Source organism: Rhodococcus sp. P4_B6, from assembly GCF_056402215.1.
This window is the reverse complement of sequence record NZ_JBFUHV010000039.1, coordinates 1-57,671: the sequence shown is the minus strand read 5'-3', so window position 1 is coordinate 57,671 and position 57,671 is coordinate 1. Positions and strand designations below refer to the sequence as shown.

Below are 57,671 nucleotides of genomic sequence, written 5' to 3'. Positions count from 1 at the left end.
CCACCACGACGTCGGCCGTCAGCGTTCCGCGGCTCGTCCGAACGGTCCAGACGGCCGCGTCGTCGCCCCAGTGCGCCTCCTGCAGTTCGCACTCGGTGACCACCCGGGACCGGACACCGGTGTCGGCCGCGACCTTCTTCAGGTAGCGATGGATCTCGGGCTGGCGGGCGAACGTGTGACTCCAGTCGGCGCTGGGGGCGAACGAGTACGAATACAGCGACGTCGGGACGTCGCACGCGCACCCCGGGTAGGTGTTGTCGCGCCACGTGCCGCCGACGTCGTCGCCGCGCTCGATGATCAGGACGTCGGCCTGCGGCTGCGTCTGCAGGATGCGCGCCGCCAGGCCCATGCCCGCGAAACCCGCCCCCACGATCAGGGTGTGTACGTGCTGCGGAAGATTCACGACTTCTCCACCTTCGATTCCCACACGGGCAACAGCCGCGCGCGTAGTGACTGTTCGGCCTCGGGGGTGCGGAACAGTGCCGACACCGCCAGACCGCGAACCAATTCGATACTGAGCTCGATGGCGTCGGAGTCGAACCGATCGCCGAACACCTCCGCCGACCCGCGACGCAGCGCGTCGGTGACCTTCCGCTCCAGCGGGACCGTCGCCTCGAACAGGGCCGGGTCGGTGCGGGCGGCCACCCACAGTTCGAGGGCCGCGTAGAACAGCGGTCCGGAGAAGGCGTCGGCGAGCACCTCGATGCCGCGGCCGGCATCCACTTCGGTGGCGAGGATCTCCTCCATCCGCTTGTCCACGAGATGCTCCACCGCGGCCACCACCAGCGACTCCTTGGTCGGGAAGTGGTGCAACTGCGCGCCGCGCGACACCCCGGCCCGCCGCGCGATGCCCTGCGTCGTGGTGCGGGCGTATCCGAACTCGACCAGGGAGTCGACGGCCGCGTCGAGCAGCTTCGTGCGCATCGCCGCGGTCCGCTCGGCCTGCGTGCGGGTCGTTTTGGCTACTGCCGTGTCAGGTGTCACACCCAGCACTGTAAGCGGAAAAAAGAAAACAGTCCAGACTGCTTGTAAATGCACCTGTGAGTACTTATTAACCGCGGGTCGTTAATAAGTACTCACGGGCCTACGGCACGAGGCGGTACCGCAGCATCATGTCGTGGTCCTCGTGGTCGAGCATGTGGCAGTGCCACACGTACCCCTGCAGCGGATGCGACGACGGCTCCATGTGGCCGCCACCGGAGTGATCCATCGTGTGCGCCGCMGACATCCCGAACGTGGCGTCCGGGTCGAAGCCGAGTTCGTCCGCCGTCGGGAACCGGACGACGATCCGGGTGATCGAGTTCGCGTCCGCAATCACGGTGTCCTTGAACCCGGACTCCCACACCTGCGGCGCCAGGTTCGGCCCGAGAACGAACGGGTCCGCCGACGGCGTCCACCGCACCCCGACCGCGGGTACCGGGACGGCCTGCATCAGGGCGTTCGTGTCGATCGCCTGCCGTCCGATCACCCGGAACGTCACCAGATGCAGGTGGATCGGATGCGGTTCGGGCGTGACGTTGACGATGTTCCACTGCTCGACGGTCCCCTGCCGGGGCATCTCGATGTCGTCGGTCGTGTAGCGCAGGTTGTTCAGCGACATCAGCGGCGACGGCTGACCCAGACCCTGCGCGAGCTGCATCACCGACACGTTGCGCACCACCGACGGCCGCGCGACGGGCGGGAGCACGGCGAGGCCACGGCTTCCGCCCCGCAGCGTCTCCGGCACGCCACCGGTGAACCCGGCGGCGGGCCCCACCCGGAACCGGCAGAACCGCGGCATGATTTGCACGCCCCGCTGCGCGACCTGCGCCGGGATCGGCTCGTCGTTGCGCAGTTCCACCGTCGTACCCGGGGCGAGGGCCCCGAAGTCGACGAGGAGGTCCACCCGCTCCCCCGGTCCGAGGCGGACGTGGTCGGTGGCGACGGGCGCGTCGAGCAGCCCGCCCTCGGCGCCGATCACCCAGAACCTCATCCGGTTCTCGAAGAACAGATTCCACACGCTGAACGACGCGGCGTTCACCATCCGCAGCCGGTACAGGCCGCGCGCCACCGGCATCTCCGGCCACACCTTGCCGTTCACCACCCCCACGTCGCCGGGGGTGGCGGCCTCCCAGCTGCCCTGCGGATTCAGCGGGTTGGAGCGGACACTCTGCCGTCCGTCGTCGGTGAAGTTCTTGTCCTGCAACACCAGCGGCAGTTCGAACTCGCCCGCAGGCAGACCGAGCGGGTTGCCGGTCTGACCGGTGTCGTACTCGTCGCGCAGCAGGTACATGCCCGCCAGCCCTGCGTAGATGTTGAGCCGGGTGACGCCCATCGCGTGGTCGTGATACCAGAGCGCGCAGGCGTCCTGCCGGTTCGGGAACTCGTGCACCATCCCCTGTCCCGGCCGCATCGTGTCCTCGGGGTGTCCGTCGAACTCGGGGGGCGTCCGTCCGCCGTGCAGGTGCAGCGACGTCGGGACCTGGGTGCGGTCCTGCTCGCTCACGCCGTGGATCCGCGTGTCGACGTCGGCGGCGAGGGGGTTGCTCGTGATGTCGTTGYGGTAGGTCAGTGAGGTCCGTTCGCCGACGTGCGCCTCGATCGTCGGGCCCAGGTAATCCATGCCGCCGTAGCCGAGGGCCGGGGATGCAGGCAGGTCGGGATGGAACACGTGCATCGTGCTGCTCGCGTGCACCTCGACGGCGGTCCCGCCGAGCACCGGCAACGGCGGCAACTGTTCCCGGAACGGCTGCAGCGGCGGCGAGGAGAAGACGAACGGCCGCAGTGGATCGATCCCGAACGGGTAGGCGCTCGCCGACCCCGCTCCGACGGCGCCGAGCCCGGCCGTCAGCGCCAGACCACGCACGAACGACCTACGCGGAATTCGTCCATCCATACGGTGGAGCCCCCTGCACGATGCGACCAGCGCTGCGACTGGAGTAGCCGACTCGAGTAGCCGACGGTACCCCAACCGTCGCCGCGCGCACCCGGTTTACGGGCGCACCGTCGCACGGCGGCCGTCGTCGTGCCAGTCTGACCCCATGACTCGTGCAGTTCCGAAGAACATGGCATGGATCCCCGGGGGCACCTTCTGGATGGGTTCGGAGGACTTCTACCCCGAGGAACGCCCCGTCCACCAGGTGACGGTCGACGGGTTCTGGATGGACTCGCACCAGGTCACCGTCGCCGAGTTCCGGCGGTTCGTGAAGGACACCGGCCACGTCACGACCGCCGAGATCGCCCCCGACCCCACCCAGTACCCCGGCGCGGATCCGGCGTTGCTCGTGCCCGGTTCGCTGGTGTTCACCCCGACCCCCGGCCCCGTGCCCCTCGACGACTTCACCCGCTGGTGGTCGTTCACGCCGGGCGCCGACTGGCGGCACCCGGAGGGTCCGGGCAGCAACGTCGGCGGACGCGAACGCCATCCCGTCACCCACGTGTCGTGGTTCGACGCCCGCGCCTACGCGGAGTGGGCGGGCAAGGACCTGCCGACCGAGGCCGAATGGGAGTTCGCCGCCCGCGGCGGCCTGGACCGGAAGCCGTTCGTGTGGGGCGACGAGCACGAACCGGGTGGCAGGCCCGGCGGAAACGTGTGGCAGGGGCAGTTCCCGTGGGAGAACCTCCTCGAGGACGGGTTCGCCGGGACGTCGCCGGTCGGCCATTTCCGGCCCAACGGTTACGGACTCGGCGACATGGCCGGCAACGTGTGGGAATGGACCACCGACTACTTCACCGCCGACCACTCCGCGGGCGGCAAGAACGTGGCACCCGCGAGTTCCTGCTGCATTCCGGCGAACCCCCGCATCGACGCCGCTGCCGCCCCGGACCCGCACGAGCCGTACGCGCGCCGCGTGATCAAAGGCGGCTCGCATCTCTGCGCGCCCAACTACTGCCTCCGCTACCGGCCCTCGGCCCGGCAGGGTGACACCGAGGAGACGTCGACCTGCCACATCGGGTTCCGGTGCATCGTCCGCCCGTGACCGGACCCCGCGTTCTCACCTGACGCGGATGATGACAACCCGTCCGAATCGGTGTTCGCTCGAAGAGTGCGGTCGACGAAACTATCTGTGGCGCTGGCCAGGGAAGCTCTGGCCGCGCACACCGAAACGGCAAACGGCTGGCTCCAGGGGACCCCGCCCGGGCGCACGGTCCGGCGCATCATCGACGGGCTGGTGGGGATCGAACTCTTCGACAGGTCGATGACGCTCGCCGCCAGGATCTTCACGTCCGTGCTGCCCGTGATGATCGCGGCATCCACACTGAGCAGTTGGAACGTGACCGCAAGCACCATCAAGACCCAGTTCGGCTTCGACCCCACGGAACTGACATCCACCTCCGGCGACGTCGACACCACGAACCCCTCCTTCGCCGCGTTCGGGGTCGTCGGGCTGCTGATGATCGCGATCAGCGGCACGTCCTTCGCGCGGGCCCTCGCCCGGGTCTACGGCAAGATCTGGAACGTCCCGTCGATCAGCCTCCGAGACGCCTGGCGGTGGCTCGTCGTCCTGTTCGCCGTCGCGCTGTCGGGGACGGCGATCGGCCTGGCCAGCGAGCTCACGAACGTCCGGTTCATCGGTCCACCTCTCGCAGTCGCCGGGGAGTTCGCGGTGTGGATGGCCGTGTGGACCCTCAGCCCGTACCTGTTGACGATAGGCACCCTCAAGGGTCGCGTTCTCTGGGCGACCGGGATGCTGACCGCCGCCGCGCTCACCGCCCTCCACGTCGGCGGACGCCTCGTCCTGCCCCGGATCACCGCAGCCGCGCAACACCAGTTCGGGCCGCTCGGCCTGGTATTCACCGCGATCAGCTGGCTGTTCGTCCTGTCCGTCGTGATCGTAGGGTCCGCGGTGATCGTCAAGGCCATCGCGCTCGACGAGGGCTACGTCGGGCACTACCTGCGCGGACCGGACGCGATCGCGTCAGAACAGGCCGCCGAGTCCCTTACCGAGGACGACGGCGCCCATCACGAGTAGCAGCACGCTCATCACGGCGGCGTTGTTGGCCTGCAGCCAGACCTTGAGGCTGTCGAGGGTCCCGCGCATCCTGTCGGCGGCCACGGCGTACGCGACCACCGGGACGAGGACGGTCGACCCGGCCAGCACGGTGTACACGAGAAGGGCCACCACCTGCTCTGCCCCGCTCACGCCGGCGGTGCCGATTCCGACGCCCGCGGACACGCAGAGCAGCAGGTTCTTGGGATTGATCGCCGCCAGCGCGAATCCGAGTCCCGTGGACTTCACGAAGTTCAGGTCGTCGATGGCCTGCATCCACTTCGGGGGTTCCGCGTCGGCGTTGCGACTTCGCCACTGCCGCCCCGCGAGCAGGAGCAGCAGCACACCCAGAACGACTTTCACCCACGACGCCGTCGCGGAAGGGCCGTCGGAGTCGGACGTGTCGACGCTGCCGGCGAGGAGCACGAAGATCCCTGTCGCGACGACGATGCCCAGGATCCAGCCGACACCGAAGCCCGCGCTCGCCCCGCCCGCACGCTTCGACAGCAACATGAGGATGACGGCGATGATCGGTATCGGCGAGATCGCGACACCCACCGCGAGCGGTAACAGTTCTCCGATGACTGAGCCCATGTCCGAACCGTAGGGTCGGGCGGCCGTGTCCGCCTCGCACGTCCCGGGTGAGGTGAGCGGCAAAGCGTGCTCGAGGACGCTTTGCCACTCACCTGGGGGACAGCACGCGCGCGGCGAACGCGAGGGAGTCCGGCATGGAGGCCATCAGCGACCCGCGATGGTCCTCACCGACGAGTTGCTGGAATTCGACGTTCACCCCGTGCTGCCGCATCTCGGCGAGCTGCGCCCACGTCAACGGAATCGGCACCGACGCATCGGACAAACTGTGCACCACCCGCAGGGGACGGTCGAAGCCGTCGACGGGCACCTGCTGCATCTCCCGGAACAGCTCCCGGAACCGGTCGTTCCACAGCGGCGCCGCGAACAGGTCGCCGACCGACGTGGGGTGGGCCAGCAGGTACCGGCCGAGTTCGCGGCTGCACGTCACCTTCGCGAACTCCATCAGGTCGAGTCCTGTCGGCGACAGGTAGCGCCGGATGTCGACCTCGGGACGCTGGTCGTCGATACCGGCGAGGGTCAGCAGTGCGTAGTTCACGATTCCGGTGGTCGGCAGAGCCGGAATGGCCGGACCCGCGGCCGGGAAGAGCTGGTCGAGGTGGGTCGGCGCGGCCACGGCGACGGCGCCCCGGAAGTCGAGCGCGGGTGCCCGCGCGGTGGCCTCGCGGGCGGCGAAGTAGGTCGCCTGCCCGCCCTGCGACAGTCCGGTGACGGTCCACCGGTCGGCGAGCACGTCGCCGTAGACCTCGTGTGCGGCCAGGACGACGTCGACGGCGTTCGCGGCGGCCGCCGGACCGTCCAGATAGGCGTTGACACCCGCTGTGCCGATTCCCGCGTAATCCGTTGCAGCGACGGCATACCCGGCTGCGAGCCACTGCTCGATCGCGGGCAGTTCGACGTAGTTGAACCCGGCGACGGACGGTGCGCACTGATCGGCGACACCGACGGTGCCGTGGGCGTAGGACACCACCGGCCAGCCGCCGGAGGGCGGGTCGCCGCGGGGAAGGAAGACCGATCCGGTCGATTCACCGGTCGCGGTGGAGGTACGGAGGGTGGAGTACCGCACCCGGACGCTGTCGCCCGCCTGGGCGGGGACCGTACCGGGGGGCAGCTGCTCCTGCGACAGCAGGATCCCGGGCGGCTGCGCGGAGACCTCGGCCGCGCCGGTGAGCAGCAGCAGAACCGCCGCCACCGCGGCCCCGACCACTCTCATCGGCCCAGTATCCACCCGCAACCGACACGTGAGCGGCAAAGCGTGCGGGAGCACACTTTGCCACTCACGTGGGGGGAGCTAGACGAGCAGTTCGGCGATCTGAATGGTGTTGAGGGCGGCACCCTTACGCAGGTTGTCGCCGGACACGAACAGCGCCAGACCGCGGCCCTCCGGAACACCCGGATCCTGACGGATGCGCCCGACCAGCGACGGGTCGCTGCCCGCGGCCTGCAGCGGGGTGGGGACGTCCACGAGCTGCACGCCGGGAGCCTTCGACAGGATCTCCTGTGCGCGTTCCACCGACAGCGGACGCTCGAACTCGGCGTTGATCGACAACGAGTGACCCGTGATCACGGGGACCCGGACGCACGTGCCCGACACCAGCAGGTCGGGCAGGCCGAGGATCTTGCGGCTCTCGTTGCGGAGCTTCTGGTCCTCGTCCGTCTCACCGCTGCCGTCGTCGACGATGGAGCCGGCCAGCGGCAGCACGTTGAACGCGATCGGTGCGACGTACTTGTTCGGGGCCGGGAAGTCGACGGCGCTGCCGTCGTGGACCAGCTTCTCCGCGTCGCCGATGACGGCGCGTGCCTGGCCCACCAACTCCTCGACACCGGCGATGCCGCTGCCGGAGACGGCCTGGTAGCTCGACACGATGAGACGCTGCAGTCCGGCCTCGTCGTGCAGGACCTTCAGCACCGGCATCGCGGCCATCGTGGTGCAGTTCGGGTTGGCGATGATGCCCTTCGGCGGGTTCTTCGCCTGCTCCGGGTTGACCTCGCTGACGACCAGCGGAACGTCGGGGTCCTTGCGGAACGCGGACGAGTTGTCGACGACGGTGGCACCGGCCGCCGCGAAGCGCGGGGCCTGCTCACGGGACAGCGTGGCACCGGCCGAGAACAGGGCGATGTCGATGCCCTTCAGGTCCTCGTCGGACGTCGCGGACGCGTCCTCGACGACGATCTCCTCGCCGCGGAACGGCAGCTTCTTGCCCGCCGACCGCGCGGAGGCGAAGAACCGCACCTTGTCCGCGGGGAAATTGCGTTCCTCGAGGAGGGTGCGCATGACGATGCCGACCTGTCCGGTGGCACCGACGACAGCGATGGTGGTCATGATTACCGTCCCGTTCCTGCGTGCACGACGGCTTCTTCGTCGCCGCCGAGCTCGAATGCATCGTGGATCGCCTTGACGGCCTTGTCCAGCTCCACGTCCTTGACGAGCACCGAGATGCGGATCTCCGACGTGGAGATGAGGTCGATGTTGACGCCCGCCTTCGCGAGGGCCTCGCAGAACGTCGCGGTGACGCCCGGGTGGCTCTTCATGCCCGCACCGACCAGCGACACCTTGCCGATGTGGTCGTCGAACAGCACCTGCGTGAAGCCGATCTCGCCCTGCAACTTGGTCAGCTTCTCGACCGCCCGCGGGCCGTCGGCCGTCGGCAGGGTGAACGTGATGTCCGTCTTGCCGGTCTCGACCTTCGAGATGTTCTGCAGCACCATGTCGATGTTGATCTCCGCCTCGGCGACCGCGCGGAAGACCTGCGCGGCGTAACCGGGGGTGTCGGGCAGGCCGACGACGGTGATCTTGGACTCGCCGCGATCGTGCGCGACTCCGGTGATGATTGCCTCTTCCACGGGGATGTCCTCCATCGATCCGGACACGATGGTGCCCGGCTTGGTCGTGTATGACGAACGGACGTGCACAGGCACGTTGTATCGGCGGGCGTACTCGACGCAGCGGAGCATGAGCACCTTCGCGCCGCACGCCGCGAGTTCGAGCATCTCCTCGAACGACACCGTCTCGAGCCGCTGCGCGTCGGGAACGATGCGCGGGTCGGCGGTGAAAATTCCGTCGACGTCGGTGTAGATCTCGCAGACGTCGGCCTCGAGGGCTGCTGCGAGGGCCACCGCGGTGGTGTCCGAACCGCCGCGCCCGAGGGTCGTCACGTCCTTGCTGTCCTGGCTGACGCCCTGGAATCCGGCGACGAGGACGATCGAGCCCTCGTCGAGCGCATCCCGGACGCGGCCCGGTGTGACGTCGATGATCTTGGCGTTGCCGTGAGCACCGGTGGTGATGACACCCGCCTGCGAGCCCGTGAACGAACGGGCCTCCGCACCGAGCGAATGAATTGCCATTGCGACGAGAGAATTGGAGATGCGCTCACCGGAGGTCAGCAGCATGTCCATTTCGCGGGCGGGTGGGGCTGGGCACACCTGCTGAGCCAGATCGAGCAGCTCATCAGTGGTGTCCCCCATCGCTGAAACCACGACGACGACATCGTTGCCGGCCTTCTTGGTCTCGACGATCCGTTCAGCCACTCGTCGGATTCTCTCGGCGGTTGCCACCGAGGATCCGCCGTACTTCTGGACGACGAGAGCCACGCGTTTCTACCTCCAGGTCGATGAATCTGTACTGGTCCAGCTGTTGAGCTTACCGGCGGAGTCCAATCTGATCCCGGGTGAGTCCGGTCGGACGCCTATCCGAACGCCGTGTTCGCGGCGTCCGCGACCCTTGCCACGGCCGCGCAGTTCGGGCCGTGAACAGTGACGACTGCACCCGCGTGGCCGAGCCTGCGGGTGAACTCGTCGACACCCGCTGCGGGCCGTGTGATGTCGATCGGCTCACCCATCGGGCTCGTCCACCGGCACCGGTCGCCGACCGTCTCCGGCTCGGCGGGAACAAGTGGTCTGTTTTCCTTCACCGGCGACATCGTGAACGACACGGTCACCTCGCTCCCGGGCACCCGATTCGGATTCGGGAACACGACGCAGTCGAACGGGGCAGGCGGCGACTCCGGATCGACGACGCGTCCGCCCGCCGTGGTCCCCAGCACGTCGAGGACTTCGCAGGGGTCGTGGACGGCGAGCGCCACCTGATCCGGGGAGCCGGCGTCGCGGGCGGGCAGCCCCGACCGCATCCTGTCGATCGCCGAGTCCAGCACCGCGTCGGCCAGCGGGCAGGCGTCCTGGCCCGCGACGGTTCCGGCGCGGACGGTCGCAGGCGGCCGTCCCACCTGTTCGTCGTCGGTTCCGAGGGGCAGCCGGAAGACACGCTCGCACGTCCCGCGGGTCAGGTCGGCGCCCGCACCGCGGTAGACGGTCACCCCGTCCACCGTCTCCGGCCGCGTCAGCGATGCGTCGGACAGCATCGACGGCAGCAGGGACACCTCCACATAGGTGGTGACGCCGTCGGGCTGCGTCATCAGCGCCGAGCACACCGGCAGTTGCACGGCCGACCCGTACTGCTGGACCGTCCCGGCGTGCCGCACCACCGCCTCGTCGAGCAGTCCGCACGGATCGGCGGCGCGGAGCTCATCCTCGACGTGGACGTGCCGCTGCTGGTCCGGACTCAGTTCCTGCAGCGGGGACGCTCCCGCGGTCCCCGACACGCTGTGCGCGCACCCGGACGTGATCGCGGCGCACAGGAGCGCCGCGGCGACTTTCTTCACTCGATCCCCCCTCGAATCGGCCCGAACACTACCGCCGATTCACTGTCTCCCGGATCACTTGGTCTTCACGATCGGCGGGATCTCGAACGTTCCGTCGAACACCTCGGCCCGGGGGCTGTACATCCGCAGCATCGGCCGGAATCCGGCGTCCGGTGTGGGCAGCCAGTTGGCGCGGGCGACCGGGTCGGCCGGGGCGGTCGCGCCGAGCGTGATGGTCAGCGAACCGTCGTCGGCGAACACCAGTCCCGGGGTGCGGTCGCCGATCGAGTAGCGGTCGAGGGGATTGTCGACGAGAAAGAACTCCGGGAGGTCGTACATGGTGATCGACCAGAACGCGTCGACGGGCGGGGTCGGCGCGAACGTGAGTATGTAGGTGTGTTCGCCGGACAGTTCGTTGCCTTCGCTGTCGTGGTAGATCGGCGCGTATGCGGCCTCGTAGCCGTGGTTGCCCCACAGTCCCGCCATCGCGGCGCCGGCCCGCAGTCCCAGTGCCTTCGAGCGGTCCTCGATCCGCCACTCGGGTGAGTTCACGGTGCCGACCTCGAAGAAGTCGTCGTTGTAGTCGAAGGCGTGGTACATCAACTGCCAGCCGTTGACGACCGCCGCACCGGCACCCGATTTCAGTGCGGCAACCAACGATTGGTGCCCGGCCTCGGCGCCCGCCGTGAGGACGGACGCGAGATCCGGCGGCGCCTCGAGGTACGGCGACGCCCCGGTCTCGAGCAACCCGAGTGGGGCGAACATCTGCTCGGCGATCAGGTCCTGCGCGGCGGGCGGGTACGCCTGCGAATACACCCGCAGCTTCTCCCAGAACCGAAGGTCCTCGGGGACGTTCGGGTCGGGTGCGGGCAGACCGACCACCTGCGCCTGGTCGCCGACAGGTTCCAACGTCAGGGCCGACTGCAGTGCCTTCACCCGCTCCAGATCGGCCTCGCCGTCGCAGGCCCAGCGGCCGACGATGGTGCCCACCGACGTGGGGAACGCGATCCGCGTCGCGCCGGCGGGGACCTCGCCGGACCACCCGGGGCCGGTCAGCAGATAACGGCCGGCCGCCGTTCCCGTCGCGCGTTTGCCGACGTACGCGAAATTGTCGGTCCACGCGTCGACGAACTGCAGCACGTAGTACGCGCCGCCGCTGTCGGGCACCCGGAGCAGTTGCGGTCCGTGGCCGAGGTCGATCTGGGCGATCGAGTAGACGGTGTCGTTGTTGACCGAGACGAACGTGTCCCGCGGCCCGGCGAGTGTGCGGGCATGGCTGAACGTGTTGAAGGGTCCCGCGTCGAGGCTCCCCATCCCCTCCGACACGAAGCGGTTCACCTGGTCGAGATCGAACACCAGCGGAAACCCGTACACCCACGCCTTCGCGGCGAGTTCCTGCAATTCTGCGCTGACGGTCACGAATCCTCCTCTGGCCGTTTCCGGCTCACATCGGCAAGCGCTTCCCGCACGGTCGGGTACAGGCCGACGGGTGAAGTTTCGGAGTCCGCCCGGCGCATCGTGTCGCGGAACTGGCCGATGTCGCGGGCCACCCGGAGGTCGACGCCCTTGCGTTTCAGGGCGTCCCGCAGTTGCCCGAGCATCTGCGCCGCACTGACGTCGATGAACGGGGACGTCTCCGCGTCGAGCACCACCGTCCTGGTGTCGTCGGTGCACAGTTCTTCGATGCGGTCCTTCACGTGATCGGCGTTGGCGAAGAACAATCCGGACTCCACCCGCACGACCACCACGTGCGGGGTGGAGGGCAGTTCGGGGTGGCGTTCGGCGTCCACCCACAGCGACCCGTCCTTCACGAGCGCCGCGACGTGCGGGCGGGAGGCCCGGTAGAGCAGCAGGAGCATGGACACGCCGATGCCGATGACCAGCCCGGGCAGGGTGTCGAACAGCAGGACGCCCACCATCGCCGCGAGAGCCGCCGCGAAGTCGGCGCGCGCGGCGTGGCCGTAGATGCTGCCCAGCCGCCTCGTCCACACCCCGTACAGCCCGCGGAGCGCGGCGATGTCGACGAGTTCGACGACGGCGGCGATCACCACCGCGGCCAGGGTCGCTTCGGGCAGGTTCTCGAAGAGGCCGGTGAGGAACAGCAGCGTGACCACGGTCAGCGCGGCGACGACGAGACCGCTGACCTGAGATTTCGCGCCCGCCCCTCCATTCACCGCCGTCTTGGAGAGGCTGCCGTTGACCACCATTCCCGAGCACAGCCCGGAACCGAGGTTTGCGGTGCCGAGGCCGAGAAGTTCCCGGTTCGGGTCGATCTCGTAGCCTTCCTTCGCCGCGTACGTCTTCGCGGCGCCGAGACCTTCGGCGAAGCCGATCAGCAGCACCCCGACCGCCGGACCCAGCAGGTCCACGTAGTCGTCGAACCCGACTCCGGCCGGCAGACCGAGCGAGGGCAGACCCGGATCGATGTGACCGACGATGTCGACGCCCCGGTCGTCCAGCCCGAACAGCGACACCGCCGCGATCCCGAGGAGCACGGCGAGCAGGGATCCCGGGACCAGCGGCAGCCAGCGTTTGAACCCGAGCACCACCACCAGGCTGAGACCGCCGACGACGAGCGTCACCCAGTGCGTGTCCCCGAGATGGGTGAGCACCCCCCAGGCCTGTTCGAAGAAGTTGCCCTTCTCCTTCTCCACTCCGAACAGCGCGGGCACCTGTCCGACGATGATGGTGAGGGCGAGGCCGACGATGAAGCCCTTCAGCACCGGCTCGGAGATGAACGAGGCGATGAATCCGAGGCGCAGCAAACCGGCCAGCAGCCCCGCGATCCCGGTGGCGATCGCGAGGACGGCGGACAGCGCTGCATACTTTCCGCCGTCCGCACCGGCCAGCGGCGCGACGATCGCCGCCGACAGGGCTGCGGTCGCCGACATCGGACCCACCACGAGGTGACGCGAACTGCCCGCCGCCGCGTACAGGATCAGTGCCGGGACCGCCGCGTAGAGGCCGACGACCGGTGGCACCCCCGCGATGGTCGCGTAGGCCAGTGCCTCCGGGACCAGCACCGCCCACACGGTCAGGCCCGCGATCACATCGGGCCTGACCCACCCCCGTTGGTAGTCCCGCAGCGAGCCGAACACCGGCCAGGTGCCGGTCACGGTACTCACCACGTCGTCATCGTCCTAGTCCCTGGCGGTGTCCCAGGTGGTGACCGCCCAGATCACGACGACGTCGAGTGCGATGATCAGAATCGACCACAGCGGGTAGTAGGGCAGCCACAGGAAGTTGGCGAGGATCGACAGCGCGGCGATGCAGACCGCGACGACGCGAGCCCACGTGGCGCCCGTCATCAGTCCGATCGCGCTGATGGCCAGGACGACGCCCAGCACGATGTGGATCCAGCCCCACGCGGTGGTGTCGAACTGGTAGGTGTACTGGACGCCGATGACCAGCAGATCGTCGGACGCGACTGCGGCGATGCCCTGGAAGAACGAGATCACGCCGACGGTCAGCAGCAATATCGCCGCTGCCAGTGAAGTTCCTGCTGCAAAACCCTGTTTCACAGGGCTGTCCGTCCTGGACTCCGGGGTAGTCGTCATGTCCATGCCCTTCTCGAAAGTGTGTTTGCGAACAGTCGAATCGTCCGACCCCCGGCGGTGGGAGGCATCATCCGCGCCGGGTGATCCTCATCTGCAACGGATGATGTGACGCCGACGCGCCGGTGCAAGAGTCGAATCGGGGCATCCCGGAACCCCCGGCGTTGCGAAGGGACACGCGATGATCGATCCGCAGGACGTATCCGGCGCGGAGCCGGACTCTCGGTGGTCGATGCCGCGGGGCCTGATCGTGATCCTCGGACTGGCCGCGCTCGTCGTCACCGTGGCCGGGATCCAGGTGGCGGCACCGATCCTCGCCCCGATCTTCCTCGCCCTCATGCTCACCGTCGCGGTCCATCCGCTCCCCGTATGGCTGCACGGGAAGGGCGTGCCCGCGTGGCTCGCGACGATCGCCGCGATCCTGGTCGTCAACGGCATCCTCGTCGTACTCGTGCTGTCGCTGGCGCTGTCGGTCGCGCAGCTCGCCACGCTGCTCCCGCAGTACGCGGACGACTTCACGTCCCTCATCGACGACGCTCAGAGCTTCCTGAACAGCAACGGCGTGAACTCCGCCAGCGCCCAGACCATGCTCTCCCAGGTGGATTACGCCACGGTGTTCGGTTTCGTGGACGGCATCCTGCAGGCGATGCTGGGAATCTTCTCGAACCTGCTGTTCCTCGCCGCCCTCCTGCTGTTCATGGCGGTCGACGGAAGCTCCTACGGTTCGCGGATGAGCATCGTCACGCGGATGCGCCCCGACATCGCCACCGCCCTCTCCGCCTTCTCCCTCGGCACCCGCAAGTACCTGGTCGTGACCACCGTCTTCGGATTGATCGTCGCGGTCATCGACACCGGGGCACTGTGGGCACTGGGGATTCCGCTGCCGATCCTGTGGGGCCTGCTGTCGTTCATCACCAACTACATCCCGAACGTCGGCTTCGTTCTCGGACTCGTCCCACCCGCCCTGCTCGCGCTGCTGCAGGGCGGTCCGGGACTGATGCTGACGGTCATCGTCCTGTACAGCGTCATCAACGTCATCATCCAGTCCGTGATCCAGCCCAAGTTCGTCGGGGACGCCGTCGGCCTGTCCGTGACCTTCACGTTCCTGTCGCTGGTGTTCTGGACGTGGATCCTCGGACCGCTCGGCGCGATCCTCGCCATCCCGCTGACGCTGATGGCGAAGGCACTGCTGATCGACATCGACCCGTCCACGAGGTGGGTCAACACGATCCTCAGCAGCTCTCCCACACCCCCGGCACCGGCCACCACCCCCACCCCGCCACGACACGAGAAGGAAGAACCATGACACCCGACTTCTCCGACACCACCGATTTCGAGGACGCCGACCGCGGTTTCGTCGACCGTCTCGACCCCTGCACCGTCACGGACGCGGACGGTCGCGCGGTGTGGGACATGCAGGAGTATGCGTTCCTGTCCGGCGACTGCCCGGACACGGCCGACCCGAGTCTGTGGCGGCAATCGCAACTGTGCGCGAAGGACGGTCTGTACGAGGTCACCGAGGGCATCTACCAGCTACGCGGAATCGACCTGTCCAACATGACGATCGTCGAGGGCGAGACAGGTGTCCTGGTGATCGACCCGCTCATCTCGCAGGAGACCGCGGCCGCCGCGCTCGCGCTGTACCGGAAGAACCGGGGCGACCGGCCCGTCACCGGCGTCATCTACACGCACTCCCACATCGACCACTTCGGCGGTGTCTTCGGCGTCCTCCCGGACGGTCGCGGCGACGTCCCGATCCTCGCCCCCGAAGGGTTCCTCGAACACGCGGTCTCCGAGAACATCTACGCCGGAACGGCAATGGGCAGGCGCGCCACCTACATGTACGGACCGCTGCTGCCCAAGGGTCCGCGCGGGCACCTCGGTGCGGGGCTCGGAACGAACACGTCGACCGGCAGGCCGGGGCTGATCCCGCCGACCGTCGACATCACCCACACCGGTCAGGAGGAGACCGTCGACGGCATCCGGATCCTCTTCCAGGTGACACCGGGAACGGAGGCGCCCGCCGAGATGAACTTCCTGTTCCCGGACCACCGGGCACTGTGCATGGCGGAGAACGCCACCCACAACCTGCACAATCTCCTCACGTTGCGCGGCGCACTGGTCCGCGATCCCCGCGCCTGGTCGCGGTATCTCGACCAGGCGATCGAGATGTTCGACGGCGGCTACGACGTCGCGTTCGCGTCCCACCACTGGCCGACGTGGGGTCGCGACCGGGTGGTGAAATTCCTGTCGGAGCAGCGCGACCTGTACCAGTACCTGCACGACCAGACGCTGAGAATGCTCAACGCGGGACTGACCGGGATCGAGATCGCCGAAAACTTCCCGCTGCCGCCCGCCCTCGAATCCGCCTGGCATGCGCGCGGGTACTACGGCTCGGTCAGCCACAACGTGAAGGCGATCTACCAGCGGTACATGGGCTGGTTCGACGGCAACCCGACGTCGCTGTGGCAGCATCCACCCGAAAGCGTGGCCACCCGCTACGTCGAGTGCATGGGCGGCCAGGACGAGGTCCGGTCGAAGGCGACGCAGTACCTCGAGCGCGGAGACCTGCGGTTCGCGGCCGAACTGCTCAAGCACGCCGTGTTCGCCGACCCCTCCGACGACGCGGCCAAGGACCTGCTGGCCCGCACGTACGAGCAACTCGGGTTCGGCGCAGAGAACGCGACGTGGCGCAACTTCTACCTCACCGGGGCACTCGAACTGCGCGGCGGCATCGTCGCCCCGCCGCTCAGCGACCTCGGCGCGGACATGCTGAGCGCCCTGACGATCGACCAGATCTTCGACTCCGTCGCCCTCCGCATCAACGGCCCGCGGGCCTGGGACGCGACCCTCGTCGCGGAGTGGCACTTCACCGAACCCGAAGCGCACTACCGGACGACGTTGTCCAACGGCGCGCTCATCCAGACGGTCGCGCCGAGGACGCCGACGCAACCGGACGTCACGCTGACCCTGACGAAGATGCAATTGCTCGCCCTGTTCGCCGGCCGGGGTCTGGAGGGCATCGAGGTGACGGGTGACCCGTCGAAACTCCTCGCCCTCACCGAATTGCTCGACCCGCCCGACAACGCGTTCCCGATCGTCACGCCGTAGGCGCTCCGCGCCCGTGCGCCTTTCTGGTTGTTCCAGCTACCAGAAAGGCGCACGGGCGGCGGAGCCGCCTATCCGAAGTCGACGATCGCGAGGTTGCTCGGAAGCTGATCCGTCCGCGGCTCACCGCTGGGCAGTTTTCCCTGCAGGAACTGCCCCGACAGGTAGTCGTCCGCGTCGAGGATCTGCTTCGGCGCCACCTGCCCCTCGTATTCAAAGCTGTCGAAGACGTACGGCAGGGAGTCGGCGTAGAGCAGGCTCGGGCCGTTCATAAGCTGGAAGTGCAGGTGCGACGCGTTGGCGTTGCCGGTGTTCCCGAGTTTCGCGAGGGTGTCGCCCTTCGAGACCTTGTCCCCGGGCTTGACGAGCAGCGAACCCTCGATGAAGTGCGCGTACATCGCGTAGACGCCGCCCCCGAGGTCGAGGACGACGTGGTTTCCGTCGACGTTCTCGACGGTGAGTTTCGCGGCGAGTTCCGGCACCTCGGCGGGCAGTGTGCCCGGGGCGTTGGCGGGCACGTTGTCGAGCGTGGCCACGACCGTTCCGTCGGCGACGGCGTACACGTCGGACCCGTAGTCGACGTAGCTTTCGTTCTTCGTCCGGTCGCCGGTGTAGAACTCGCCCTGGTCGTTGGTGCGTTTCCAGTCGATCGCGAACCGCTGACTGTTGTTGATCTTGCCGTCGACCGGGAGCGGCGACGTCCGGTGCGGGAAGCCCGGCAGGCAGCAGCCGTTGAGGGCAATCCAGTTGTCGCCCTTCAGCGGTGGCGAGATGACGCGTGGGGTCCCGGCATCGATGTCGAGGGCGGTGGTCAGATAGTCGACGGCGGACGGTTCCCGCGACGACGGAGCCGCGGCGGCGCTGCCGTAGAGGTGGTGGAGCACCGCCTTCGGGGCCTGATCGAGCGAGTCGAACGTGTAGTCGACGAACACGATGCGACTTTCCTGCGGCGGAATCGCCGTGGAGGTGGCGGCCGGCGCGGTGAGCATCCGCAACCGGTTGCAGTCGCCGTACGGACAATTCGGCTCGACGAGCGCCGCACCGGAGAACGACGCGATCACCTTCGCCGGGTCGGTCCCGTCGACGACGTCCAGTTTGTCGAGGGTCGCCGGGACGGGTGTCGCGTTCGTCAACTGGAGGTCGTAGGCGACGTGGTACTTCCCGTCGGTTCCCGGGAACGGGAAGGTCGGATCACCGATCGGGGTGAGGATCAGTCCCGTGTAGGCGTCGGGCACGGTGACCGCGCCGGTCCCGCCTGCCGTCGTCGGCGACGCGCTCGTCTCCAGCGCATCGTCGCTGGTCGAGCACCCCGCAGCGACGAGTGCGATCGACATCATCAGCCCGGCCACTGCCAACTTCATGGTCACTCCATTCAGGCACTTCGCCGCTGCCGTGTGCTCTCCGACGTGGCCATGGTCCGCCGATCCGCCGGCTACGGATTCACCCGTCTCGTGTGAACTTCGGATTGCTGCCGGTTTGCGGAAACCACGTTCATCCACACAGAACACCGGGTTCTCGCTAAAATCATCGCACCGGCTTACTGCGTCGGAGATTGACGTTTGTCGAAGATCGTTTCTCGGTGCAGCGAGAATTGGGGGTCGGCGTGGCGGCAGCACCGCTCGGGGAATTTCATCTGAGTACTCGAATACCTTCGAGTGCAGGGGGTCGAACGGTCACCCGGACCCGCCTGCACACCATGCTCACCGACGCGCTCACCGACGAGACCCACCCCTATCCGGTCGCGCTGGTCTGCGCGCCTGCCGGGTCGGGAAAGACGCGGGCGGTGGCCGACTGGGCGCGGGAGTTGCTGGCCGCCGACGACGCTCCGACCATTGCCTGGCTCACGATCGAGGAGCGGCACAACGACCTCGACGTCGTCCACCGGGCGATCCTCCGCGCGCTCACCGACTCCGGAAATCCTCGTCTGCAGAAGGCGTGCGCCGGGCTCGTTTCCGAGTCACCGGACCTCGGCGCCACATTGTCGGCCGCGTTGCACGAACTCGGCGAGAACATCTGGATGATCATCGACGACGCCCATCTCCTGCGCGACACCGACGTGCTCACCGACCTCGAGTCGTTCATGCGCTGGCAACCACCGATGCTGCGGACGGTCATCGTCGGACGGTTCGAGCCGCCGCTCGCGCTGCAGCGGCTTCGCCTGGACGGCAGGCTGTTCACGCTCACGGCAACGGATCTCGCCTTCACGTCCGACGAGTCCGCCGAGATGCTCGACGAGCACGGCGTGGTGCTGTCCCCGGACGATCTCGACGCCCTGATGGTTCGCACGGAGGGCTGGGCTGCCGGAATCCGGCTGGCGGGAATGTCTTTGGAAGGACATCCGGATCCGAGCCGATTGATCGCCGAGTTCTCGGGCGACCGCCGGGCCGTCGCCGACTATCTCATCGAGGAGGTCCTCGCCGGCCAGACCGACGAGATGCGCGAGTTCCTCCTGCGCACGTCCGTCCCCGTCTCGTTCACGGTCGAACTCGCCGAGAAACTCACGGGCTGCACCGACGCGCACGGCAACATCGATTGGCTCGAGCACCACAATTTCCTGATCAGCCGGATCACCGAGAACCCCACGCACTACCGCTACCACCCGCTGCTGCGCAGCTATCTGCGCGCGGAGATCAGCCGGATCGGCCACGTCGAAGTCGAGCATCTCGAATTGACGGCGGCCCACTGGCACGACGAATTCGGGGATGCACTGCTCGCACTCGAACACGCGGTGAACTCCGGTGATCACGACGAGATCGTGGCTCTGCTGGCCCGGACGTCGCTGCCCCTGATCATCGGCGGCCACGGCGAGGCCGTCGACCGGATTCTCACGAGGGCGCCCCGTGCGTCGCAGGACCATCCGTCGGCGCGGCTGCTCCGCGCCGCCGCCGCGCTCGCCTCGGGAAACATCCCGGTGGCCACGTCCACCCTCGAACTCCTCGACCGCAGGAAGTCGGGGCTACTGGTGGACGGCGCCACCGAATCCCGGGTGCACCTGCTGCTCCGCGAATCGCTGCGGGTGCAGACCGCGATCGGCACCGGCGACATCGAGACCGCGCTGAAGCGGCTGCAGAGCGTGGGCRGCGGATCGAGCGGCGACCCCGATCTCGACGCGTTCGTCCTGCTCCAGGAAGGGCGTGCGCTGCTCTTCCTCGGACGGGACGACGAGGCGGAGGCCGTGCTCGGGAGGTCGCTCGCGCACGCGAGGCTCGGCGACGCACCGTTGAGCGTCATGTACTGCCTGGGGACTCTCGCCGCCGTCTCGATGTCGCGGGGGGACGTCACGGTGGCGTCCGAACTGGTGGACGAGGCCCTGACGATCGGCCGGACGCAGTCGGCGACGAGCGATCCGACGTTCCAGTTGACGAAGCTCATCGACTCCTGGTGCCGCTACATGCGGATGGACCCCGACGCCGCCCGCGTCGCCGCCGAATCCGCCGAGGCGTTGCGTCGCGCGAGCACCGGAACCGCCGGTCTCGCCGACGGCGCCGCGGCCCTGTTCGGTCTCGACGAGTCCGAACACCGGCACGGTTCGGTGACGATGGTGCATGCGGACAGCCCCGTGTCGTCCGCGCTGCCGATGCCGCCGGGAATCCGGGCGGTGCTGCTGCCCGCCATCCAGTACGCGTATCTGTCCGCCGGTGAGATCGGGTGGGCGCACGAGTTGGCCACCGAGGCGCAGGCCATCCTCGGGCCCACCGGCGACACACCCCTCGTCGAGGCGATCATTCACCTGCACCTGCACCGCCTCGACCTGGCCCGCCGGACGATCCAGCCGGTCCTGGACGGTGAACTGGAATGCGCCGCGGGCACCAACCTGATCGCGGCGTGGCTCGTGGACGCGTCGATCGCGCTTGCCCGCAAACATGATTCGCGCGCCCACAGCGCACTCACCGAGGCGTTGCGTCTCGCGGAGCCGCAGTCGGTGCTGCGTCCGTTCCACGACTGCGGACCACAGATCCGGGATCTCCTCGTGCGGAGCACCGGCCGGTTCGGGGTCCTCGAACCGTTCGCGGAGAGGCTCCGCGCGTCGTTTCCGCGGTCGGAGAGCACGGCATCCGACATGCTCACTCCCCGTGAACTGGAACTCCTCGTGGAGCTTCCGTCGTGGCGCACCGCCGAGCAGATCGCGGCCGACCTGTGCGTGTCGGTGAACACGGTGAAGACGCATCTGCGCGGGATCTACCGCAAACTCGGCGTCACGTCCCGCCGCGACGCGATCGCCGCCGCGCAACACAACGGTTTGCTCTGAGACGGTTCACCACTTGCGGGTGAGGCGCGTCGCCGTTCCGTCGGTCACCCTGAAATCTACGGCTGACCGAGTTCTGGAACGACGATGCGAATGAAGGAGCCCGCCGTGGTGCGTCCTGAATCGAACTGGCCCGGCAAGGTCAGGTACGCCTTCCTGATCAGCGGCGCCCTGTCCGATCGGGTGCTGGCGGCCTTCCCCGAGTTGGACGTCTCGGACGTCACGACCGGTGACACGACGCTCTACGGTCCGGTCGACGGCCCGACGGATCTCCGGGGCATGCTGGCCCGCTTCGACGCGCTGGGACTGACCGTCATCGAGATGCGCAGGCTACCGGACTGACCGGGCGTCGGGGTTCAATGGGGAAGGGTCCCGGGAGGCGGTGAAGCCGAGTGAGCGGCGAGTTCGAACCGGGCACGGTGTTTGCCGGCTACGTGATCGAACGGGTTCTGGGACGAGGCGGGATGGGCACCGTCTACCTCGCCCAGCATCCCAACCTGCCGCGCAAGGTCGCTCTCAAACTGCTCGACACGTCGTGGACGAGCGACGACTACGTCCGGTCGCGTTTCGAGTCGGAAGCGGACCACGCCGCCCATCTCGACCATCCCAACATCGTCACCGTCCACGACCGCGGCCGCGAGGGCGGCCGGTTGTGGATCGCGATGCAGTACGTTCCCGGCGTCGACGCCCGGAGAGCGCTCAATTCCGGGGCACTGGACGTGGAGCGCGCCGTGCACATCGTCAGCGAGACCGGGAAGGCGCTCGATCACGCGCACGAGGCGGGGATCCTGCATCGCGACGTGAAGCCGGCGAACATCCTGCTCGCGCCGGGCGACCCCGAACGTGTGCTGCTCACCGATTTCGGCACCGCCAAGGCCCTGGACGAGACGCATCAGCTGACCCGCACCGGGATGCTGGTGGCGACGCTGCACTACGCGGCGCCCGAGCAGATCGAGGGCCGGAAACTCGACCACCGTGTCGACATCTACGCGTTGGGCTGCACGTTCTTCCATCTGCTCACCAACGAACCGCCGTTTCCCGGGACCACCGCGTCGTCGGTGATGCACGGTCATCTGAACGGGCCGATTCCCAAGCCGAGTGTGGTGCGACCCGGGCTGCCCGCCGGTGTCGACGCCGTCGTCGCGCGCGCCATGGCCAAGGACCGCGAGGAGCGCTACTCGACGTGTCGTGAGTTCAGCGACGCCGTCCACGCGATCGAGTGGGACGGGCCGGGCAGTGTCACCCGCCCTGCCGGCCTCGCCGACTCCGCGGCGACCACCCGGACGAGCCGTCCCGCCGTGACCCGGCCCGACGCCGAGCCGGGTGCGGAGCCGACGACACCGACAACGGTCGCGGGCCGGTGGCGGCGCACACGCTGGCTGCTCGCCGCCCTTCTGGCGGTTGTCCTCGTCGCCGCCGCTGTCGCCTATGTCGTCTGGCCTGGCGAGGAGTCGGCCGACAGGCAGGTGGTGCTCCCGCTGACCGGCTTGCAGGGCCCGGCCGGGCTCGCGGTCTCGGGCAGCGGGAACCTGTACATCGCGGACAGCGCGGCCAAACAGGTTCTGGAGGTGCGCGCCGGGTCCTACGAGCAGACGGTTCTTCCCTTCACCGGACTCGACGTTCCGCAGGGAGTTGCGGTCAGCACGTCCGGCGACGTGTACGTCTCCGATCTCGTGACCAACACCGTGACGATGCTGCACGGCAGCACCCAGGTACCGATGCCGATCGGCGGGCTGAACCAGCCGTTCGGAATCGCGCTCGGACCGGATGGAACGCTGTACGTCGCGGACACGCTGAACAACCGGGTGATGGCCCTGCGCGACGTCACCGCCGCCCCCGTCGCGGTACCCCTGACGGTGATCGGGCCGTTCGCCGTCGCCGTCGGTGAGCAGGGCGATCTGTACGTCGGCACGCCCAACAAGGTGCTCGCGTGGAACGCTGCCACCCGCGCCCAGAGCTTCCTGCCGTTCACCGACCTCCAGAGCGTCGGTGGTGTCGCGGTCGACGACGAAGGAACCGTGTACGCGATCGACCAGAACCACAATCGGATTCTGCGGCTGCCCGCCGGTTCGGACGAGCAGGAGGTCCTCCCGTTCACGGGCCTGGACCAGCCGGAAGGGATCGCCGTGTCGAGCCGGGGCGATGTGTACGTCGCGGACACCGACAACAGCCGGGTGGTCATGCTGCCCGCGGGCAGCTGACCGCTCAGGCCTGGCGTGCCAGGTCGAACCCGAACGATTCCGCGACCGCCTCGTCGACCCGGCCGTGGTGATTGGCGAGCAGTTCTTCGCGTTCGTTCGCGGAGAGACCGCCCCAGATGCCGTACGGTTCACCGACACTGAGCGCGTGCTCCCGGCACTGCACCAGCACGGGGCAGCCGCGGCAGATCATCTTGGCGCGGAAGTCCCGCATCTCGCGTGCCCGGCCGCGTTCGCGGTCGGGGTGGAAGAAGGTGGACGATTCGTAGCCGCGGCACGCGGCGTCCCTCTGCCAGTCCCACACCTCGGCGACCGGAATGGGAAGACTCAACCGATTGGACATTGCACTCCTCCAGATACTCGTGAGCCGTTGTGTGCGAGCCCGAGAACTCGTTCCCGGGCCAGATCGGCGGCGCCGACGATGCCGACGTTCGCGCCGAGTTCCGCCAGTCGCACCTCGGCGACCGGTCGATGTGCGCGTCCCGTGAGACGGTTCTCGAAAGCGGCGGCGGCGGGACCGCGCAGCAGTTCACCGGCCTCGCAGACTCCCCCGCCGATGATGAACAGGTCGGGGTCGAAGAACGCGGCGATGTCCGCCATGCCGTGTCCCAGCCAGGAACCGATCACCCGGAAACATTCGAGCGCGGCGGGGTCGCCGTCCTGTGCGGCGGCGGTGACGTGCAGGCCGGTGATGGCGTCGGCCCTGCCGCCTGCGCGGGCGAGGAGGTCGGCGGCGAAACCGGGCGACACGTTCGCGAGGTCCTGCGCTTCCCGGACGAGTGCCCGCCCGCTGGCGTAACGCTCCCAGCAGCCGTGGTTGCCGCAGCCGCACCGGCGGCCGTGCGGTTCGACGTTGAGGTGCCCGAACTCCGCGGCCACCCCGAACTTGCCGCGGTGGAGGACGCCGTCGACGACGATACCGCCGCCGATCCCGGTTCCCACGGTGAGCACGACGACGGTCTGTCCCGTCCGCCCGGCCCCGAAGCGCGCTTCGCCCCAGGCGGCGGCGTTGGCGTCGTTCTCCACCACCGTCGGCAATCCGCACGCCGCTTCGACCACCGCACCGAGCGGTTCGTTGCGCCAGGCGAGGTTCGGGGCGAACAGCACGGTGCTGAGGTCGGCGGCGACGAAGCCTGCCGCGCCGATGCCGACGGCCTGGACCGGGTGGGTATCGGCCAGATCCCGGACGAGTTCGGCGATGACGTTCTCGACACCGCGCGCATCGTGGGACGGGGTGTCACGACGCACCATCCGGTGGATGACTCCGTCGGTGTCGACCACGCCGGCAGCGATCTTCGTGCCACCCACGTCGATGCCAATTGTCAGAGCCATGTCTCGTGTCCTCTTCAAATCTACGAGTGAGCGGTGTCACGCTGACACTAGAGGACCTTTGGCTCGTTATCAATACGTACTTTGGTTTTTCTGAGAACAAAGTGCTGGGTATGTCAGCACCGATCGGCCGCTTCCCGATCTCATCCCCGAGGAGTGATCCGCATCCGCACAGGTAGGAGGAATCTGAGATCGCGATCGCCGAATCGCACGAAGGAGGATTCGATGAGCTCCCCATGGTCGATCGAGCCGGCAGGCCCGTAGCTCGTGCCCGGCGCCCACCAGCAGCCGGAACCGGGCGAGACCGGCACCCGGCGCATCGACTGGCAATGGCGGGCCGCGGCGCTGGGCGCCGTCGACGCCGCGCCGGCCGCCGCGGTCACCGCCGCCGTCGCCGTCCCGTCGGGTGTCGCGCTGGCGGTGGGGGTGCTGCCCGCGGCGATCATGGGACTGCCGCCGACCCGACGGGCGCGGGCTGCACTGATTCTCATCGGGATCCTGACCGGGCTGCCGATGGTGCTGGGCTCACTCGTCGCCCACACACCCCTGCTGGCGATCGTGGTCGTGTTCACCCTCGCAGTCGGTGCGGCGGCGCTCGCACGGACCACCGTCGCGAAGCGGCGAAACCTCGGCAGGGTCTTGTCGACGCTGTCGGTGCCGCTGGTCGGAGTCGGGCTCAGCTACGACGACCCGGCCACAGCAGTCGGACTCGCCGTGCTCATGATCGGCGGTTCGGTGTTCGCGTATGTCGTTTCGCTGCTGCTCCCCGAACATGCTGCCGTCGCGCCCGTTCGGCCCGGGACCGCGATCACCCTCGGGTACGGCGTCCGACTCGGCGCCGCAGGCGCGACCGCCGCCGCGATCGGGTTCGCCCTCGACCTCGACCACGTCGGCTGGGCCTGCGCAGCAGCACTTCTCGTGATGCGTCCCGACACCGACGAACAGGTGACCCGCATGGCGGGACGGATCGCGTCGATGCTCATCGGGGGCACGGCGGCCGTGCTCGTCGTCGGTGCGACTCCCGCCGACTGGGTCTACAGCGCCGCCGTCGTCGCGGTCGTCGCGACCGCCGCGGCAACCCACCGCAGTCGCTGGTACGTGACCTCCACGTTCACCACGTTCCTCGTGTTCGTCCTGCTGCTGTATTCCGATCCCGAACAGGCCGGATACCGCTTCACCGAACGGTTTTCCGAAACCGTGCTCGGCGTCGCGATCGCGTTCTGCTTCGGCATCGCCGTCCCCGCCCTGGGGCGTCGGACGCAGTCGTCCCGCTGACGGGGGCGGAATGTTCGACGGACGAACGGGACGCTCGTTCGATCTGACGCAACGAGCGTCCCGTTGGTCCGGAGTGGGCGTGGACGCCGGACACCCGAGTGGACAAGCCCTGTGATCTGCGCCATAGTTCTCTCCCGTCGGCACAAGCCGGCACGCCCCTGACACTCGGATCGTCCGGCACGTTCCTGCCGGTGGAGGGATTCATTTCTCATGGCAACAATCACGTACGACCGCGCGACCAGGCTCTTTCCCGGGTCCGACGTCCCCGCCGTCGATCAACTCGATCTGCACATCGAGGACGGCGAGTTCCTCGTCCTCGTCGGCCCGTCCGGCTGCGGAAAATCCACGTCGCTGCGGATGCTCGCCGGGCTCGAGGACGTCGACGGCGGCCAGATCCTGATCGGCGGCCGCGACGTCACGCACGCCGAACCCAAGGACCGCGACATCGCGATGGTGTTCCAGAACTACGCGCTCTACCCGCACATGACCGTCGCCGAGAACATGGGCTTCGCCCTCAAACTCGCAGGCACCGACAAGTCCGAGATCCGCACCCGCGTCGCGGAGGCCGCCGACATGCTCGACCTCGGCGCCTACCTCGACCGCAAACCCAAGGCACTCTCCGGCGGCCAGCGGCAGCGAGTTGCCATGGGCCGCGCCATCGTCCGGCAACCGCAGGTGTTCCTGATGGACGAGCCGCTGTCGAACCTCGACGCGAAGCTGCGCGTGCAGACCCGCACCCAGATCGCCCAGCTCCAGCGCCGCCTCGGCACCACCACCGTCTACGTCACCCACGACCAGGTCGAGGCCATGACGATGGGCGACCGCGTCGCCGTCCTCAAGGGCGGCGTGCTGCAGCAGTGCGCCTCCCCGCGCGAGCTCTACCGCAGGCCCGCGAACGTGTTCGTCGCCGGGTTCATGGGCTCACCGTCGATGAATCTGTTCACCGTGCCCGTCACCGACGGCGGCGTGCTGATCGGCGACCAGCTGGTGCCCGTCCCCCGCGATGCGCTCGCGGCGGCGGGCCGCGAGGTGATCTTCGGGATCCGTCCCGAGCACGTCGAGATCGCCGATTCCGGTGGACTGAAACTCGAGATCGACGTCGTCGAGGAGCTCGGCTCCGAGGCATTCGTGTTCGGCCGCACCACCGTCCACGGACGAACCGAGAACCTGGTCGCGCGCGTCGACTGGCGCAACCCACCCGAGAAGGGCCAGGTCGTGCACGTCCGCGTCGACGAGGCACACGCGCACCTCTTCGCCACCGACGCGGCGGGCGAGCGCCTGGTGCGCTGACCTCAGAGTTCCGCGGGACGGGCGGTCGAGCCCCTGACCACCAGGTGGGTCGGGAGCACGACCGCCCGTTCCGCCGGTTCCCGCCCGCTCAGCAGGTCCACGACCACCCGGCCCGCCGCCGCTCCCTGCTCTCCCACCGGTTGCCGGACCGTGGTCAGGTCGGCCAGCTCCGCCGTCGGGTGATCGTCGATGCCGATCACCGACATCCCGGCCGGGACGGGTACCCCCGCTCGCCGCAGCGTGCGTAGCGCTCCGACTGCGACCTCGTCGGAATGACAGAACACCGCGGTGGGCACGTCGGCTCGGCTGAGCAGCAGTTCCATGCCGCGCTCGCCGCCCTCGACGCCCCAGGGCACGGTCGCGATGCAGTCGTCGTCGAGTCCGGCGTCGGCGAGTGCACCGTGGAAACCCGCGACCCGGGCGATGTCGCCCGCCCAGGACCGCCCTTCCGGGTCGACGGTGCGGATCATGCCGATCCGCGTGTGCCCGATCCTGATCAGATGGCCGACGGCCTGGCGCGCGGCCAGTTCGTCGTCGATCCGGACGGACGGGAAGTCACCGGCGTGCGCGCCGATGACCACCACGGTCACGTCCATCTCCTCGAGCCGTGCCCGCTCCGGCCCGGTCAGCGGAAACGCCACGGCGATGACCGCATCGACCTTGCGGCGCAACGGAAGTCGTTCGAAGAACGATTCACGCTGGGACGACTCCTCGAGGCAGTACAGCATCACGTCCAGGTCGGCGGCACGGAGTTCGTGTTCGATGCCGGCGAGGACCCGTGAGTAGAACCAGGCGTCGATCCACGGCACGACGACGGCCACCCGGCCCGTCGCGCCGCCCGACAGCTTCGACGCCTCGGGCGAGATGACGTACGCCAACTCGTCGGCGACCCGCTGAATCCGCAGTCGCGTCGCGTCGGACACCCCCTTCTCGCCGCGCAGCGCACGGGAGACGGTGGCGATCGAGACGCCGGTGCGGCGCGCGACGTCGGCCATGTTCACGGACTGCTTGGGGATCACGTTCCCACAGTAAGCGAGCAACGCAAATATTTGCGCAAATTCCTCACGGAACGCAAGCCGCTGTAGTGCGTAAAAGAAATCACCCTGTTCGAGTTGACAGCAACCTGTGATGTGCCTCACGCTCATTACGCAAACGTTTACGCATCACATTCGCCCATCCCATCCCCGCACCGAGGAGATTCGATGACCCAGTCCGTGGAGTCGACCGCAACCACCGTCGCGAGCCGGCACCCCGAAGCCTGGTGGAAGACGGCCGTCGTCTACCAGGTCTACATCCGCAGCTTCGCCGACGGGAACGGCGACGGCATCGGCGACCTCACCGGGTTGCGGTCCAAGCTGCCCTACCTCGCCGACCTCGGCGTCGACGCCGTGTGGATCAACCCCTGGTACCCGTCGCCGATGGCGGATGCCGGCTACGACGTCGCCGACTTCCGCGACATCGAGCCGTCGTACGGCACGCTCGCGGAGGGTGAGGCGTTCATCGCCGAGGCCCACGAGCTGGGGATCCGCGTGATCCTCGACATCGTGCCCAACCACACCTCCAGCGAGCACCGCTGGTTCGGGGCCGCGCTCCGCGACGAGCCCGGAGCACGCGAGCGCTACATCTTCCGGCCCGGCCGCGGCCCGGCGGGCGACGAGCCGCCCAACGACTGGCAGAGCGCATTCGGCGGTCCCGCGTGGAGCCGTCTCGACACCGGCGAGTGGTACCTGCACCTGTTCGCTCCCGCACAGCCCGACCTCAACTGGGAGCACCCCGAGGTCCGTGCGGAGTTCGAGGACATCCTGCGCTTCTGGTTCGACAAGGGCGTCGACGGCTTCCGGATCGACGTCGCCCACGGCCTGGCCAAGGATCCCGCACTGCCCGATGCCGGTGAGCGCCTTCCCGGTTCGCAGCACACCGACCCGCACCCCGCGTGGGACCAGGATGCCGTCCACGAGGTGTACCGGGGCTGGCGGACCGTCGCCAACGCCTACAACGACCGCGTCTTCGTCGCCGAGGCCTGGGTTCCCGGCAACGACCGGCTGGCCCGGTACCTGCGCCCCGACGAACTCCACACCGCGTTCCAGTTCGACTTCCTGCGCGCCCCGTGGCGCTCGGACAGCATTCGCGCCGTGATCGACGACGCGCTCGAGCAGGCTGCCACCGTCGGCGCACCCGCCACCTGGGTGCTCTCCAACCACGACGTGCCCCGCACCGTCACCCGCTACTCCCGCTCGCAGCCCGACCACCTCGTCGAAACCGATTGGGAGCGCGCCCGCTGGGCGCTCGAGGAGCCGAACCACGACCTGGGCAGGCGCCGTGCCCGCGCCGCCGCGCTGCTGCAGCTGGCATTGCCCGGCACCGCGTACATCTACCAGGGCGAGGAACTCGGACTGGAAGAGGTCGAGGACCTTCCCGACGACGTCCGTCAGGATCCGACGTGGTTCCAGACCGGCTTCACCGACTGCGGCCGCGACGGCTGCCGGGTGCCGATCCCGTGGTCGAACGACGCAGTGCCGTACGGCTTCTCCCCGTTCGACGCGGAAGAGGACACCTGGCTTCCGCAGCCCGGGCACTGGGCCCCGCACACCGCGGAAGCGCAGGCGGGCCACCCCGAGTCGTTCCTCACGCTGTACCGCCGGGCGCTGGAACTGCGGCCCGAGTTCTTCGACACCCCGCATCCCGTCGAGTGGCTCGACACTCCCCCGGGCGTTCTCGCGTTCGCCCGCGGCGCAGTGCAGTGCTGGGTGAACACCGGCACCGAACCGGCCGCACTTCCCGAAGGCTCGACCGTGGTGCTCGGTTCGATCGCCGGCATCACCGGCGGACTCCCGTCCGACGCCGCGGTGTGGCTGTCGGAACCGGGCTCGGGTGAATCACGATGAAGCGCGTCGCCGCCGCCGCGGTGGCCGTCGGGGTCCTGTTCGCGGCGACGTCCTGCGCCGATCAGGGCATCGACGCCGCCGCGCAGGCGGAAAAGCAGAACCTGGACGGCCGCGGACCCATCACCTACGTGCAGGGTAAGGACAACTCCAACGTCGTCCGGCCGCTGATCGACGAGTGGAACGCCACCCATCCCGGTGAGGAGGTGACGTTCAAGGAGCAGTCCGACCAGGCCGACCAGCAGCACGAGGACCTGGTGCAGCATTTCCAGTCCCGCGATCCCGGCTACGACGTCGCCGTCGTCGACGTCGTGTGGACCGCCGAATTCGCGGCCCGCGGATGGCTGCAACCGCTCGAGGGCCCGATGGCGATCGACACGTCCGGCCTGCTCCCCGCCACCGTCGCGGGGGCCACATACGGGGGCGTCCTGTACGCGGCGCCGCAGACCAGCGACGGCGCCCTGCTCTACTACCGCACCGACCTGCTCGATCACCCGCCCGCCACCTGGGACGAGCTGATCGGCACGTGCGGGACGGCGCAGCAGGCCGGAATCGGCTGCTACGCCGGCCAGTACGCCAAGTACGAGGGCCTGACCGTCAACGCGTCCGAGGCCATCAACACGGCGGGCGGGTCGATCCTCGGACCGGACGGCGTGACCCCGACGATGACCACCCCGGAAGCCAAGGCGGGCCTGCAGTCCCTGGTCGACGCGTACCGTTCGGGTGCGATTCCCCGCGAGTCCGTCACGTTCCAGGAAGAGCAGGCCCGGCAGGCGTTCCAGAGCGGCGACCTGCTGTTCATGCGCAACTGGCCGTACGCGTACAGCCTGATGAACGGTCAGGGCAGTTCCGCGGTGTCCGGCAAGTTCGCGGTGGCGCCGCTGCCGGGGAAGAACGGGCCCGGTCACTCGACACTCGGCGGGCACAGCGCCGCGATCAACGTGTACTCGGAGCACAAGGCCACCGCGTCCGACTTCCTGAAGTTCTTCCTGGAGAAGAAGTCGCAGGCGTTCTTCCTCTCGCAGGGGTCGCTCGCGCCCGTCCGCGCCGACGTCTACGACGACCCGGAACTGATCGAGCAGTACCCGTACATCCCCACGCTGAAGACGTCGATCGAGAACGCCGTGACCCGGCCGGTGACCCCGTTCTATCCCGCGGTCACCCGGGCCGTGCAGAACAACGCGTACGCCGCGATCAAGGGCGAGAAGACGGTGGACCAGGCCGCCGCCGACATCCAGTCCGCGATCGCCGCGGCCGGGTCCTAGAGGAGACAAGCCGATGACCGTTCACGAACTCTCGGAACCGACGACCGAGGTCGTCCCGCAACCGGATTCGTCCGAAACGCCGCCGCGGCCCCGAAAGGGACGCAGCAGGGCAGCGATGCTCCTGGTTCTGCCGACCATGATCCTGCTGGGCATCGTCGTCCTGTACCCGGTGATCAGTGCGATGGTGATGTCGCTGTTCAAGGACCCGACCATCGACCCCGCCACCGGCAAATTCGTCGACCAGGGCTTCGCGGGACTGTCGAACTACACGCACTGGCTGTTCCAGCGGTGCACCGACACGACCGGAGCGTCGGTGTCCTGCCCCGGCGGCACACTGGGATCACTGTTCTGGCAGTCGATGTGGGTCACCGTGTTCTTCACCGTGGTCACCGTCACCATCGAGGTCGCGCTGGGACTCTGGTTCGCCACCATCATGAACCGGGCGTTCCGCGGCCGGGCACTGCTGCGGACCAGCATCCTCGTCGCGTGGGCCATCCCGACCGCCGTCACCGCGAAACTGTGGTACTTCGTCTTCGCCTACGACGGCATCGCCAACAAACTGCTCGGCACGGACATTCTGTGGACGGGTGACACGTGGCCCGCCCGGTTCGCCGTCGTGATCGCCGACGCCTGGAAGACCACTCCGTTCGTGGCGTTGCTGATCCTCGCCGGACTGCAGATGGTGCCCGCCGAGGTGTACGAGGCGGCGCGGATGGACGGCGCCGGCGCGTGGCAGCGGTTCCGTTCGATCACGTTGCCCCTCATCAAGCCGGCCATTCTGGTGGCGGTCCTCTTCCGCGTCCTCGACGTCCTGCGGATCTACGACCTCCCGGCGATCCTCACCGGCGGTGGCGGCGGCGACGGCACCGCCACCACCACACTGTCGATCCTCGTGATCGACCAGATGCGCCAGGGATTCAACAGCGCGTCCGCCCTCTCCACGATCACGTTCCTGTTCATCTTCGCCGTCGCCTACGTCCTCGTGAAGGTGATGGGCGTCAACGTGATCGACACCCAAGAGCAGCAGCGAAAGGCCTGACCCATGTCCACAGCAGTCGTCACGCCGGGAATTCCCCGGCCCACGGTGGCGCGCAGGCGCCGGGGACCGTCGCTCGCGTCGATCCGCACTTACGCGGGCCTCGCGGTGATCGTCGTCTGGGGTCTGGCCCCCGTCTACTGGATGGTGGTCACCGCCTTCCGGGACTCCGACTACACGTTCGACACCACCCCGTGGCCCACCCACGTCACGTTGGACAACTTCGCGAACGTGTTCTCCACGGACGCCGGTAACCACTTCGCCCGGGCGCTCGTCAACAGCACGATCATCGGCGCCGTCACCACCGCGATCGGACTGATCGTGGGGGTCGGCACCGCGTACGCACTGGCGCGGTTGCAGTTCCGGGGCAAACACGCGGTCCTCGGGATCATCCTGGCCGCGTCGATGTTCCCGGGTGTCGCCGTCCTGACACCGCTGTTCCAGCTGTTCACGTCGATGGGCTGGTTCGGCACGTATCAGGCGCTGATCATCCCGAACATCTCGTTCGTGCTGCCCCTCACCATCTACACCCTCACCGCATTCTTCAAGGAACTGCCGTGGGAACTCGAGGAGGCGGCCCGGATCGACGGGGCCAGCAGGCGGCAGGCGTTCCGAATGGTGCTGCTGCCCTTGGCCGCACCGGGACTGTTCACCACCGCGATCCTCGCCTTCATCGCGTCGTGGAACGAATACCTGATCTCGAGCCAGCTGTCCAACGACATCACCCAGCCGGCCACCGTCGCCATCGCACAATTCGCGGGAAGCAAACCGCACGAGGAGCCGTTCACGTCTGTGATGGCCGCGGGAACGGTCGTGACCATCCCACTCGTCATCATCGTGCTGCTCCTGCAGCGCCGCATCGTGTCGGGCCTCACCGCGGGCGGCGTCAAGTAGAGCACCCGTGAGTACTTGTTAACCGCCCGACGTTAACAAGTACTCACGGGGGGTTTTGCCGGGCCGCCCTCCGGTGGCAGCATTCTTCCCGTGACCTTTGCCCATCGTCTGCGTCCCCGTCTCGTCGAAGAGCGAGCGTCGGTGTCGCCGCTCGAGCTGTTCTTCGACCTCGTCTTCGTCTTCGCGCTCACCCGTGTCACCGACCTGATGGCCGAGGACCCCACCGGCGTCAATCTGCTGCGCGGCGCCCTCGTGATGGCCGTGCTGTGGTGGAGCTGGGTGGGGTACGCGTGGCTCTGCAACCTCGTGCGCGCCGACGAGGGCATCGTCCGGGTCGTGATGTTCGGTGCGATGGGCGCCATGTTCGTCACCGCGTTGACGATCCCCGAGGCCTTCGACGACCTCGCGGGCGGACTCGACGGACCCGTCATCTTCGCCCTCGGCTACTTCGTCGTCCGGCTCCTGCACCTGGTGATGTTCTGGGTGGTCAGCCGCGAGGACCCGCAACTGCGCGGCCAGGTGCTCCGCTTCGCGCCCAGCATGCTGACCGGCACCGTGTTCCTGCTCGTCGCGTCGCAGCTCACCGGTACCGCGCAGACCGTCATGTGGATCCTGGCCCTCGCCGGCGACTACCTCGGGACACTGGTCGGCGGGACCGACTGGCGGTTGCGGTCGGTCAGCCACTTCGCGGAGCGGCACGGGCTCATCATCATCGTCGCGCTGGGCGAGTCGATCGTGTCGATCGGCATCGGCGTCGCGAGCCTGCCGATCTCGTGGGCGATCATCGTCGCGTCCCTGCTGGGGCTCGCGGTGTCGGGACTGCTGTGGTGGTCGCACTTCGACGTCACGTCCCTGGCGGTGGAGCACGCGTTCGAGGAGGCGACCGGTGCGCGTCAGATCAAGATCGCCCGCAACTGCTACAGCTTCATCCACCTGCCGATGGTGATCGGGATCGTGATGCTGTCGCTGGGTCTGAAGAAGATCCTGTCGTACGTCGGCGACGGCAACCATCACCGGCTGGTGGATCCGCTGTACGGCTGGCCGCTGGTGGCACTGTTCGGTGGCGCGGCTCTGTACCTCCTCGCGCTGGTCGCCTTCAAGGCGTACGCGACGAGGTCGGTAACCGTGCCGCGCGTCGTGACGGCGGTCGTGCTGATCGCGCTGCTCCCCGTCGTCTGGCATATCCCCGCCCTCGCCACCCTCGGCGTGCTGACCGCAGTCCTGCTCGCGATGATCGGATACGAGATGGTTCGCTACGACCAGCCCCGGGACGAGATCAGGCACGGCCACCCGTGAGTATTTGTTAACGTCCGGCGGTTAACAAGTACTCACGGGCCCGAAGGGCATACCCGTCCTGCACGGCGGCGGTACCGAATCACCTCTGAGGCTCGAGACGATCGAGCCGGAGGGATTGATCACGATGACCGACCATTCACGCGGCCCACGGCTCCGCAGTCCACTGCGCGGACCATGGTTGACCTCGGTATTCGGCCTCGTACTGCTGATCGGACTGCCCGTCGTCATCGTCACGGGGCTGCTCTCCTACATCGCGTACGGGCCCCAGTTCGGGCAGGCCCGCCCCGGCGACGTCGGCTGGCTGCACCTCCCGTACTTCGCGTGGCCCACCCGGCCGTCGTGGCTGTACCGGCTCACGCAGGGTCTGCACGTCGGGCTCGGACTGATCCTGGTGCCGATCGTGCTCGCCAAACTGTGGTCGGTGATCCCCAAACTCTTCGTGTTCCCACCGGTGCGGTCGCCGGCGCAGGCCCTCGAACGGCTGTCGCTGATCGCCCTGGTCGGCGGTGCGCTGTTCGAGATCATCACCGGGGTCCTGAACATCCAGTACGACTACATCTTCGGTTTCGACTTCTACACGGCGCACTACTGGGGCGCGTGGGTCTTCATCGCCGGGTTCGTGACACACACGATCCTGAAGGTGCCGTTGATGGTGCGGTCGCTGCGGTCCCGGTCGTTCCGGGAAGTGCTGCGTACGTCCCGCGCCGACACCCGGCCCGAACCGGCGGACGAGAACGGCCTCGTGGCCGAGGACCCCACCCCGGCCACGATCAGCAGGCGCGGCGCCCTCGCCCTCGTCGGTGGCGGCGCCGCGCTCGTCGCGGTGCTGTCGGTCGGGCAGACCACCGGCGGGTTCCTGCGGGGCGCCGCGCTGCTGCTGCCGCGCGGTCGCTCGTACGGCGACGGCCCCAACGACTTTCAGATCAACCGGACGGCCGCGGCCGCGCAGATCACCCCGGAACAGACGGACGACACCTGGCGACTGACGGTTGAGGGTGGCGCGGAACCGGTACAGCTGAGCCGAAGTCAGCTGCGCGCGATGCCGTCGCACACCGCGTCCCTCCCGATCGCGTGCGTCGAGGGGTGGTCCACCGTCGAGACGTGGACGGGCGTGCGACTGCGTGACCTCGCGGACGTCGCGGGAGTGGCGGCGTTCGGCTCGGCGAAGGTGACGTCGCTGGAGCGGTCCGGGGCGTTCAATCAGGCGGTGCTCACGGCCGATCAGGTGCGAAACGCCGACGCCCTGCTCGCCCTCGAGGTGAACGGCGCGGAACTGTCCCTCGACCACGGCTATCCCGCCCGGATCATCGTTCCCGCCCTGCCCGGCGTCCACAACACCAAATGGGTGCAGTCCATCGAATTCCGGGAGGCGTGAGATGCGCCGATTCGCCCGCGTCTACGGAGCCGACCCGCTGCATCTGCTGGCCGTGCTGTTCACGTTCGCACTCGCCGGGTACGCGGTCTCGGTGGTGGGTCTGCCGAATCTGTGGAATCCGGACGTGTGGTGGAAGTCGATCGCCGTGTGGTTCCTCGGTGCGGTGATCGCCCACGACCTCGTGCTGTTCCCGCTGTACGCACTCGCCGACCGGTCTTTGACGTCGGGGCTGGACGCGGTCCGGGGACGGAGACGCCCACGGTCCCGGACGGTTCCGGCGCTGAACTACATTCGCGTGCCGGCGCTCGCGTCCGGGCTGACGCTGCTGCTGTTCCTGCCGGGGATCATCGAGCAGGGCGCCGACGCATATCTTGCGGCGACGGGGTTGACGCAGGAACCGTATCTCGACCGCTGGCTGCTGCTCAGTGCCGCGTTCTTCGCGCTCTCCGCTCTCACCTACGCCACCCGACTCGCGCTGTCCCGCAACGACGACGGCGCGGTGAGCCGACCATGAGGAAGAGCGGGATGTCCACGGACCTCCTGCTGCGGCGGGCGTCGGCGGGGCTCCCGTGCTGGGTGCGTGATGCGCGGGGAACGCGGCGCGCCCTGCCGCTCGACCGGTGGATGGGCGGCGACTCGGCTTCGCTCGCCGATCGGATCGCCGACCGTGTGATGCTGGCGGCGTGTCACGGCGCCACCGTCGATCTCGGATGCGGTCCGGGCCGGCTCACCGCGGCGCTCGTGTCCGCCGGTGTCACAGCGCTGGGCGTCGATTCATCCTTCACGGCAGTGCAACTCACGATCCGCCGCGGCGGCGTCGCGTTGCATCGGGACATCTTCGCGCCGCTGCCGCGGTCGGGGAACTGGGACCGCGTGCTGCTCGCCGACGGCAACATCGGCATCGGCGGCGAACCCGTTCGCGTGCTCAGCCGCGCACGAGAGCTGTTGCAACCGAACGGAATTGTGATCGCCGAGGTGGATCCGCCGACCACGGCGGGGGTGCGCCGTGAACTCCTGCGCTGGGAGACGGAGCATCTCGTCGGAGACTGGTTCGCCTGGGCGAGCGTGGGCGTGGCCGCCGTGTCCGAGGTCGCGCGCGTGGCCGGGCTGCGGGTGATCGATGTTCTGCAGCATGCGAATCGGCACTTCGCGCGGATGGAATGGGCGTAAGAGCTCCCATCCGCCGGGGAAGTAGCGCCGAATACCTAGTGAACATCCACCCACCACCCCTTCCTCCGGAAAGGTTGTTTGATCATCATGTCGAACTATCGAAAAGCACTCGCAGCAGCGGCCATCGGCGCCCTGGCACTGACCCCGCTCGCGGCGTGCTCGAGCAATGATTCGAGTGCATCCTCGAATATGAGCGCAGCAGCATCCTCCCAGCCCGCACCCGTCGCCCAGGTCGACAACCTGACCGGGGTGAGTACCGCCGTCGCTCTCGATCCCGGCTTCACCGGGGCGCTGACGACGCTCGGCCTCACACCCGGAGTGGTGGGCACGGCAACCCTCGCCGACGGATCGGTCAGCTTCCCGATCACCGGCGGCAACGTGAAGTACTGGGAGCCGGGCACGGTCGACCCCTACGTGCAGGGCGAGATCATGCACGACGGCAGCGGATTGTCGCTGGCGGCGCCCGGAACCGTGGTCGAACTCACCGATTTCGCGATCGATCCGGGCACGTCGCTCCTCACCGGCGACGTGAGCGTCAACGGTTCACCCGCGGCAACCGACGCGGTGCTGTTCGATCTCAACGGCCGCACGCTGAAGCCTCTGCAGACCGGACCGAACGACACGGCGATCCTGCAGGGCACCGAGGTCAAGATCTCGGCGGACGCCGCCGGTCTGCTGAACCAGACGTTCAAGACCGACGCCGTCACGCCGGGGCTGCTGGTCGGGATCGCCACCATCACGATCGCGACCAAGTGACTGTAGGCCGTCGAACGGCTACCCGGATGCGCCGGCCGTCACCAGTTCGTGAACAGCAGATGGTTGACGGCCAGCGCACCGGCGGCCTGCACCGCGAGCCAGAACCGATGGCTTCCGCGCGGCAGGAGTGCGGGGGCGGAGAGGAGCCACCATTCGAACGGCAACCAGATCCGCTCGGTCTCCGCCTTGCTCAGCGCGCTCAGGTCGGCGATCACCACCGCGAGGAGCGCGGCGGCCGCCAGAACGGGAACCGGCGACAGCGCCCGCACCCGCGACCAGGCGAACGTCCGGGGCAGTGCGGCGGGCACCGCCAACCCGACCGCGCAGATCAGCGACGCGAAGTTGGCCCAGCCCCAGTAGGCGAAGGGGCGGTCCGACGCGATGCCCTGGTAGTACCGTTCCTGCACCAACTGGTAGCCGTCGAACCACCAGAATCCGCACAGCGTGAACACGGCGGCCACCGCGAGCGCGCCGACCAGTGCGCCGGCCAGCGGCCGGGCCGTGCGCGCGATCACCAGGACCGCGACCGCGGGAATCGCCATCAGGGTGAGCCCGTAGCTGAGGTAGACGCCGAATCCGAGCAGCACCCCTGCGGCCACGGCGACGAGCGCGGGGACCGGAACGGCGCGGGTCGCCGACAACGCCAGCAGGGCGATCCCCCACGCCACCACACCCGCGAACAGCGCGTCCGCCGACACCGCCACCCAGATCGCGGCAGGTGCGAGCACCAGGAACGGGGCCGCGCGCCGGGCCGTCGCCTCGTCACCGAGCGCCCGGACGGCGACGATCACGGCGGCGCCGGCACTCGACCCGACCGTGACGCACAGCGTGGACGCCCACGCGCCGCCGTCGAGTCCGATCCGGTCGAGCCAGATGAAGGTCAAGAGCGCACCGGGCGGGTGCCCCGACACGTGGGTGGTCCACGAATCGGGCTGCAGGTCCAGGATCCGGTCGGCGAAGCCCCGCAGCGTCGCCGGGATGTCCGTGACAGCGGGGACGTCGTGCAGGTACTCGTCGGTGGAGGTCAGGCGGTCGACGAACCCGCGCTGCCAGCCGTCGACCAGTGCGAGCGCCATCGCCCACAGGGCGGACCCGAGCCACACCCCGACCGTGAGGCGCCGCCACGACAGCGTCTGCGCCAGCCCGCGGCCCCACACCACGACCGCCGCCGCGACGACGACGGCGACCGGGCTGCCCCACCCGAAATGCACGTCGCGGAACCCGAACAGCGGCGCGGCGTCCGCGAAATCCCGCACACTCTCCACCGTCCGGTTGACGATGGGGGTGATCGTCTCGTTCCCCAGGTACGGGACGACGAACGCAACCACCACGAGGACCAGGGCGAGCCCGGCGCCGGCGAAGTCGCGGTAGAGGAAATTCCGCTCGCCGGTGCGCTGTGGGGATCCGATGACGTCATCTCCTTCGACGAAAGTCGCACTCGCGCCCAGCATAACGACGGAGGATAGAGCGTATGACCGCAACGAGTTCACCCGACCCGGTCCGCGCGGACGTCGCCGTGATCGGGGGAAGCGGCTTCTACTCGTTCTTCGACGAGGGAGCCATGGAAGTCACGATCGACACTCCGCACGGCCGCCCCAGCGCCCCGATCACGGTCGGCGACGTGGACGGCAGGACGGTGGCGTTCCTCCCCCGCCACGGAGCAAGGCACGAATTCGCTCCCCACACCATCCCGTACCGCGCGAACCTGTGGGCGCTGCGCACGCTGGGCGTGCAGCGGGTGTTCGCACCCTGCGCCGCCGGCAGCCTCACCCCGGACCTGGGACCGGGCACGATGGTCGTGCCGGACCAGCTGGTCGACCGCACCAGCGGCCGCGCGCAGACGTACTTCGACGGCGGCGGCGTGCACGTCCAGTTCGCCGACCCGTACTGCGCCGACCTGCGCAAGGCCGCCGCCCGGCCGGGCACCGTCGAGGGCGGTGTGCTGGTGGTGGTCGAGGGACCACGGTTCTCGACCCGGGCCGAGAGCCTGTGGTTCGCCCGGCAGGGCTGGGCCCTCGTCAACATGACGGGCCATCCCGAGGCGGTGCTCGCCCGGGAGCTCGAGATGTGCTACGCCACCATCGCTTTGGTCACCGATCTCGATGCGGGAATCGAGACCGGCGACGGGGTGCGGGCCGTGGACGTGTTCGCCGAGTTCCAGCGCAACCTCGGTTCACTGAAGACGTTGGTCCGGTCCGCGATCGCCGCCGCCCCCGACGGACCCTGCGACGCCTGCCGGGTCCACGAGGGTGTGACCCTGCCGATCGAGTTGCCATGACGGCAACACGCGTACTGCTCACGGGCGCAGCTGGATTCATCGGCGGCCACGTCCGCGCCGCACTGACCGAGGCCGGCCACGACGTCGTCGCCGTCGACGCACTGCTTCCGTCCGCGCACGGCACCGGCGCCGAACCCCCGGACGGTGTGCGGCGTGCCGACGTGCGCGACCTGCCAGCCCTGACCGAATTGCTGAGGGGTGTGGACGTGGTGTGTCATCAGGCTGCCGTCGTCGGCGCCGGCGTCGATGTGAGCGACGCCCCGGCCTATGCCAGTCACAACGATCTCGGCACGGCGACGCTGCTCGCCGCGATGCACGAGTCGGGTTGCCGGCGGCTGATACTCGCGTCGTCGATGGTCGTCTACGGGGCGGGCCGGTATCGCAACAGCCGGGGCGAGTTCGTGGAGCCGGCACCCCGGCGGGCCGAGGACCTCGAGGCGGGGATCTTCGACGAGACGGACCCCGGCACGGGTGAGCCCCTGGAGTGGGCACTCGTGGAGGAGAATTCGCCGCTGCGGCCGCGGAGTCTCTACGCCGCGGCCAAGGTGGCCCAGGAGCACTACGCCCTCGCCTGGGCACTGGCCACCGGCGGTTCCGTGACGGCGCTGCGCTACCACAACGTGTACGGCGACCACATGCCGCGCAACACCCCGTACTCCGGGGTGGCCGCGATGTTCCGCTCCGCCCTCGAGAACGGCGACCCTCCGCGCGTGTTCGAGGACGGCAGGCAGACGCGGGATTTCGTGCACGTCCACGACGTCGCGGCGGCGAACGTGGCCGCGATCGAGGCGGCGTTGCCGGGTTTCTCGGCGTTCAATGTGTGTTCGGGACAACCGACCACGATCGGCGAGGTGGCCGCGACGCTCGCGCGTTCGTACGGAGGGTCCGAACCCGTCGTCACCGGCGAGTACCGTCCCGGCGACGTGCGGCACATCGTCGCCGACCCCCGGCTGGCCCGGGAGCGGCTGGGGTTCCGGGCGCAGATCCTGCCCGCCGAGGGGATCGCGGCGTTCGCGTATGCACCCCTGAGGGATGCCGCGCCGGCGGGACCTCCCCGTGTCTGAGCGCGCGCCGATCTCTCCGCGGGACGTCACCGTCGTGATCCCGTGCATGAACGAGGCCGGTTCCCTGCCCGGAGTACTGGCCGCGGTGCCGCCCGATTACCGGACGGTGGTGGTGGACAACAACTCCACCGACGACACCGCCGCGGTCGCGGTGGCACACGGAGCGTCGGTGGTGCGGGAGCCCGTCCCGGGATACGGTTCGGCCGTGCACGCCGGGGTGCTGGCGGCGCAGACCATGGCGGTCTGCGTGCTGGACGGCGACGGCTCGATGGATCCGGGTGAACTCCCCCGGCTGGTCGCCGCCCTGGACTCGGGCGCCGACCTCGCCGTGGGGCGGCGACGGGGAACGTGGCCGCTGCACAGCAGGATCGGCAACGCCGTCCTCGCCGCCCGGCTCCGGCGCCGGTACGGGCTGCCGATCCACGACCTCGGTGCGATGAGAGCCGTACGCAGGCAGGACCTTCTCGATCTGGGGGTCGACAACCGCAGGTCCGGCTACCCACTGCAGCTTCTCGTGCTCGCGGGCCGCGCCCACTGGCGGGTCGTGGAGCAGGACGTCACGTATCGCCCGCGCACCGCGGGCACGTCGAAGGTGTCGGGTTCGCTGAAGGGCACCGTCGTCGCCGTCCACGACTTCTGGAAGGTGATCGGGTGACCCTCGACGTCGCCGTCCTCGTCGTCGCGAAGGCTCCAGTGCCCGGCTTCGCGAAAACCCGGCTGGCGCGGGACGTCGGCGACACAAGGGCCGCCGGCCTCGCCGCCGCCTCGCTGCTGGACACGCTCGACGCCGTCGCCGGGGCCGGGGTGGCGCAGCGGGTGGTGGCGATGACCGGCGACCTCGCCCGCGCGGTCCGGGGCAGCGACATCGCCGCGACGCTGAGCAGTTTCACCGTGGTGCCGCAGCGGGGTGAGAGTTTCGCGGAGCGGTTGGTGAACGCCCACGCCGACACGTTCGGCCATTTCGGTCTGCCGATTCTCCAGATCGGAATGGACACACCACAAGTGACGGCGGGACTGCTCGCCGACTCGGCGGACCTCCTCACCGAGCGGCGGGGCCGATGCGCCCTCGGGCTCGCGGAGGACGGCGGGTGGTGGATCCTCGGTGTGCCCGATGCGGTTTCGGCGCGGGCGATACTCTCCGTTCCCACGTCGAGTCCGGACACCGGGCGCCTCACCCGGGCGGCACTGCTCGCGGTCGGCGCCGAGGTGCTGTCGCTGCCGACGCTCCGCGACGTCGACTACGCGTCCGACGTCGCCCCGGTCGCCGCGCTCTGCCCGGATTCCAGCCGCTTCCGCCGTGAGTACTTGTCAACGTCGGGCGGTTAACAAGTACTCACGGGCGGCGGAGCCGCCACGCGTACCCTCGGAGTAGATGCCGGAGAGAGTGACACGCCATCCGTCCACCGTGGCCGACTGGAGCAACGACCGCCGCAAGGCGCGACTGCACGCGACACGGCTCGGTCACCGGTGGCAGAAATTCGGTCGCACCAGGCGCTTCCTCGCCGCCGTCGCGCTCGGCACCGTTCCCCTGCTCCTCGCCGGCGGCCAGTACTGGGTCCACGACGTCCAGCCCGAACGCCAGCGGCTCGCACTGACCCAGCCGCAGATCCACGAGGTGTACGACGCGCAGTCGCCCACCGACCACGACACCGCCGTCGTCGACCTCGTCGGCCTCGGCAACAAGGACGCCACCGACACGGCCAGGACGCTGTCCTCGTACGGCGGCATCGGGCGGGTCTGGGCGGTCCAGTACGACAACGGCGGTATCGACACCAAGGTGATCAGCGAACTGATCGCCGCCCGCGCAGCCGACGAAGGGATCGACAACGTCGTCCTGTCCGGGCACAGCATGGGCGGCGTCGTCGCGCTGGAGGTGGCACAGCACATCTACGAGGACACCGACGCCAACCTCATCGGCGTGGTGCTCGACTGCACCCCGGTGGACCTGCACGCCGTCCGGGCCGGGAGCCGGGACAGCGGCGAGGACATGTTGCGGTGGATCGGCTGGCTGCCCGGCGCGCGGGAGAGCAGGACGATGCGCGTGCTGGTGGAGACTGCGGCCCGGCAGAGCAGATTCCTGGACACGAAGTCGGACTGGTATCCGCACGTCGACGTCGACGAATTCCGCGACGTCCTCGACGAGGTCCTCACCGAGAAGGTCCTGTCGGAGGACGTCGCGAGCAACGGGCTGATCGAATCGCAGTTCAAGACCATCGTCGCGTCCGGCGCCATCGACAACCTGAAGTCGCTGGCGGTGGAGTCGGACGACAAACCGCGACCGGGGATCGTCTTCATGCGTCCCCGCGCGGGCTGGAAGGATCCGGTGGTCGACGTCGACTACACGCAGAAGATCCTCGTCGAACAGTCCGGTGGGGCCGACGGCGCACTGCTGGTGGCGAAACTCGACGGAACCGGCCACGCGAACCCGAACCAGCAACCGGTCGTGTACAACGAGGCGATCGTCAAGCGCATCCTGCCGTTCCTCCGCACCACGCTCGACGAGGTGTCGGTCACCAGCGACGCCTCGGGTGGCCGACGGTGAGATCTCGGCCAGGCAACGTCGTCGTGTGGGACTCCCACGCCCGCGCCAGGAGGATCGCCAGCCCCAGATACGCCCATCCCGCCAGCACGTCCACGACGTAGTGCTCGCCGCCGTAGACCAGGACGAACGCCATGGCGACCGGGTACGCCGCCAGCAGCACGCGCGACCACAGATTCTTCGCGAACGGCCACAACGCGACCGCCACCAGCAGCGCGAACGCGGCGTGCAGCGACGGCAGCGCGGCGACCGGATTGCTCTGCGCCTCCAGCCACCGCGTGCTGACATCCATGGGAACGACACCGAATCCGAAGCCCGCGACGCGACCCACGCTGCCGGAGATCACGTCCCCCTCGGCGGCCAGCCACGGCGGCACGGACGGAAGCAGAATGTACGTGACCAGCCCGAGATAGGACAACAGCAGTACCCGACGCATGTACCCCGACCACACGTCGCGCGAATACACGTAGAAGACGGCCGCGAGCACCCACGGCACGAGGAAGTGACTGGTGTAGACGATCCCCGTGAGCAGAGTCCACCACGGCAGCTCACCCGTCGGAGGCAGCAGAGTCTCCTGCAACCACACGGTGGGAATCGTGCCACCGAAGAGCCAGCTCTCCACGGTCACCAGTTCCTGCGCCCGCACGGGCATCCCGAGGTGGTGGGCGACACCCCGGCTGAGGTCGTAGACGACGAGGGCAGCGATGAGCGGCAACCAGTCCCACACGACCCGCACATGGTCCCGCCACGGCCGGTCGATCGTGAACGCGATCAGGCCCGCGACGATCCACGTCGCCTGGTAGATGCGGTCGGTGGGCAGCCCCAGCGTGAAGATCGTGACGGTCAGCGCGAGCAGGTATGCGCTCCATGCCACCGCCCGTGAGTACTTGTTAACCACGGGCGGTTAAGAAGTACTCACGGGCGCAGCATCCCCGTGCCTGCCTGCCCCGGCGGCGAAGCGCGCGGCGCCCTCGATCATTCCGTTGGCCAGAGAGATTGCGCCGTGCCGGAATTCGTTCAGCAGGGCCTGATCCTCGGTGAGCCCCGACTGCTCCAGCAGCGACAACCGGTCCTGCCGCAGGCACATCTGGGGCAGGCCGGCGATCTCGGTGGCCAGTTGCCGGGCTGCGGTGAGGGCCTCCCCCGCCGCGACCTTCCGGTTGATCAGCCCGATACTCAGGGCTTCGTCGGCGTCGACCGGCCGCCCGGTGAGGACGAGGTCCATCGCGCGGCTCTCCCCGATGAGCCTCGGCAGGCGGACGGTTCCGCCGTCGATGAGCGGCACGCCCCAGCGTCGGCAGAACACTCCGAGGACGGCGTCCGCACCGGCGACCCGCAGGTCGGCCCACAACGCCAGTTCGAGCCCGCCCGCCACCGCGTGCCCGTCGATCGCGGCGATCACCGGTTTCGACAACCGCATCCGGGAGATACCCATCGGCGCGTCGCCGTCGGGCGCCACCCGATTCCCGGTCCCGGAACTGATCGCCTTGAGATCCGCTCCCGCGCAAAATGTTCCGCCCTCGCCGTGCAGCACCGCGACGGACGCGGCCTCGTCCGCGTCGAAGGCGCGGAAGGCGTCGGCGAGCGCCTCGGCGGTGGGCCGGTCGACCGCGTTGCGGACTTCGGGCCGATTCAGGCTGATCGTCCTGACCGGGCCGTCCTTGCGGACGAGTACCAAATCGGAAGTCATCGCATGCGCCTTTCCTCGCCGGTGTAGCCGACGCTAGCACCCTTGACGCAAGAACGGAACGGGTGTTCACTTCTTGGGTATGGCCTACCGGCGCACACCCGCCGTCCAGGAACGCCTGGACGCTCTCCGCACCACCCTCATCGACTCCGCGATCGGGCTGATCGCCCGCGACGGTTACGCCGGATGCTCGATCTCCGCGGTCGCCGCGGAGGCCGGCGTCGGCACCGGCACCGTCTACCGGCACTTCTCGAACAAGGGCGAACTGTTCGCGGAAGTGTTCCGCATCGTCTGCAGTCGCGAGGTGAGCGCCGCCGTCGAATCCGGTAACACCGCCCGTGCCGACGAGGGTCGTTGCGTCGCCGCCGTTTCCGCCTCCGTCGCCACGTTCGCCGAACGCGCGCTGCGCGCACCCACCCTGGCGTACGCACTGCTCGTGGAACCCGTCGACCCGCAGGTCGACACGGAGCGCCTGCTGTTCCGCGAATCGTTCCGCGACGCCCTCGCGGTGGCGATCGCCGGCGCCGTCGAGGCCGGGGAGATCCCGGACCAGGACGCGTCGGTCACGGCCGCCTGCATCGTCGGCGCCATCGGCGAAGCACTGATCCTGCCCCTCGCCCGCGGCGCCGCCGACGCCGCGATCATCCCCGCCCTGCTCACGTTCACCCTTCGATCCCTCGGGAGCCCGACATGAGTGCCACACACGAGGTCGTCAACCAGGTGCCGCCGCTGATCAATTTCGACGCCGCCGATTACGCACCGATCCTCGAAGCGCTGCAACGCGAAGGCGCCCACGACGCGCTCGAAGAATTGCACGACGTCGGACGCCTCGCCGGGAGCGAGGAGGCGCAGCGCTGGGGCGACCTCGCCGAGGCGCACCCTCCCGTCCTGCGCACCCACGACCGCTACGGCCACCGAATCGACGAGGTCGAGTACGACCCGGCCTACCACCAGCTGATGACCACCGCCGTCGAGATGGGCCTGCACGGCGCACCGTGGGCCGACCCGCACCCGCGCGCCCACCTGGTACGGGCCGCGAAGATGGCGGTGTGGGGCCAGGTCGACGCCGGCCACGGCTGCCCGATCTCCATGACGTATGCCGTCGTCCCCGCCCTCCGGCACAACCGTGAGCTGGCGGAACGATACGAACCGTTGCTCACCGCCCGGGTCTACGATCCCGCGCTGCATCCTCCGCTGACGAAGGCCGGGCTGATCGCCGGGATGTCGATGACGGAGAAGCAGGGCGGCTCCGACGTCCGCGCGGGCACCACCCGGGCCGTGCCGCAGTCCGATGGCAGCTACCTGCTGACCGGGCACAAGTGGTTCACGTCGGCGCCGATGTCCGACGTGTTCCTGGTGCTCGCCCAGGCACCCGGCGGACTGTCGTGCTTCTTCCTGCCCAGAGTCCTGCCGGACGGGACCCGCAACCGAATGCACCTGCAGCGCCTCAAGGACAAGCTCGGCAACCACTCCAACGCCAGCAGCGAGGTCGAGTACGACGAGGCCGTTGCCTGGCTCGTCGGCGAGGAAGGTCGCGGGGTTCCGACGATCATCGAGATGGTCAACATGACCCGCCTCGACTGCACCATCGGCACGTCCACCGGCATGCGGGTCGGCACGGCGCAGGCCGCACATCACGCCGTGCACCGGAGCGCGTTCGGCGCCCACCTGGTGGATCAGCCGCTGATGCGGAACGTGCTCGCCGACCTCGCCGTCGAGTCGGAGGCGGCTACGACCGTCGCCCTGTGGCTGGCCGCGCTGACCGACCGGGCGACCGCGGGCGACGAGCACGCGAACACGCTCCGCCGCATCTCGCTGTCGGTCAGCAAGTATTTCGTCTGCAAGCGCGGGCCGATCCATGCCGCCGAGGCCCTGGAATGCCTGGGCGGCAACGGGTACGTGGAGGAATCCCGGATGCCGCGACTGTACCGGGAGGCGCCCCTGCTGTCGGTGTGGGAGGGCTCCGGCAACGTCGCCGCCCTGGACACCCTGCGCGCGATGGCCAAACAGCCGGAGACGCTTCAGGTGTTCTTCGACGAACTCGGCGCGACCGCCGGCGCCGACGCGCGACTCGACGCCGCCGTCACGGATCTGAAGGCGAGTTTCGGCGACCTCGACACGCTCGAGCACCGGGCGCGGCGAATCGTCGGCGACATGGCGGTCGCCCTCCAGGGTTCGCTGCTCGTCCGCCACGGGCACCCGGCGGTGGCCGACGCGTTCTGCGTCAGCCGGCTGTCCGGCGACTGGGGCACCGTGTTCGGCACACTGCCGACCGGCGTCGACACCGCCGCCATCATCGACCGCGCCACCCCCAAGGTGGGGTCATGACCGACCACGCCGGCACCCGCCCGGCGGCCTGGCGCGACGGCTGGGACGAGGGCGCAGACTCCCTGTTCGCGGGTCGTGAACCGGACCGGGCCGACGAGCCGGAGTACCGGACCCTCAGCTACGAGGTGACCGGACGCATCGCCCGGATCACGTTCGACCGGCCGGAGCACGGCAACGCGATCACCGCCGACACTCCCGTGGAGCTCGCCGCCACCGTGGAACGCGCCGACCTCGACCCGCGCGTGCACGTGATCCTGCTGTCGGGGCGCGGTAAAGGATTTTGCGGCGGATACGACCTGGGCGTCTTCGCGGAGAACAGCGGCGGCAGCGGCGAACGACCGGGCGAGACGACGGGCACCGTCCTCGATCCGATCGTGCAGGCACGCAACCACAATCCGTTCGCCAACTGGGATCCGATGGCCGACTACGCGATGATGAGCCGGTTCAACCGTGGCTTCGCGAGCCTGCTGCACGCGAACAAGCCGACCGTCGCGAAGATCCACGGATTCTGCGTGGCGGGCGGCACCGACATCGCGCTGTACTGCGACCAGATCGTCGCCGCGGACGACACGAAGATCGGCTATCCCCCGACCCGGGTGTGGGGTGTGCCGGCCGCCGGCATGTGGGCGCACCGCCTCGGCGACCAGCGGGCGAAACGACTCCTCCTCACCGGCGACTGCATCACCGGACGGCAGGCGGCCGAGTGGGGTCTCGCCGTGGAGTCGGCGCCCGCGGACGAACTCGACCGCCGCACCGAGGACCTCGTCGAGCGGATCGCGCAGATGCCGATCAACCAGCTGATGATGGTCAAACTCGCGCTGAACAGCGCGCTGCTCGCGCAGGGCGTCGCCAACTCGACGATGGTGGGCACCGTCTTCGACGGGATGTCCCGGCACACCCGCGAGGGGTATGCGTTCCAATTGCGCTCGGCCACCGCCGGATTCCGTGAGGCCGTCCGCGAACGCGACGAGCCGTTCGGCGACCACAAGCAGTCCCGTCCGGGGCGCTGATCCGCTCCGCGACCACCCGGCCGCCTCACGCTTCGGTGCGCGCGGACGCGGCGGCGGCCCGTGCCATGAGCAGGTTGCGTTCCCGCCGGGTGGGTGCGGTGGCCGCGGCGTCCTCGAGCGTCCGGGCTGCCTCCTCGTAGCGGCCGAGGCGTTCGAGAACTTCGCCTCGCACCGCGCCGTACAGATGGAGGCGGGCCAGCCGGGGATCGTCCCGCACCGCGTCGAGGGCGGCCAGCGCCGCGTCCGGGCCGTCCGAATGCAGCAGCGCCACCGCGCGATTGAGTTCCACCACCGGCGACGGCGCCACCTGCGCCAGCGCGTCGTACAGGGCGACGATCGCCTCCCAGTCCGTGTCCTCGAAACGAGGCGCCCGGGCGTGACATCCGGCGATCGCGGCCTGCAACGAATAGGGACCGAGCGGGCGGCCCAGCGCGACGGCCCGCTCCAGCGCGGCATTACCGTGCTTCAACAGGATGCGGTCCCACCGCGACCGGTCCTGATCCTGCAACAGGATCGGCTCGCCGCCCGGGCCCAGCCGAGCGGCGAACCGCGACGCCTGCAACTCGGTCAGCGCCACCAGTCCGTGCACCTCGGGCTCACGGGGTAGCAGTCCGGCGAGGACACGGGCGAGCCGCATCGCCTCGGCGGCGAGGTCACGTCGTATCCAGTCCTCACCCGACGTGGCGGCGTAGCCCTCGTTGAACACCAGGTAGACCACCTCGAGCACCGCCGACAGTCGCGCCGGAAGTTCCTCGCGCGCCGGCACCTCGAACGGCACCTTCGCCTCCGACAGCGTCCGCTTGGCCCTGCTGATCCGCTGTCCCATCGTCGCCGACGGCACCAGGAACGCCCGCGCGATCTCGTCCGTCCGGAGACCACCCACCAGCCGGAGTGTCAACGCCACCCGCGACTCCCGGGGAAGCACCGGGTGACACGCCACGAACACCAGCGCCAGCAGATCGTCCTCCACACCCTCGACCGCGTCCGGCGCGGGCATCGCGCTCGGCTGCTGCGCCGACGGGTCCACGGCGATCTGCGTGTACTTCGACTGCTGCGACCGCTCACGGCGAATCCGATCGATCGCCTTGTGTTTGGCCGTCGCCGTCAGCCACGCACCCGGATTGTCCGGGACGCCGTCCCGCGGCCACTGCTCCAGCGCCAGCACGAACGCGTCCTGCGCGATCTCCTCGGCCGTGCCGACATCACGGACGAGACGGGTGAGGGACGCGATGAGCCGCGGCGACTCCATCCGCCACACCGCCTCGACCGTGCGCCGCGCGTCCATGTCAGCGGTCGGGGTGCTGCTCGCGGATCCGCGCCGCGAGCGCCTCTTCCCGCTCCCGCAACTCCGGCGTGAACTCGTCCCCGAAGTCGTCCGACTCGAAGATCGGCCGCACCTCGATCAGCTGTCGTATTCCGGTGCCGGGGTCGGCGGGGCACTTCTTCACCCACTCGATCGCCTCCTCGAGGGACCGCACCTCCCAGATCCAGAAACCCGCGACGATCTCCTTCGACTCCGTGAACGGGCCGTCGACCACCGACGTCGTGCCGCCCTCGAACACCACCCGCGCCCCGGCGCTGGTCGGCTTCAGACCCTGCCCGTCGAGCATGATCCCGGCGTTCACCAAGTCCTCGTTGTACGCGCTCATCGCGGCGAGCATCGCCTCCGTCGGGGCGATCTTGTCTTCGTCGGCTCCGGCACCCTCGATCATCACCATGACCCGCATGATTTCCTCCTCGATTGTGGTCGGTCCCGGCCTCTGCCCGGACTCACACGGTACGTCGAACGGCGGGCCCGGCTTTCGACATCAGCCGTGAGTACTTGTTAACCGCCGGCGGTTAACGAGTACTCACGGGGGGCGATTGCAACACGATGCAACGCTTGCCGCTCAGCTCCGACCGGCGTGTGCTGTATGTCACATACCGAGCGAAGGAGAGGTACATGACACAGACGGTCCAGCCGACTGAGGTGCAGACGACCCTGACCCCCCAGGAACGCGTCGACCTGTGGTTGGCGAGCTTCGAATCCGCTCTCGCCACGCGCGACGTCGATCGCGCCGCGGGCATGTTCGCCGTCGACAGCTTCTGGCGGGACCTGGTGGCGTTCACCTGGAACCTCAAGACCGTGGAGGGGCGCGACGCCGTCGCCGCGATGCTGCACGCACGCCTCGACGACACCGACCCGACGAACTTCCGCACCACCGAGACCCCGGACGAGGCGGACGGCGTCACGTCCGCGTGGATCGAATTCGAGACGGCGACGGGCCGGGGCAAGGGGCACCTGCGGCTGAAGGACGACGAGGCGTGGACGTTCCTCACCACCATGCAGGAGTTGAAGGGCCACGAGGAACGCCGGGGACGGAACCGCGTCAAGGGCGCGGTCCACGGCTCCGGCGGCGACACCCAGAGCTGGGCGGAGAAGCGGGAGATCGAGGAGCGGGAACTCGGCTACACCCGGCAGCCGTACGTTCTCGTGATCGGCGGCGGCCAGGGCGGCATCGCGCTCGGCGCACGGCTGCGCCAACTCGGGGTGCCGGCCATCGTCGTCGACAAGAACGAACGCCCCGGCGACCAGTGGCGCAACCGGTACAAGTCGCTGTGCCTGCACGACCCGGTCTGGTACGACCACCTGCCGTACATGCAGTTCCCGGACAACTGGCCGGTGTTCGCCCCGAAGGACAAGATCGGCGACTGGCTCGAGATGTACACGAAGGTGATGGAGATTCCGTACTGGGCGTCCACCACCTGCACGTCCGCGAGGTTCGACGAAGAAACGAAGGAGTGGACCGTCGTCCTCGACCGCGACGGCGAAGAGGTGGTGCTCCACCCGAAGCAGTTGGTGCTCGCCACCGGCATGTCGGGCAAACCGAACGTTCCGACGTTCCCCGGCCAGGACGTCTTCCGCGGTGAGCAGCACCACTCGAGCCGGCACCCCGGTCCGGACGCCTACGCCGGGAAGCGCGTCGTCGTCGTCGGAGCCAACAACTCGGCGCACGACATCTGCAAGGCGCTCTTCGAGACCGGCGCCGACGTGACGATGCTGCAGCGGTCGTCCACGCACATCGTGAAGTCGGATTCGCTGATGGACCTCGGCCTCGGCGACCTCTACTCGGAGCGCGCGCTCGCGGCGGGCATGACGACGGAGAAGGCCGACCTCACGTTCGCGTCGCTGCCGTACAAGATCATGCACGAATTCCAGATCCCGATCTATCAGAAGATCGCCGAACGGGACAAAGACTTCTACGAGCGACTCGAAAAGGCCGGTTTCAAGCTCGATTTCGGTGACGACGGTTCCGGTCTGTTCATGAAGTACCTGCGCCGCGGGTCCGGCTACTACATCGACGTCGGCGCGTCCGAACTCGTCGCGGACGGCAGCATCCACCTCGTGTCCGGACAGGTCGACCATCTCAGCGAGGACGCCGTGGTTCTCACCGACGGCACCGAGTTGCCTGCCGACCTCGTCGTCTACGCCACCGGCTACGGGTCGATGAACGGCTGGGCCGCCGACCTCATGGGCCAGGAAGTGGCCGACAAGGTCGGAAAGTGCTGGGGTCTCGGCTCCGACACCACCAAGGACCCCGGGCCGTGGGAGGGCGAACAGCGCAACATGTGGAAGCCCACCCAGCAGGAAGCGCTGTGGTTCCACGGCGGCAACCTGCACCAGTCGCGGCACTACTCGCTGTACCTCGCCCTGCAGCTCAAAGCGCGGCACGAGGAGATCCCGACACCGGTCTACGGGCTGCAGGAGGTGCATCACCTCAGCTGATCGGTCCCGACACAACGCGGGCGCCTCGCATCGTGCGGGGCGCCCGCACACTGTGTGCGTCCAGACACGGTGTGCGGCCAGACACGGTGTGCGGCAGATTGTTACCTCGCCTCGAGGACCCCGGTCATCTGTTTGACGGTCTTGCCCGCGAGTACCTCGAACGCGAGGCGGGCGGCGGGGTCGGCGAAGCGCGCCAGGCCGGTGAATTCGAGATGCGCGCGGTAGGTGATCGACGTCGAGGCGTCGTGCACCTTCTCGAACGACAGGTCGTCCGACGTGACCGCGGCTCCGTTGCGACCCTCGAAGACGACGTGATCGGGGTCGTCGCGGGTCATGCGGTAGGTGAGTTCGGTGGTGCGCCCGAAGAACGAGGACACGTTGCGCCATTCCGTGCCCACCGCCACCGGACCGGGCGTGGTCTGCTCGCACTTCTCGGTCCCGGGATCCCAGGCCGTGGTGTTCGCGAAGTCACGCAGGTATGCGACGACTTCCCCGAGCGGTGAGGCGACGGTGAACGTTCTGCTGACGTCGGCCACGCGGGCCTCCTATGCGCAGTCGCGGCAGATCAGCTGCCCGCCCTCTTCGGACGCGAGACGCGAACGATGATGGACCAGGAAGCAACTGCTACAGGTGAATTCGTCGGCCCTCTTCGGGACGACCCGGACCGTGAGTTCCTCACCGGACAGGTCGGCGCCGGGCAGTTCGAAGGACTCCGCCGTGTCGGTCTCCTCGACGTCGACGACGGACGACTGCGAGTCGTTCCTCCGTGTCTTCAGTTCTTCGAGCGAGTCCGCGGCGAGTTCGTCGTCGACGGTAACCCGTGGTGCGTCGTAGTCGGTTGCCATGACTTCCTCCCTTTGGCTCATGTTCCCCGTGTCGTGAAATTCCACACTTGCGGGGCACGGTTGCTAGACAACGCACCGATCCCGCATTTTGTTCCCGGGCGGCCACAGCTGCCCTGTGATTGCGGGATGCCCGTTCCGGGTACCACTCAATCAGCCGATCGGAAGGTGGTCTGTCGATGACGAGTGCGCGCGACGAGCACGGCAATCCCGTGCCCGACCCGGAGCCGGTGCCGCCGTCACCGGGCCCTCCTCCCGTGCCGCCGACGCCGACACCACCCCACCCGTTTCCGCCGGAGCCGGGTCCGGAACCCGCACCGCCCGAGCCGGGACCGCAGCCTGGTCCGCCGGGGCCGACGCCGCCCCCTGGTCCGCCGATTCCCGAGCCGACTCCCCCGTTTCCGCCACAGATGCACAGCCCCACCCACTCCCTGTAGGTTAGCCTCACCTACAGGGAGGTAGTGGATGCGAACGCTCAACCGTCGCAAGTTCCTGACCGTGAGCGCCGGGGTCGGCATGGCCGCCGTCGCCGCAGCGTGCTCGTCCGGCACCGAAGCCGGCGCCGAAGGCGACACCCGGACGGTGACGCACAAGAAGGGAACGACCGAAGTCCCGGGCGACCCTCAGCGGATCGTCACCGTCGGCTACTCCGACCAGGACACGCTCCTCGCGTTCGGACGGACGCCGGTCGGCGTCACCGACTGGTACGGCGACTATCCGGACGCCACCTGGCCCTGGGCCCAGGACGCGCTCGGCGGTGCGCACCCCGAAGTCTTCAACCGCGGACAGTTCACCGGTGAGGCCAACTTCGCGTACGAGGAGATCGCGAAACTCGGCCCCGACCTGATCCTCGCGCTGTACATCGACGTCGACGACGACGCGTATCAGCGACTTTCGGCCATCGCGCCCACCGTCACGACATCTCCGGACTACCCCGATTTCGGCATGCCGTGGCAGGACGCCGTCCGCATCGTCGGCACCACCCTCGGCGAGGACCGGAAGGCGGATCAACTCGTCGCCGACGTCGACGACCTGGTCGCGCAGCAGCGCGCCGCCCACCCCGAATTCGAGGGCAAGACGGTCGCGGTGGCCGAACTGGGCGACGCCGGGTCGTTCTACGTCCGCTCCCCGAACGACCCCCGCTCACGCCTGATGACGTCGCTCGGGTTCGTCGTCCCGGAGCAGATCACCCAGCTCGCGGGCGACCAGGACGCGTTCACCATCAGCAAGGAACAGCTGAACATCCTCGACGTCGACGTCCTCGTCTGGAACGTGGGCAGCAGCCCCGGCGCCGAAGCGCAGATCACCGCGGACCCCGTCTATCAGTCGCTGCCGGTGGCGAAGGCCGGACGGGCCGTGTTCGTCGACGACCCCACCGTCTCCGGCGCTCTCACCTGGGGCACCGTCCTCAGCCTCCCTTACGCCGTCGACGCCCTCGTGCCGAAACTGGCGGAGGCCGCCGGCAAACCGGCCTGACCGTTCACTCCGACTCGTCTTCGAGCCGGGTGAGCGCGACCAGCGTCCGGACCCCGTGCACCATGGCGCGTTCGTCGAGGTTGAAACCCGGCTGGTGCAGCTCCTGGGGTGTGCCGGTGCCGTCCCACACGCCGAGCCTGGCCATCGCGCCCGGGACCTTCTCGAGGTACCAGGCGAAGTCCTCGCCGCCGCTGGACTGATGGGCCTCGCCCAGGTGGTCGAAGCCGACGACCGATTCGATCGCCTCACGCAGGTCGGCGGTGCAGTCGGGATCGTTGACGACGGGCGGGACACCTTGCCGGTAGGAGAGCTCGTACCGCACGTTGTACGGTGCGAGCAGGTGGCAGATCGCGTCCGTGACCAGCGGTTCGAGCAAGGCCCACGTCTCGCGGGACGCACTGCGCAGGGTGCCGACCAGTTCACCCGACTCGGGCACGGAGTTCGCGGCCTGCCCCGCGGCCACCTTGCCCCACGTGAGGACGGTCGCGGTGCGGGCGTCGATGCGGCGGTCGAGCACGGACGCGAGTCCCGTCACCAGGACGGCGGCGGCGTGGATCAGATCGCCGGTCAGGTGCGGCCGGGCGGTGTGCCCGCCCGACGACCACAACCGCACGGTGACGGAGTCGTTGGACGAGGTGATCGGCCCGGTCCGGGTGGCCAGCTTGCCGACTTCGAGGTGCGGGTCGCAGTGCAGCGCGAAGATCTTCGACACCCCGTCGAGTGCGCCCGCGGCGATCGTGTCGACGGAGCCGCCGGGTGTCGTCTCCTCGGCGGGCTGGAAGATGAGCCGGACCCGGGTCGGCGGCGGGTACTTCACGAGGACCGACGCCGCCCCCATCAGCATCGCGGTGTGGGCGTCGTGACCGCAGGCGTGCGACACCCCGGGGACCGTCGACTCGAACGGGAGACCCGTCGCCTCGGCGACCGGGAGTGCGTCGAGGTCGGCGCGCAGGGCGACGCACTCACCCGTCTCCGGGCCGAGGTCGCACCACAGGCCGGTGCCGCCGGGCAACACGACGGGTTCGAGTCCGAGACCCATGAGGTGGGTGCGCACGATTCCGGTGGTCCGGCGTTCCTCGAACGACAGCTCCGGATGCGCGTGCAGATCCCGGCGCCACTCGATCAGCTTCTTCTCGTCGAGCTCCGTCGACTCCGTCCACGTCATGTCGGCGGTGTCGGCGCGATCCCACAGCCTGGCGCTCCAGTACCGCCGGGTCCGGCGACCACCGATCGAGGTCGGGTCCGTCCGGGGCGGCGCGGGCGGGACCTCCACCTCCGGGAGGTGTTCGGTGCGGCCCGCCGTCTCTGCGAGCAGCAGGTCGACGACGTCGGTGAGCCGGCCTCGGCGAGCGAGCGCGTGACGTTGCCGGGCCGCGGAACTCCCGTGGGCGGACGCCTCGGCGGACAACTCCAGCACGGTGTCCCAGTCGCCTGCCTGCTCGAGCTGCGGTCGCAGCGAGTTCACGAAGTCGCCGACGAGGTCGGACGCGGGACGCGCCTGCGGAAACCGCACGTCGACCAACTCCCCCTCCAACCCCGACCGCGCCGCCCGCCACAACGCCGCCCGCGTCAGGGTCGGGACCACCTCGACGCCCTTCGTCCCTGCGCGCAGACCCTCCACCTCGCGTTCGACGAGCGCCCGGAAGAGGGCGGCGACGAGCACGACCGTGTCCAGCCGGGGGCAGCTGTCGCACACCCGCAACTCCAGGGTCGGAAGCTTCACCGACGGCCGGACGTCGAAATACGCCATGCCCGGGTCGCTGATCACCCCGCTGGCGACCAGGTCGTCGATCAGGGCGCCGTACTCGACGGCCGAGGCGACGGGCGCGGCCGGACCGGTGCTGGGCCAGCGCAACCACAGAAGCGTCCGCGCGCTCGCATAGCCGGTGTCCGCACCGTCCGACCGGAACGGGGAACTCGCGCTGAGCGCCAGGAGGACGGGCATGTGCGGGGCGACACGGTGCGCGACCTGCACGGCCTCGTCACGGTCGGGCAGGTCGACGTGAACCTGGGTGCCGCAGATCAGCTGCTCACGGGCGAGCACCTGGTAGTCCGCGAGCATCCGCCGGTAGCGCTGCGTCCCCGTCACGTGCATCTCGGCGGGCAGCGCCAGCGGCATCGAACCCGCGGCCGCCACCCCGATCCCGAGTCCCTCGGCCGCGTCGATCAGCACCGTTCGGTGCCGCTCCAGATCGCTGCGCAGGCCGTCGAGGTCGGCGTACACACCGCTGTTCACCTCGACGACGCACTGCTGGAGTTCGTCGACGTACACGTCGTCGGGAAGTCGTGCCAGCAACTCCGGCGCGCGGGTGGTCAGGCGCCGGGTCTTGCGATCGATGAGATGGAATTCCTCTTCGACCCCCACTTTCCGTGGGTCGCTGACGAGCACGATGTGCCTCTATTTCCCTGTGGCACCCTCGGTATGGTCGAAGAACGCCCAGGTGCCGTCCGGGGGATCGTTCACATCGTTGTTCGCCATGGTCGATGGGTTCCCCGCCGGTCGGGGTCTGAACCATCGGATGGACTATCCCCTCTTCTTCACACCGCATTCGCGGTTCAGCCGGTGCCGTCACCCATCACCGCGCCCTCCCGCCGCGGGTCCGCGCCGCCGACCCACCCCGAGTCCTGACGCTGCAGCGCACTGAGCCCGCTGGACTGCGGTGCGACCGACACCTGGTGACCCATCGCCCGCAGTTGCACGATCAACGGGTCGGCGGCGCCGTCGTCGACCGCGTCGATGTTCGGATGCTCTCCGCCGACGCCGGTGACCGGGGTGTTGGCCGCCCCGAAGTCGACCGCCGACACGGCC

51 protein-coding genes and 1 pseudogene (1 of these 52 running past the window's edge) are annotated in these 57,671 nt (G+C 68.8%); 28 read left to right on the top strand and 24 right to left on the bottom strand.

Annotated elements, in window-relative coordinates:
- The 3 genes from AC1DWT_RS20245 to AC1DWT_RS20235 form a co-directional block, all read right to left on the bottom strand.
- Positions 1–403, bottom strand: the 5' portion of a protein-coding gene (locus AC1DWT_RS20245; protein WP_477921933.1) for a flavin-containing monooxygenase. The gene continues 1,088 nt to the left of window position 1, outside the view; the window shows 403 of its 1,491 coding nt (coding positions 1–403); it begins with the start codon at positions 401–403; its stop codon lies beyond the left edge, outside the window.
- The gene (locus AC1DWT_RS20240) at positions 400–993 is read right to left on the bottom strand and encodes a TetR/AcrR family transcriptional regulator (protein WP_477921932.1); all 594 of its coding nucleotides are present in this window, start codon (positions 991–993) and stop codon (positions 400–402) included. The genes AC1DWT_RS20245 and AC1DWT_RS20240 overlap by 4 nt, the downstream gene beginning before the upstream one ends.
- 91 nt (positions 994–1,084) lie before the next feature.
- The gene (locus AC1DWT_RS20235) at positions 1,085–2,875 is read right to left on the bottom strand and encodes a multicopper oxidase family protein (RefSeq protein WP_477921931.1); all 1,791 of its coding nucleotides are present in this window, start codon (positions 2,873–2,875) and stop codon (positions 1,085–1,087) included.
- Between the two features lie 145 nt (positions 2,876–3,020).
- On the opposite strand from AC1DWT_RS20235, the gene AC1DWT_RS20230 reads away from it, so the two are divergent.
- Both AC1DWT_RS20230 and AC1DWT_RS20225 read left to right on the top strand, forming a co-directional pair.
- A complete protein-coding gene (locus AC1DWT_RS20230) occupies positions 3,021–3,959 on the top strand; it encodes a formylglycine-generating enzyme family protein (protein ID WP_477921930.1) in 939 nt (312 codons plus the stop codon).
- Positions 3,960–4,046: 87 nt separating this feature from the next.
- Positions 4,047–4,952 carry a hypothetical protein gene (locus tag AC1DWT_RS20225; RefSeq protein ID WP_072938095.1) on the top strand — a complete coding sequence of 302 codons (906 nt, stop codon included), beginning with the start codon at positions 4,047–4,049 and terminating at the stop codon, positions 4,950–4,952.
- Here the strand turns inward: AC1DWT_RS20225 and AC1DWT_RS20220 are convergent.
- The 8 genes from AC1DWT_RS20220 to AC1DWT_RS20185 form a co-directional block, all read right to left on the bottom strand.
- Positions 4,899–5,564, bottom strand: coding sequence for a GAP family protein (locus AC1DWT_RS20220; RefSeq protein ID WP_072938108.1), 666 nt, complete (start codon positions 5,562–5,564; stop codon positions 4,899–4,901). The genes AC1DWT_RS20225 and AC1DWT_RS20220 overlap by 54 nt on opposite strands.
- A gap of 88 nt (positions 5,565–5,652) precedes the next feature.
- Positions 5,653–6,774, bottom strand: coding sequence for an alpha/beta hydrolase family protein (locus AC1DWT_RS20215; RefSeq protein WP_477921928.1), 1,122 nt, complete (start codon positions 6,772–6,774; stop codon positions 5,653–5,655).
- 78 nt (positions 6,775–6,852) lie between these two features.
- Positions 6,853–7,884, bottom strand: coding sequence for an aspartate-semialdehyde dehydrogenase (locus AC1DWT_RS20210; protein WP_095862940.1), 1,032 nt, complete (start codon positions 7,882–7,884; stop codon positions 6,853–6,855).
- 2 nt (positions 7,885–7,886) lie between these two features.
- The gene (locus AC1DWT_RS20205) at positions 7,887–9,152 is read right to left on the bottom strand and encodes an aspartate kinase (protein ID WP_005248517.1); all 1,266 of its coding nucleotides are present in this window, start codon (positions 9,150–9,152) and stop codon (positions 7,887–7,889) included.
- Between the two features lie 95 nt (positions 9,153–9,247).
- Positions 9,248–10,219, bottom strand: a complete 972-nt coding sequence (locus AC1DWT_RS20200; RefSeq protein WP_477921927.1) for a hypothetical protein — start codon at positions 10,217–10,219, stop codon at positions 9,248–9,250.
- Positions 10,220–10,273: 54 nt separating this feature from the next.
- Positions 10,274–11,617 carry a DUF1254 domain-containing protein gene (locus AC1DWT_RS20195; RefSeq protein ID WP_477921926.1) on the bottom strand — a complete coding sequence of 448 codons (1,344 nt, stop codon included), beginning with the start codon at positions 11,615–11,617 and terminating at the stop codon, positions 10,274–10,276.
- The gene (locus AC1DWT_RS20190) at positions 11,614–13,326 is read right to left on the bottom strand and encodes a SulP family inorganic anion transporter (RefSeq protein WP_477921925.1); all 1,713 of its coding nucleotides are present in this window, start codon (positions 13,324–13,326) and stop codon (positions 11,614–11,616) included. The genes AC1DWT_RS20195 and AC1DWT_RS20190 overlap by 4 nt, the downstream gene beginning before the upstream one ends.
- A 12-nt stretch (positions 13,327–13,338) precedes the next feature.
- Entirely contained in the window at positions 13,339–13,761 is a 423-nt protein-coding gene (locus tag AC1DWT_RS20185; protein WP_083395660.1) for a DUF7144 family membrane protein, read from the bottom strand.
- A 172-nt stretch (positions 13,762–13,933) separates the two neighbouring features.
- Here AC1DWT_RS20185 and AC1DWT_RS20180 point away from each other — a divergent pair, with 172 nt between their 5' ends.
- Entirely contained in the window at positions 13,934–15,058 is a 1,125-nt protein-coding gene (locus AC1DWT_RS20180; protein WP_378671912.1) for an AI-2E family transporter, read from the top strand.
- Positions 15,055–16,863 (top strand): alkyl/aryl-sulfatase, encoded by a 1,809-nt coding sequence (locus tag AC1DWT_RS20175; protein WP_095862935.1) that lies wholly within the window; start codon positions 15,055–15,057, stop codon positions 16,861–16,863. Before AC1DWT_RS20180 ends, AC1DWT_RS20175 begins: the two co-directional genes overlap by 4 nt.
- Before the next feature lie 68 nt (positions 16,864–16,931).
- On the opposite strand, the gene AC1DWT_RS20170 is transcribed toward AC1DWT_RS20175, so the two are convergent.
- Complete coding sequence (locus AC1DWT_RS20170) at positions 16,932–18,221, bottom strand: M23 family metallopeptidase (protein ID WP_206014476.1); 1,290 nt, start codon at positions 18,219–18,221, stop codon at positions 16,932–16,934.
- 335 nt (positions 18,222–18,556) lie between these two features.
- Between AC1DWT_RS20170 and AC1DWT_RS20165 the strand changes: the two genes are divergently transcribed.
- From AC1DWT_RS20165 to AC1DWT_RS20155, 3 genes are all read left to right on the top strand, one after another.
- On the top strand, positions 18,557–21,109 hold the full coding sequence (locus AC1DWT_RS20165; RefSeq protein ID WP_477921921.1) for a winged helix-turn-helix domain-containing protein: 2,553 nt from the start codon (positions 18,557–18,559) through the stop codon (positions 21,107–21,109).
- A gap of 90 nt (positions 21,110–21,199) precedes the next feature.
- Positions 21,200–21,448 carry a hypothetical protein gene (locus AC1DWT_RS20160; protein WP_072938116.1) on the top strand — a complete coding sequence of 83 codons (249 nt, stop codon included), beginning with the start codon at positions 21,200–21,202 and terminating at the stop codon, positions 21,446–21,448.
- A 50-nt stretch (positions 21,449–21,498) separates the two neighbouring features.
- A complete protein-coding gene (locus AC1DWT_RS20155) occupies positions 21,499–23,307 on the top strand; it encodes a serine/threonine-protein kinase PknD (protein ID WP_072938117.1) in 1,809 nt (602 codons plus the stop codon).
- 4 nt (positions 23,308–23,311) lie between these two features.
- On the opposite strand, the gene AC1DWT_RS20150 is transcribed toward AC1DWT_RS20155, so the two are convergent.
- Positions 23,312–23,647, bottom strand: coding sequence for a WhiB family transcriptional regulator (locus AC1DWT_RS20150; RefSeq protein WP_005253437.1), 336 nt, complete (start codon positions 23,645–23,647; stop codon positions 23,312–23,314).
- Positions 23,632–24,636 carry an ROK family glucokinase gene (locus tag AC1DWT_RS20145; protein ID WP_072938118.1) on the bottom strand — a complete coding sequence of 335 codons (1,005 nt, stop codon included), beginning with the start codon at positions 24,634–24,636 and terminating at the stop codon, positions 23,632–23,634. Before AC1DWT_RS20145 ends, AC1DWT_RS20150 begins: the two co-directional genes overlap by 16 nt.
- Positions 24,637–24,900: 264 nt before the next feature.
- On the opposite strand from AC1DWT_RS20145, the gene AC1DWT_RS20140 reads away from it, so the two are divergent.
- Both AC1DWT_RS20140 and AC1DWT_RS20135 read left to right on the top strand, forming a co-directional pair.
- Positions 24,901–25,908: an FUSC family protein gene (locus AC1DWT_RS20140; protein WP_477921918.1), complete on the top strand. Its 1,008-nt coding sequence runs from the start codon at positions 24,901–24,903 to the stop codon at positions 25,906–25,908.
- A 210-nt stretch (positions 25,909–26,118) separates the two neighbouring features.
- Positions 26,119–27,198 carry an ABC transporter ATP-binding protein gene (locus AC1DWT_RS20135; RefSeq protein ID WP_072938119.1) on the top strand — a complete coding sequence of 360 codons (1,080 nt, stop codon included), beginning with the start codon at positions 26,119–26,121 and terminating at the stop codon, positions 27,196–27,198.
- A 2-nt stretch (positions 27,199–27,200) separates the two neighbouring features.
- On the opposite strand, the gene AC1DWT_RS20130 is transcribed toward AC1DWT_RS20135, so the two are convergent.
- Complete coding sequence (locus tag AC1DWT_RS20130) at positions 27,201–28,217, bottom strand: LacI family DNA-binding transcriptional regulator (protein WP_206014471.1); 1,017 nt, start codon at positions 28,215–28,217, stop codon at positions 27,201–27,203.
- 183 nt (positions 28,218–28,400) lie between these two features.
- On the opposite strand from AC1DWT_RS20130, the gene AC1DWT_RS20125 reads away from it, so the two are divergent.
- The 9 genes from AC1DWT_RS20125 to AC1DWT_RS20085 all read left to right on the top strand — a co-directional run bounded on the left by AC1DWT_RS20125 (position 28,401) and on the right by AC1DWT_RS20085 (position 37,872).
- Entirely contained in the window at positions 28,401–30,083 is a 1,683-nt protein-coding gene (locus AC1DWT_RS20125) for a glycoside hydrolase family 13 protein (RefSeq protein ID WP_072938121.1), read from the top strand.
- Positions 30,080–31,345 carry an ABC transporter substrate-binding protein gene (locus AC1DWT_RS20120; RefSeq protein ID WP_206014469.1) on the top strand — a complete coding sequence of 422 codons (1,266 nt, stop codon included), beginning with the start codon at positions 30,080–30,082 and terminating at the stop codon, positions 31,343–31,345. Before AC1DWT_RS20125 ends, AC1DWT_RS20120 begins: the two co-directional genes overlap by 4 nt.
- Before the next feature lie 13 nt (positions 31,346–31,358).
- Positions 31,359–32,384: a carbohydrate ABC transporter permease gene (locus AC1DWT_RS20115; protein WP_072938123.1), complete on the top strand. Its 1,026-nt coding sequence runs from the start codon at positions 31,359–31,361 to the stop codon at positions 32,382–32,384.
- 3 nt (positions 32,385–32,387) lie between these two features.
- Complete coding sequence (locus tag AC1DWT_RS20110) at positions 32,388–33,275, top strand: carbohydrate ABC transporter permease (RefSeq protein WP_095862930.1); 888 nt, start codon at positions 32,388–32,390, stop codon at positions 33,273–33,275.
- Positions 33,276–33,365: 90 nt separating this feature from the next.
- The gene (locus tag AC1DWT_RS20105; RefSeq protein ID WP_477921914.1) at positions 33,366–34,571 is read left to right on the top strand and encodes a low temperature requirement protein A; all 1,206 of its coding nucleotides are present in this window, start codon (positions 33,366–33,368) and stop codon (positions 34,569–34,571) included.
- 124 nt (positions 34,572–34,695) lie between these two features.
- Entirely contained in the window at positions 34,696–35,946 is a 1,251-nt protein-coding gene (locus AC1DWT_RS20100) for a molybdopterin-dependent oxidoreductase (protein ID WP_387493204.1), read from the top strand.
- A 1-nt stretch (position 35,947) separates the two neighbouring features.
- Positions 35,948–36,460 (top strand): hypothetical protein, encoded by a 513-nt coding sequence (locus tag AC1DWT_RS20095; protein WP_095862927.1) that lies wholly within the window; start codon positions 35,948–35,950, stop codon positions 36,458–36,460.
- Between the two features lie 11 nt (positions 36,461–36,471).
- Positions 36,472–37,116 (top strand): methyltransferase domain-containing protein, encoded by a 645-nt coding sequence (locus AC1DWT_RS20090; protein WP_244163654.1) that lies wholly within the window; start codon positions 36,472–36,474, stop codon positions 37,114–37,116.
- Between the two features lie 87 nt (positions 37,117–37,203).
- Complete coding sequence (locus AC1DWT_RS20085) at positions 37,204–37,872, top strand: hypothetical protein (protein WP_206014464.1); 669 nt, start codon at positions 37,204–37,206, stop codon at positions 37,870–37,872.
- A gap of 38 nt (positions 37,873–37,910) precedes the next feature.
- On the opposite strand, the gene AC1DWT_RS20080 is transcribed toward AC1DWT_RS20085, so the two are convergent.
- Complete coding sequence (locus tag AC1DWT_RS20080; protein WP_072938131.1) at positions 37,911–39,323, bottom strand: hypothetical protein; 1,413 nt, start codon at positions 39,321–39,323, stop codon at positions 37,911–37,913.
- A gap of 20 nt (positions 39,324–39,343) precedes the next feature.
- Here AC1DWT_RS20080 and AC1DWT_RS20075 point away from each other — a divergent pair, with 20 nt between their 5' ends.
- From AC1DWT_RS20075 to AC1DWT_RS20055, 5 genes are read left to right on the top strand one after another with little or no spacing between them, the layout of a single operon-like run.
- Positions 39,344–40,150, top strand: coding sequence for an S-methyl-5'-thioadenosine phosphorylase (locus tag AC1DWT_RS20075; RefSeq protein ID WP_477921911.1), 807 nt, complete (start codon positions 39,344–39,346; stop codon positions 40,148–40,150).
- Positions 40,147–41,214, top strand: a complete 1,068-nt coding sequence (locus AC1DWT_RS20070; protein ID WP_477921910.1) for an NAD-dependent epimerase/dehydratase family protein — start codon at positions 40,147–40,149, stop codon at positions 41,212–41,214. Before AC1DWT_RS20075 ends, AC1DWT_RS20070 begins: the two co-directional genes overlap by 4 nt.
- The gene (locus AC1DWT_RS20065) at positions 41,207–41,869 is read left to right on the top strand and encodes a glycosyltransferase family 2 protein (RefSeq protein WP_420855121.1); all 663 of its coding nucleotides are present in this window, start codon (positions 41,207–41,209) and stop codon (positions 41,867–41,869) included. Before AC1DWT_RS20070 ends, AC1DWT_RS20065 begins: the two co-directional genes overlap by 8 nt.
- A complete protein-coding gene (locus tag AC1DWT_RS20060) occupies positions 41,866–42,540 on the top strand; it encodes a TIGR04282 family arsenosugar biosynthesis glycosyltransferase (RefSeq protein WP_477921909.1) in 675 nt (224 codons plus the stop codon). The genes AC1DWT_RS20065 and AC1DWT_RS20060 overlap by 4 nt, the downstream gene beginning before the upstream one ends.
- Positions 42,541–42,586: 46 nt before the next feature.
- On the top strand, positions 42,587–43,756 hold the full coding sequence (locus AC1DWT_RS20055) for an alpha/beta fold hydrolase (protein ID WP_477921908.1): 1,170 nt from the start codon (positions 42,587–42,589) through the stop codon (positions 43,754–43,756).
- Here the strand turns inward: AC1DWT_RS20055 and AC1DWT_RS20050 are convergent.
- Positions 43,725–44,651 (bottom strand): phosphatase PAP2 family protein, encoded by a 927-nt coding sequence (locus tag AC1DWT_RS20050; RefSeq protein ID WP_083395663.1) that lies wholly within the window; start codon positions 44,649–44,651, stop codon positions 43,725–43,727. The two genes, AC1DWT_RS20055 and AC1DWT_RS20050, sit on opposite strands and share 32 nt — an antisense overlap.
- Positions 44,652–44,657: 6 nt before the next feature.
- On the bottom strand, positions 44,658–45,443 hold the full coding sequence (locus tag AC1DWT_RS20045; protein ID WP_477921907.1) for a crotonase/enoyl-CoA hydratase family protein: 786 nt from the start codon (positions 45,441–45,443) through the stop codon (positions 44,658–44,660).
- A 79-nt stretch (positions 45,444–45,522) separates the two neighbouring features.
- Between AC1DWT_RS20045 and AC1DWT_RS20040 the strand changes: the two genes are divergently transcribed.
- The 3 genes from AC1DWT_RS20040 to AC1DWT_RS20030 are packed head-to-tail and all read left to right on the top strand — an operon-like array spanning position 45,523 to position 48,778.
- Positions 45,523–46,134 (top strand): TetR/AcrR family transcriptional regulator, encoded by a 612-nt coding sequence (locus AC1DWT_RS20040; protein ID WP_072938145.1) that lies wholly within the window; start codon positions 45,523–45,525, stop codon positions 46,132–46,134.
- Positions 46,131–47,768, top strand: a complete 1,638-nt coding sequence (locus AC1DWT_RS20035) for an acyl-CoA dehydrogenase family protein (protein WP_072938147.1) — start codon at positions 46,131–46,133, stop codon at positions 47,766–47,768. Before AC1DWT_RS20040 ends, AC1DWT_RS20035 begins: the two co-directional genes overlap by 4 nt.
- Positions 47,765–48,778: a crotonase/enoyl-CoA hydratase family protein gene (locus tag AC1DWT_RS20030; RefSeq protein ID WP_072938149.1), complete on the top strand. Its 1,014-nt coding sequence runs from the start codon at positions 47,765–47,767 to the stop codon at positions 48,776–48,778. Before AC1DWT_RS20035 ends, AC1DWT_RS20030 begins: the two co-directional genes overlap by 4 nt.
- 25 nt (positions 48,779–48,803) lie before the next feature.
- Here the strand turns inward: AC1DWT_RS20030 and AC1DWT_RS20025 are convergent, their stop codons facing one another.
- Together AC1DWT_RS20025 and AC1DWT_RS20020 are read right to left on the bottom strand one after the other, a co-directional pair.
- Entirely contained in the window at positions 48,804–50,063 is a 1,260-nt protein-coding gene (locus AC1DWT_RS20025; RefSeq protein ID WP_095862925.1) for an RNA polymerase sigma factor, read from the bottom strand.
- A gap of 1 nt (position 50,064) precedes the next feature.
- The gene (locus tag AC1DWT_RS20020) at positions 50,065–50,505 is read right to left on the bottom strand and encodes a YciI family protein (RefSeq protein ID WP_072938154.1); all 441 of its coding nucleotides are present in this window, start codon (positions 50,503–50,505) and stop codon (positions 50,065–50,067) included.
- Between the two features lie 215 nt (positions 50,506–50,720).
- Between AC1DWT_RS20020 and AC1DWT_RS20015 the strand changes: the two genes are divergently transcribed.
- Positions 50,721–52,544, top strand: a complete 1,824-nt coding sequence (locus AC1DWT_RS20015; RefSeq protein WP_072938157.1) for a flavin-containing monooxygenase — start codon at positions 50,721–50,723, stop codon at positions 52,542–52,544.
- Positions 52,545–52,645: 101 nt separating this feature from the next.
- On the opposite strand, the gene AC1DWT_RS20010 is transcribed toward AC1DWT_RS20015, so the two are convergent.
- Both AC1DWT_RS20010 and AC1DWT_RS20005 read right to left on the bottom strand, forming a co-directional pair.
- Positions 52,646–53,080 (bottom strand): SRPBCC family protein, encoded by a 435-nt coding sequence (locus AC1DWT_RS20010; protein ID WP_072938160.1) that lies wholly within the window; start codon positions 53,078–53,080, stop codon positions 52,646–52,648.
- Positions 53,081–53,089: 9 nt separating this feature from the next.
- Entirely contained in the window at positions 53,090–53,389 is a 300-nt protein-coding gene (locus AC1DWT_RS20005) for a DUF4193 domain-containing protein (RefSeq protein WP_005248611.1), read from the bottom strand.
- Between the two features lie 462 nt (positions 53,390–53,851).
- Between AC1DWT_RS20005 and AC1DWT_RS20000 the strand changes: the two genes are divergently transcribed.
- Positions 53,852–54,862 (top strand): iron-siderophore ABC transporter substrate-binding protein, encoded by a 1,011-nt coding sequence (locus tag AC1DWT_RS20000; protein ID WP_477921905.1) that lies wholly within the window; start codon positions 53,852–53,854, stop codon positions 54,860–54,862.
- Positions 54,863–54,866: 4 nt separating this feature from the next.
- On the opposite strand, the gene AC1DWT_RS19995 is transcribed toward AC1DWT_RS20000, so the two are convergent.
- Both AC1DWT_RS19995 and AC1DWT_RS19990 read right to left on the bottom strand, forming a co-directional pair.
- The gene (locus AC1DWT_RS19995) at positions 54,867–57,251 is read right to left on the bottom strand and encodes a glutamate--cysteine ligase (RefSeq protein WP_477921902.1); all 2,385 of its coding nucleotides are present in this window, start codon (positions 57,249–57,251) and stop codon (positions 54,867–54,869) included.
- A 167-nt stretch (positions 57,252–57,418) separates the two neighbouring features.
- Positions 57,419–57,671, bottom strand: a pseudogene (locus tag AC1DWT_RS19990) (gamma-glutamyltransferase); the annotation flags it as partial.

Bases quoted from the DNA above. Each gene is read 5' to 3' on its own strand.
- AC1DWT_RS20230 (WP_477921930.1), top strand. From the start codon at position 3,021: ATGACTCGTGCAGTTCCGAAGAACATGGCATGGATCCCCGGGGGCACC.
- AC1DWT_RS20220 (WP_072938108.1), bottom strand. From the start codon at position 5,564: ATGGGCTCAGTCATCGGAGAACTGTTACCGCTCGCGGTGGGTGTCGCG.
- AC1DWT_RS20215 (WP_477921928.1), bottom strand. From the start codon at position 6,774: ATGAGAGTGGTCGGGGCCGCGGTGGCGGCGGTTCTGCTGCTGCTCACC.
- AC1DWT_RS20210 (WP_095862940.1), bottom strand. From the start codon at position 7,884: ATGACCACCATCGCTGTCGTCGGTGCCACCGGACAGGTCGGCATCGTC.
- AC1DWT_RS20185 (WP_083395660.1), bottom strand. From the start codon at position 13,761: ATGGACATGACGACTACCCCGGAGTCCAGGACGGACAGCCCTGTGAAA.
- AC1DWT_RS20180 (WP_378671912.1), top strand. From the start codon at position 13,934: ATGATCGATCCGCAGGACGTATCCGGCGCGGAGCCGGACTCTCGGTGG.
- AC1DWT_RS20175 (WP_095862935.1), top strand. From the start codon at position 15,055: ATGACACCCGACTTCTCCGACACCACCGATTTCGAGGACGCCGACCGC.
- AC1DWT_RS20170 (WP_206014476.1), bottom strand. From the start codon at position 18,221: ATGAAGTTGGCAGTGGCCGGGCTGATGATGTCGATCGCACTCGTCGCT.
- AC1DWT_RS20160 (WP_072938116.1), top strand. From the start codon at position 21,200: ATGAAGGAGCCCGCCGTGGTGCGTCCTGAATCGAACTGGCCCGGCAAG.
- AC1DWT_RS20150 (WP_005253437.1), bottom strand. From the start codon at position 23,647: ATGTCCAATCGGTTGAGTCTTCCCATTCCGGTCGCCGAGGTGTGGGAC.
- AC1DWT_RS20145 (WP_072938118.1), bottom strand. From the start codon at position 24,636: ATGGCTCTGACAATTGGCATCGACGTGGGTGGCACGAAGATCGCTGCC.
- AC1DWT_RS20135 (WP_072938119.1), top strand. From the start codon at position 26,119: ATGGCAACAATCACGTACGACCGCGCGACCAGGCTCTTTCCCGGGTCC.
- AC1DWT_RS20125 (WP_072938121.1), top strand. From the start codon at position 28,401: ATGACCCAGTCCGTGGAGTCGACCGCAACCACCGTCGCGAGCCGGCAC.
- AC1DWT_RS20120 (WP_206014469.1), top strand. From the start codon at position 30,080: ATGAAGCGCGTCGCCGCCGCCGCGGTGGCCGTCGGGGTCCTGTTCGCG.
- AC1DWT_RS20115 (WP_072938123.1), top strand. From the start codon at position 31,359: ATGACCGTTCACGAACTCTCGGAACCGACGACCGAGGTCGTCCCGCAA.
- AC1DWT_RS20110 (WP_095862930.1), top strand. From the start codon at position 32,388: ATGTCCACAGCAGTCGTCACGCCGGGAATTCCCCGGCCCACGGTGGCG.
- AC1DWT_RS20100 (WP_387493204.1), top strand. From the start codon at position 34,696: ATGACCGACCATTCACGCGGCCCACGGCTCCGCAGTCCACTGCGCGGA.
- AC1DWT_RS20095 (WP_095862927.1), top strand. From the start codon at position 35,948: ATGCGCCGATTCGCCCGCGTCTACGGAGCCGACCCGCTGCATCTGCTG.
- AC1DWT_RS20090 (WP_244163654.1), top strand. From the start codon at position 36,472: ATGTCCACGGACCTCCTGCTGCGGCGGGCGTCGGCGGGGCTCCCGTGC.
- AC1DWT_RS20085 (WP_206014464.1), top strand. From the start codon at position 37,204: ATGTCGAACTATCGAAAAGCACTCGCAGCAGCGGCCATCGGCGCCCTG.
- AC1DWT_RS20080 (WP_072938131.1), bottom strand. From the start codon at position 39,323: ATGCTGGGCGCGAGTGCGACTTTCGTCGAAGGAGATGACGTCATCGGA.
- AC1DWT_RS20075 (WP_477921911.1), top strand. From the start codon at position 39,344: ATGACCGCAACGAGTTCACCCGACCCGGTCCGCGCGGACGTCGCCGTG.
- AC1DWT_RS20070 (WP_477921910.1), top strand. From the start codon at position 40,147: ATGACGGCAACACGCGTACTGCTCACGGGCGCAGCTGGATTCATCGGC.
- AC1DWT_RS20055 (WP_477921908.1), top strand. From the start codon at position 42,587: ATGCCGGAGAGAGTGACACGCCATCCGTCCACCGTGGCCGACTGGAGC.
- AC1DWT_RS20045 (WP_477921907.1), bottom strand. From the start codon at position 45,443: ATGACTTCCGATTTGGTACTCGTCCGCAAGGACGGCCCGGTCAGGACG.
- AC1DWT_RS20040 (WP_072938145.1), top strand. From the start codon at position 45,523: ATGGCCTACCGGCGCACACCCGCCGTCCAGGAACGCCTGGACGCTCTC.
- AC1DWT_RS20035 (WP_072938147.1), top strand. From the start codon at position 46,131: ATGAGTGCCACACACGAGGTCGTCAACCAGGTGCCGCCGCTGATCAAT.
- AC1DWT_RS20030 (WP_072938149.1), top strand. From the start codon at position 47,765: ATGACCGACCACGCCGGCACCCGCCCGGCGGCCTGGCGCGACGGCTGG.
- AC1DWT_RS20025 (WP_095862925.1), bottom strand. From the start codon at position 50,063: ATGGACGCGCGGCGCACGGTCGAGGCGGTGTGGCGGATGGAGTCGCCG.
- AC1DWT_RS20020 (WP_072938154.1), bottom strand. From the start codon at position 50,505: ATGCGGGTCATGGTGATGATCGAGGGTGCCGGAGCCGACGAAGACAAG.
- AC1DWT_RS20015 (WP_072938157.1), top strand. From the start codon at position 50,721: ATGACACAGACGGTCCAGCCGACTGAGGTGCAGACGACCCTGACCCCC.
- AC1DWT_RS20005 (WP_005248611.1), bottom strand. From the start codon at position 53,389: ATGGCAACCGACTACGACGCACCACGGGTTACCGTCGACGACGAACTC.
- AC1DWT_RS20000 (WP_477921905.1), top strand. From the start codon at position 53,852: ATGCGAACGCTCAACCGTCGCAAGTTCCTGACCGTGAGCGCCGGGGTC.